Raw genomic sequence first — 41,664 nt, 5'->3', positions numbered from 1 at the left:
TGTCCTGATTTAAATTTAATCCACTATAAAAACCAACCGACACACCAAATAAAATGAAACCGTCCCTTCCCATCCGCTCACTTCTTTTAAGCTGTATACTCACCGCAGCAAGCGCAAACAGTCTTGCCGCTGAAACTGTCATTACTTCTCCGGATAAGCAGTTCAGCGTCAGAAAAATCTGCAACCACAAAACCCAAGAATGCTCTTTCTTTGCAGGCAAAAAAGCCATCGAAAAAAATCTCCCTGAAGACAGGATAAGCCATGAATGGCTTGGCAATACTTTCGCATTAAGAATCAGCTTCGGGTCGTATGATTCCTACACCACCTTCGCCGACCGCACCCATAAGCCCCATACGCTTTCCTCAGTTATCGCCACCGACAGCAAAACTCAATGCGCAGTGACCTCAGATAATAAAGGCGTTTCTTTCTATTCGTTGTTCCGCGACAAACCCGTCAAATTTATTGCCGCAAACGACAAAAAATTCGGCTTCACCCGAGATGTTGCCACGCTGGAATCTGTCGTTGAAGCAGAATTCAAAGGCAAGAAAGTCCACATGACGTATATGAACAAAGCCGAACGCAATGTCTCGGTTGTTTTGGACAATCCGTGTGTGAAATGATGTGTCAAGTTTAAGGCCGTCTGAAAAGACGCTGTCCATTTCAAAACGAAACAGCCCGAAACCTGACTGAAAAAGGTTTCGGGCTGTTTGCACTTGTTTGCCAAACTAAGTGGGGTAGGTGCAAGGCGTGCCAGTTTGGCAGATAGAGACCTTTGCAAAGGTTTCATGAGGATTCAGGGCTTTATTTTGGGAAGAACAATCGTTCTTTATTGATGTAAAAAAGCCTGAACAGAAGTTCAGGCTTTTAAAATTTGGCTCCCCGACCTGGGCTCGAACCAGGGACCTGCGGATTAACAGTCCGTCGCTCTACCGACTGAGCTATCGGGGAATGGGGCGTATTATAATGGCTGGAAAAAATGTGTCAATCCATATTTTCAAGAAAATGGTGCAAAATATTTCAAATGTTTGAATGTTAAAAATATTTTGTAATCAAGTTTCACAGGCTTCCAGCCGTTTCAGACGGCCTTTAGTATTTGGCGTTAACCAATTTGCCGTTTTGGAATACTTGTTGCTGCATCACGGTGCCGTTGTAGGCGTAAGTGGTCAGCGAGCCGTTGCTTGGTGTGGCGCGGAACTGCATCAGCTGGTTGCGGCTGAGGACATAGGGGTCCGTGCGTTTTTGGCTGTTATCGCTGTAAAAGTCTTGGACGACATATTCGTTGTTGCGTTTGCTGATCAGTTGGCGATGGAAGCCGCCTTTGACTGCGCTGTTGCTGGGTGTGCCGTGTGCATCAAAATAGGTCACAATTTGTTCTTCTAAGATACGGATGCCGTCTGAATCCGTGCCTTTGGTGGTTTTGGTTTTATCCAAGCCGACAGGGATGTCGATGGATGTACCCAGGCCGACGTGGCGGCCGATGCCGGTGCCGACGCCTAAGCCGACGGAAACGCCGGGCGTGCCGACTGTACATGCGCTGAGTGAAGCGGCCAAAAGGGCAGGTAAGAGAACTTTTTTCATAATGTGTATCCTTGTAATAAGAAATGTTTGTAATGTTGGAAGTATAGTATTTTTGCGGGGTGGCTGGTGTTAGTATTGGTAAAAGGGCGCAAGGCCGTCTGAAAAACAAGATAGAAACGGATATATCATTCTGGTGTAGAATGTGCCGGAATAATGATTTAATAAGAATGTGAATGAATCATGAAAACTTTAAAATTTACGAAGATGCACGGCTTGGGCAATGATTTTATGGTGGTCAATGCCATCGAGCAGGACTTTGATCCGTTGGTAGCGCCGTTGGCCCAATGGGCAGACCGCTATCGCGGCGTGGGATTTGATCAGTTTTTGGTGGTGGAGAAGCCTTCTTCTGATGCGGTCGATTTTCGGTATCGTATTTTCAATGCGGATGGTCGGGAAGTAGAGCAGTGCGGCAATGGTGCGCGTTGTTTTGCGCGTTTTGTCACGGATAAGGGTTTGACGGATAAAACGGAAATTTTGGTCGAAACGGCCAAAGGGATTATTGTGCCGAAGCTGTTGGATAACGGTTTGGTTACCGTCAATATGGGTAAACCGCGTTTCATGCCGTCTGAAATTCCGTTTGTGCCTGCGCATGGTGAAAATGAAGATGCGCTGACACATATTGTCTTGGTCGGTTTGGAATCTGTACCGGTAAGCTGCGTGAATATGGGTAATCCGCATGCGGTGATTTTGGTTGATGATGTTGAAACCGCACCGGTGGAGCATTGGGGCGGCGTTATTGAATCTCACGAGCAGTTTCCTGAACGGGTCAATGTCGGCTTTTTGCAAGTTGAAGATGAATTGTCAGTCCGCCTGCGCGTGTTTGAACGCGGAGTGGGGGAAACTCAGGCTTGCGGCACCGGAGCGTGTGCGGCCGTGGTGGCAGGCGTGCGCAATGGCTTGCTGAAAGCGGGTGTGCCTGTGCGTGTTACTCTGCCTGGCGGCGAATTGTTTATCAGTTGGGAAGAAGGCGGCGATGTGCAAATGACCGGCCCTGCTGAGACCGTTTTTGAAGGCGAGTTGCAGTATTCATGATGGTTTCTTTGGATTTTTGGTTTGCCGTCGCGTATGCTGCGGTATCGTTGGTGTTTATTTTTCGCGCGCAGCGGTTTCAATGGCTTTGGGCTGCGGTGTTGTTGTGGCTGGGAATTTCGGCACTGGGCGCGCGCTTGTTGCCCGGAATGTGGGGCTTTACGCATACAGGCCCTTTGTTCATCCCTCATTTTTATCTGACAATCGCCAGTATTTTCTTCTTTATTGATGACTGCAGTAAAACGGAAGACAAAAAGTTTTGGTCGGCAGGCGAATATGCCGGTTTGACCTTATTTGCGGTTTCCAATGTTGTCATGACTTTGGCTTTTGTTTTCTTGGTGGGCGTGGTTTATTTCATCTTGCCATTGGCAGGCGCGGTTTTTGCATGGGCGGCTTTGCTGAAAATTTATGCCTTGAAACCGATTTATTGGTTTGTTTTGCAGGGCGTGTTGATGCTGGTGTTTTATCTGCACCGTGTGGTCGTGTGTAAGCAGTCGGCGGCTTTGTTTAGTGCCACTCAGCTGCAAATGGGTTGGCTGGTTGCGGTTGTCATGCAGGCTGTGGTTGCCATGGCTTTGATTTTTGAACGGGGCGGATATTAATTTATCCAAACTAAAAGTTATCAAACTAAAAGTTATAATGAAAGAAATTTTCGATATTGGTTTTTCAGACGGCCTGAGTTTAATATGCAGGCTATATCACATCTAAATCTGGAGCAGGAAATGAAAATTGCAAATAATATTACCGAGCTGATCGGCAATACACCTTTGGTGAAATTGAACCGTCTGACTGAAGGTTTGAAAGCGCAAATCGCCGTTAAACTTGAATTTTTCAATCCGGGCAGCAGCGTGAAAGACCGTATTGCCGAAGCCATGATTGAAGCGGCGGAGCAGGCCGGTAAAATCAATAAAGATACCGTTATCGTTGAGGCGACCAGCGGCAATACCGGTATCGGTTTGGCAATGGTGTGTGCGGCCCGCGGTTATAAATTGGCGATTACTATGCCTGAAAGCATGAGTAAAGAACGCAAAATGCTGCTGCGTGCATTCGGTGCAGAGCTGATTTTGACACCGGCTGCCGAAGGAATGGCAGGTGCTATCGCTAAAGCCCAATCTTTGGTGGACGAACATCCGAGCACTTATTTCATGCCGCGCCAATTTGATAACGAGGCCAATCCTGAAGTTCACCGTAAAACCACTGCCGAAGAAATTTGGCGCGATACAGACGGTAAAGTGGATATTTTCGTGGCCGGTGTGGGTACAGGCGGTACGATTACCGGCGTGGGCGAAGTATTGAAAAAATACAAACCCGAAGTTCAAATCGTGGCTGTCGAGCCTGAAGCTTCCCCAGTATTGAGTGGCGGCGAAAAAGGCCCGCATCCGATTCAAGGTTTGGGTGCAGGCTTTATCCCCAGTGTTTTGAATACGACTGTTTACGACAGCATTTCCAAAGTACCTAACGAGGCAGCGTTTGAAACTGCGCGCGCTATGGCCGAAAAAGAAGGCATTTTGGTGGGTATTTCTTCAGGTGCGGCAGTATGGAGCGCATTGCAACTGGCCAAAAAACCTGAAAACGAAGGCAAGCTGATCGTTGTCTTGTTGCCATCATATGGCGAGCGCTATCTTTCTACACCTCTGTTTGCCGATTTGGCATAATATAGGATTGTTGTTAAAAGGCCGTTTTCAGACGGCCTTTTTTGCGTATGGGCTTGAGATATCGTATGAAATCTGTTGTAATTCAGTTAATCTGTTTTGAATACCGTTATTCAAAAGTTGGTTTCTTCAACGAATCATGCTTATAATGCGCATTATGAAAAAATACATTCTTCCTATCCTTGCCGTAGCGGCACTTGCCGGTTGTGAATCGATTTATGTTCCAACTTTGAAAGAAGTGCCAGTTCGACCAACCAACGTCAAAAAACCTAAGGCTGATTCACAAGTTTCAGCTACCGGTTATCATTTGGCTCCTTCGCATTGGGCAGATGTTTCCAAGATTCATGATGAAGCACGCCGCTTGAGTACCCAAGTGAGCCAAGGCAACCTGACCAAAGTTCAGGCCGCCCAATATTTGAACCGCTTCCGTATCCAACAAGTGGGACGCAACTCTGTCGATGACAGTATGTATGAAGTCTATCTGCGTTCCGCCGTTGACAGCCAACGTGGTGAGATTACTACCGAGCAATCCAAACAGTACATCCAAGGTGCTTTGCGCGGTTGGCAACAACGCTGGAAAAACATGGATACCAAGCCAAGCAATCCTGCATTTACCAACTTCCTAATGGAAGTTATGGGCATGCAACCTTTGAAATAAAAAAAGTCATAAATCGAGAAGGCCGTCTGAATATTCAGACGGCCTTCTTTTTTGCATTTTATATCGGTATTGTTGAACTCTATCTAATCAAGAGCCAAACAGCTTGTCTGCCGCTTGACGGGCTTTTTCTTTGATGTCTTCGGTCAGGTAGTTTTTCATTTGGGAATAAACCAACGCAATGACGGCAATGTCATCACTGAAACCAAAAGGAATCAGAAGGTCGGGAATGCTGTCGATAGGGCTGAGGAAGTAAACCAGTGCGCCGACAATAATCATTTTGGCGCGTTTGGGTGTATGTTCGGATTCCCAGAGATAATAAAGCGCATAAAGCTGGCGGACGACAGGTTTGCCCAAGCGTCCGGCAAAGCGTCCGAGTTTTTTCATGAAGCCGGATGTGTCTAAGTTTCGACGGCGGAAGGAGGGGATGTAGTCTTCCGGATCGGGTGTGTTTTGATGAGGGGAGTGTGTCATGATGCAGCTTCCTTATAAGGTATGGAAACATTGTTGGTGTTGTGCTGTATTTTAGTCCATCTAGAGATGGATGAAATGTCTTTGAATGTATAACTATGTAAGAGTAGTGATGATAATGCAATGGTAATAAGTTAAGAATGGCTTATGCCTTTGTAAAGATTAGGTATCAAGAGTGAGAATTTATCTCACAATAGATACAATTCTCAAACAATAATGATGTTATCGTAAGTGATTTGATGGGGAGATGGCTTAATTGCAGGAAAGTAACAAAAAAGGCTAGCCACGCAAAAAAAAATCTAAGAATGATTGTTTGATTTTATTAGTCTTTTGGTAAAAATCATTAGAGCATTTATAAATTGCACTGTTCAAAATGAGATAAAACAGGTAAATTATGGTTTATGTAGCTTATTGTAGTGCTGAGCTATAGGTTTTGAGCTGATAATAAATCTAGAGGAACTGACCATGTCCGCCAAATCACGCCCGGTATTTTTGGAAATTCCGAATATCCGATTGCCCATACCGGGGATTGTATCTATTCTTCACCGTATCAGCGGCGTCGGCTTGTTTGTGATGCTGCCTGTTCTCTTGTATTTCTTCTCTGGAACGCTGGATCGCGAAGCGTCGTTTGAAGCATATCGTTCTGCTATCTCCAATCCGTTTGTGAAGCTGATCCTTATCGGTCTGTTGTGGGCATATCTGCACCACTTTTTCGCCGGTATCCGCTTTCTGTTTTTGGATGTACACAAAGGCTTGGAATTAAATACTGCCCGTGCTACTGCTAAAGTTGTATTTGCTTCTGCTTTGATTCTGACCGTCGTTTTGGGAGCTTTGTTATGGTAGAACGTAAATTGACAGGTGCGCATTACGGTTTGCGCGATTGGGCAATGCAACGTGCAACTGCGGTCATCATGTTGGTGTACACCGTAGTTCTTTTGGTTGTTTTGTTCACATTGCCTAAAGAATATTCGGCATGGCAGGCATTTTTTGATCAAACTTGGGTGAAAGTATTTACCCAAGTGAGCTTCTTGGCCGTATTTTTGCATGCGTGGGTAGGTATCCGCGATTTGTGGATGGACTACATTAAGCCTTTTGGCGTGCGTTTGTTTTTACAAGTTGCCACCATCGTTTGGTTGGTAGGCTGCTTGGTGTATTCAGTTAAAGTAATTTGGGGGTAAATATGAGTTTTCCTGTTCGTAAGTTTGATGCCGTGATTGTTGGCGGTGGTGGTGCAGGTTTACGCGCAGCCCTCCAATTGTCTAAATCCGGCCTGAATTGTGCTGTTTTGTCTAAAGTGTTCCCGACCCGTTCTCATACTGTAGCGGCTCAAGGTGGTATTTCTGCTTCATTGGGTAATGTGCAGGAAGACCGTTGGGATTGGCATATGTACGATACCGTGAAAGGTTCCGACTGGTTGGGCGACCAAGATGCGATTGAGTTTATGTGTCGTGCTGCGCCTGAAGCCGTAATTGAGTTGGAACACATGGGTATGCCTTTTGACCGTGTGGAAAGTGGCAAAATCTACCAACGTCCTTTCGGTGGCCATACTGCCGAACATGGTAAACGTGCGGTAGAACGTGCATGTGCGGTTGCCGACCGTACCGGTCATGCGATGTTGCATACTTTGTACCAACAAAACGTCCGTGCCAATACACAATTCTTTGTGGAATGGACAGCGCAAGATTTGATTCGTGATGAAAATGGCGACGTAGTCGGTGTAACTGCCATGGAAATGGAAACCGGCGAAGTTTATATTTTCCATGCTAAGGCTGTGATGTTTGCTACCGGTGGTGGTGGCCGTATTTATGCTTCTTCTACCAATGCCTATATGAATACCGGTGATGGTTTGGGTATTTGTGCTCGTGCAGGTATTCCGTTGGAAGACATGGAATTCTGGCAATTCCACCCGACTGGTGTGGCCGGTGCAGGCGTGTTGATTACCGAGGGTGTGCGCGGTGAAGGCGGTATTTTGTTGAACGCCAACGGCGAACGCTTTATGGAACGTTATGCCCCAACCGTAAAAGACTTGGCTTCCCGTGACGTGGTTTCCCGTGCAATGGCAATGGAAATCTACGAAGGTCGCGGCTGTGGTAAAAACAAAGACCACGTATTGCTGAAAATCGACCATATCGGTGCAGAAAAAATTATGGAAAAACTGCCGGGCATCCGCGAGATTTCCATTCAGTTTGCCGGTATCGACCCGATTAAAGACCCGATTCCTGTCGTACCGACTACCCACTACATGATGGGTGGTATTCCGACTAACTACCATGGCGAAGTTGTTGTTCCTCAAGGCGACGAATACGAAGTGCCTGTAAAAGGCCTGTATGCCGCAGGTGAGTGCGCCTGTGCTTCCGTACACGGTGCGAACCGCTTGGGTACCAACTCCTTGTTGGACTTGGTGGTATTCGGTAAAGCTGCCGGCGACAGCATGATTAAATTCATCAAAGAGCAAAGCGGTTGGAAACCTCTGCCTGCTAATGCCGGCGAGTTGACCCGTCAACGTATCGAGCGTTTGGACAACCAAACCGGCGGTGAAAACGTTGATGCCTTGCGTCGCGAACTGCAACGCTCCGTACAACTGCATGCCGGCGTGTTCCGTACCGATGAGATTCTGAGCAAAGGCGTTCGAGAAATCATGGCGATTGCCGAGCGTGTGAAACGTACTGAAATCAAAGATAAGAGCAAAGTGTGGAATACCGCGCGTATCGAAGCTTTGGAATTGGATAATCTGATTGAAGTAGCGAAAGCGACTTTGGTGTCTGCCGAAGCACGTAAAGAATCGCGCGGCGCGCACGCTTCAGACGACCATCCTGAGCGTGATGACGAAAACTGGATGAAACATACCCTGTATCATTCAGATACCAATACTTTGTCTTACAAACCGGTACATACCAAGCCTTTGAGCGTGGAATACATCAAACCGGCCAAACGCGTTTATTGATGAGTTTTCAGACGGCCTTTATCTTGGAGGCCGTCTGAAACCTAACCATACCCACATTGAACTGCCTGAATCCATAATACAAAATCATTGGGCAGTTTATGAGAAAAGGAACACTTCTCATGGAAAAAATGAGTTTTGAAATTTACCGTTACAACCCGGACGTTGATGCCAAGCCTTATATGCAACGTTACGAGTTGGAATTGGAACCAACCGACGTTAAACTTTTGGACGCTTTGGTGCGCCTGAAAGCACAAGACGATACATTGTCTTTCCGCCGTTCTTGCCGCGAAGGTATTTGCGGTTCTGACGGTATGAACATCAACGGCAAAAACGGCTTGGCATGTCTGACTGATTTGCGCAGCCTGAAACAGCCGGTCAAAATCCGTCCTCTGCCGGGTCTGCCTGTTATCCGCGACCTAATTGTGGACATGACCCAATTCTTCAAACAATATCATTCCATCAAACCTTATGTTGTCAACGACAATCCGATTGATGCGGACAAAGAGCGTTTGCAAACTCAGGAAGAGCGTAAAGAGTTGGACGGTTTGTACGAATGTATTTTGTGTGCCTGCTGCTCGACTGCCTGCCCGTCATTCTGGTGGAATCCTGATAAATTCGTTGGTCCGTCCGGTTTGCTGAATGCTTACCGCTTCATTGCGGACAGCCGCGATACCATTACTAATGAGCGTTTGGATAATTTGAACGACCCATACCGTTTGTTCCGCTGCCACACCATTATGAACTGCGTAGACGTATGTCCTAAACACTTGAATCCGACCCGAGCCATCGGTAAGATTAAAGAGATTATGTTGAAACGAGCCGTTTAAGAAATGATGGTTTTTGACGATATTGCCAAACGGAAAATCCGTTTTCAAACCCGCCGGGGATTATTGGAATTAGATTTAATCTTCGGCAGGTTCATGGAAAAAGAATTCGAGCACCTGAGTGATCAGGAATTGTCCGAATTTTCCGAAATCCTCGAATTTCAAGACCAAGAATTGCTTGCCTTGATTAACGGACATTCGGCGACGGACAAGAAGCACCTGATTCCCATGCTTGAAAAAATCAGACAGGCATGATGTGTTATAGAGCTTGTTTGCGATACCGATCCGAACAAGCTCTTTCCATACGGAGGCCGTCTGAAAAAAAGACCGTGCCGCTTAGACGGCAACGAAAGCCCCAACCTACAAAGGAGTTTAAGAATGTCTAAATCAGTCAAGCTCACCACCCCAAATCAAGAGACCTTGGAACTGCCAGTATTGGAAGCAAGTATCGGCCATGATGTGGTTGATATCCGTACTTTGACTAAAAATACAGGTCTGTTTTCCTTCGACCCCGGATTCGTTTCAACTGCAAGTTGCGAATCTAAAATCACTTATATTGATGGCGATGAAGGTCTGTTGTATTACCGTGGTTATCCTATCGAGCAGCTGGCCGAAAAATCTGATTACTTGGAAGTTTGCTACCTGTTGATCTACGGCGAGCTGCCTACGCCCGAACAGAAAAAAGAATTTGATGCTACAGTCAGCCACCATACTATGGTGCATGAACAGTTGACTTGGTTCTTCCGTGGTTTCCGCCGTGATGCGCACCCGATGGCGATGATGGTGGGTGTGGTTGGCGCGCTGTCTGCGTTCTATCAAGATAGCTTGGATATTACCAATCCTGAACACCGCAAAATCGCGATTTACCGCTTAATCTCCAAAATTCCGACCATTGCGGCAATGTGTTACCGTTATTCCAACGGTTTGCCGTTCAATTATCCAAAAAATAACCTTTCCTATGCTGAAAACTTCTTGCACATGATGTTTGCCACACCATGTGAAGAATACAAACCTAATCCAGTATTGGCCCGCGCACTCGACCGCATCTTTATTTTGCATGCCGATCATGAGCAAAATGCGTCAACTTCAACCGTACGTTTGGCCGGTTCTTCCGGCGCGAACCCGTTTGCCTGTATCGCAGCCGGTATCGCTTGCCTGTGGGGTGCTTCACACGGCGGTGCAAACGAAGCCGTGTTGAAAATGCTGGATGAAATCGGCGATGTTTCGAATGTTGCCGAATACATGGAAGGTGTGAAACAACGCAAATACCGCCTGATGGGCTTCGGTCATCGCGTATACCGCAATATGGACCCGCGCGCCAGCATCATGCGCGAAACCTGCTATGAAGTCTTGAAAGAGTTGGGTTTGGAAGACAGTCCGAAATTCAAACTGGCAATGGAATTGGAACAAATTGCACTGAAAGACCCATTCTTTGTCGAACGCAAACTGTATCCAAACGTCGATTTCTACTCCGGCATCGTTTTGTCCGCATTAGGTATTCCGACCGAAATGTTTACCGTTATCTTTGCGTTGTCCCGCAGTGTAGGCTGGATTTCACATTGGCATGAAATGATTAGCGATCCGACACTGAAAATCGGCCGCCCACGTCAACTGTATACCGGTGCGGAACGTCGTGATTATGTTCCGGTGGATAAGCGCTAACAGACAATATATTAATATATTGTTGAAAAGTCGTTTGAAAAAATCGAATTGTTGTTTTCAATGAGGTTGACCCGTAATTAATTAAGTTGATAACAGGTAATTTGATTTAAAATAGGGTAGAATAAAGTGTCATTTCAGACGGCCTGAATTCCGTTCGGAGAACACGGGATTCTACCCTTTGTTTATATTTTAAAGAAAAGAGCTCACGCCATGATGGACGAAAAACTCAATTTCTCTTATCTGTTTGGTTCTAATGCGCCATACATCGAGGAGTTGTATGAAAAGTTTCTGGAAAACCCGGAATCTGTCGATGAAAAATGGAAACAGTATTTTACAGATTTGAGTAAACAGCCGGGCGCAGTCGCTGTCGATGTTGCCCACACACCGATTCGTGAATCATTTGCCACTTTGGCTAAAAAGAAAATTGCATCTGCTGTTGCAGGCGGTGTGGATGAGGCAATGATGAAAAAGCAAGTCAGCGTTTTGCGACTGATTTCTGCCTATCGTATTCAAGGCGTGGGTGCGGCCCAACTTGATCCGCTCAAACGTATCCCCCCTCAAAACATCGAAGCACTCGACCCTAAATTCCACGGTCTGTCTGATGCCGACATGGCGCTTCAATTCAATATGGGCGAGGGTGACTTTTCCGGTCAAGGCAAATTGCCTCTTTCCCAAATCATCAGCAATCTGAAACAAACCTACTGCGGCCACATTGCATTGGAATATATCTATATTCCCAATACTGAAGAGCGTCGTTGGGTGCGCAATTATTTTGAAAGCGTATTGTCCACACCGCATTACAATGCCGATCAAAAACGCCGTATCTTGAAAGAAATGACCGCTGCTGAGACTTTGGAACGTTATCTGCATACCAAATATGTCGGTCAAAAACGTTTCAGTGTCGAAGGTGGTGAAAGCGCGATTGCCGGTTTGAACTACCTGATTCAAAACGCCGGTAAAGACGGCGTGGAAGAAGTCATCATCGGTATGGCACACCGTGGCCGTCTGAATGTTTTGGTTAACATTTTGGGCAAAAAACCGGCCGATCTGTTTGCTGAGTTTGAAGGCCGTGCCGAAATCAAATTGCCTAGCGGCGACGTGAAATACCACATGGGCTTTAGCTCCGACATCGCTACGCCACACGGTCCAATGCATGTTTCTTTGGCATTTAACCCGTCACACTTGGAAATTGTTAACCCGGTAGTGGAAGGTTCTGCGCGCGCCAAACAAAAACGTTTGGGCGAAAACGGCCGCGATAAAGTTTTGCCGGTATTGATTCACGGTGACTCTGCATTTATCGGTTTGGGTGTTAACCAAGCAACATTCAACCTGTCTAAAACACGCGGTTATACCACCGGCGGTACCGTTCACATCGTGATCAACAACCAAATCGGCTTTACCACTTCCGATACCCGCGATACCCGTTCTACCGTACACTGTACCGATATCGCGAAAATGGTTTCCGCTCCGGTTATCCACGTGAACGGCGATGACCCTGAACGCGTTTGCTTTGCCATCCAAGCCGCTTTGGATTACCGCAAAAAATTCCATAAAGACATCGTAATCGACGTTGTCTGCTACCGTAAATGGGGCCACAACGAGGGTGATGATCCGACCTTGACACAACCGATGATGTACAAAAAAGTATCGCAACACCCGGGTGCGCGTGCTTTGTACACCGAGCAACTGATTGCCGAAGGCGTGGTCACCCAAGCTGAGGCTGACGGTTACATCCAAGCCTACCGTGATGCTTTGGACAAAGGCGAACATGTTGAACAAACAACTTTGAGCAACTTCCAACGCACACAAATCGACTGGAGCAAATACCAAGGCAAAGATTGGCGCGAAAAAATCGAAACCGGTTTGCCTGCCGCTGACATCGAGCGTCTTACCGAGAAATTCACCGCTGTACCGGAAGGCTTTGCCCTGCATCCGACTGCAAAACGTGTGATCGAAGCGCGTAAAGCCATGGCATCCGGCAAACAGCCTATCGACTGGGGTATGGCCGAAACCCTCGCATACGCAAGCCTGCTGACTAAAGGTCATGGCGTGCGTATCTCCGGTGAGGACTCCGGCCGCGGTACATTCTCACACCGTCATGCAGTATTGCACGACCAAAACCGTGAAAAATGGGACGACGGTACTTATGTTCCTCTGCGCCATATGGGCGAAGGCATGGGCGAGTTCCTGGTTATCGACTCCATTTTGAACGAAGAAGCCGTGATGGCGTTCGAGTACGGCTTTGCCTGCTCCGCACCTGACAAGCTGACCATTTGGGAAGCTCAATTCGGTGACTTCGCCAACGGTGCGCAAGTGACTATTGACCAATTCCTGTCCTCAGGCGAAACCAAGTGGGGTCGCTTGTGCGGTCTGACCACCATCCTGCCGCACGGCTACGACGGTCAAGGCCCTGAGCACTCTTCTGCACGCGTAGAACGTTGGTTGCAACTGTGTTCTGAAAACAATATGCAAGTCATCATGCCGTCTGAAGCGTCGCAAATGTTCCACCTCTTGCAACGCCAAGTCTTGGGTTCATACCGCAAACCGCTGGTGATTTTCATGTCCAAACGCCTGTTGCGCTTCAAAGGTGCAATGAGCCCGCTGGAAAACTTCACCGAAGGTTCGACTTTCCGTCCGGTTATCGGTGATACTGCCGAACGCGCAAGCAACGACAGCGTGAAACGCGTAGTCTTGTGTGCCGGTCAGGTTTACTATGACTTGGAAGCTGGCCGTGCCGAGCGTAAACTGGAAGATGATGTTGCGATTGTCCGCGTTGAGCAGCTGTATCCGTTCCCATACGAAGAGGTTAAAGCTGAACTGGCGAAATATCCGAACGCAAAATCTGTGGTTTGGGCGCAAGAAGAGCCGAAAAACCAAGGCGCGTTCTACCAAATCCGCCACCGCATCGAAGGCGTTATCAGCGAAGAGCAAAAACTGTCTTATGCCGGTCGTCCAAGCAGCGCATCGCCTGCAGTGGGCTACTCAAGCAAACACATTGCTCAATTGAAACAATTGGTTGAAGACGCTTTGACGTTGTAAGCCTAGTGGCATTCCGTTTGAAATTGTTCAGGCGGAATGCCTATATGCAGAATTAAAAACACACAACAGGCCGTCTGAAAGGGCCATTGGAGACACAAAATGATTATTGATGTAAAAGTACCTATGCTGTCTGAAAGCGTATCTGAAGGCACGCTCTTGGAATGGAAGAAAAAAGTTGGCGAAGCAGTTGCCCGTGACGAAATCCTGATCGATATCGAAACTGACAAAGTGGTTTTGGAAGTACCTTCTCCACAAGCCGGCGTATTGGTTGAAATCGTAGCGCAAGACGGTGAAACCGTTGTTGCCGACCAAGTTTTGGCTCGTATCGATACAGCCGCTACCGCCGCTGCTGAAGCACCTGCCGCCGCGCCTGCCGAAGCAGCCCCAGCTGCTGCACAAAATAACGCCGCTATGCCTGCCGCTGCCAAACTGGCTGCCGAGACCGGTGTTGACGTGAACGCATTGCAAGGTTCCGGCCGTGACGGTCGCGTATTGAAAGAAGACGTACAAAATGCCGCTGCCAAACCTGCCGCAGCCGCTGCTCCTGCCGTTGCACTTCCTGCCGGCGCACGTCCTGAAGAACGCGTACCAATGAGCCGCCTGCGTGCCCGCGTTGCAGAACGCCTCTTGGCTTCTCAACAAGAAAACGCCATTCTGACCACATTCAACGAAGTCAACATGAAACCAATCATGGACTTGCGTGCGAAGTACAAAGAAAAATTTGAGAAAGAACACGGCGTGAAACTGGGCTTTATGTCCTTCTTCGTTAAAGCTGCTGTTGCCGCCCTGAAAAAATACCCGGTTGTGAATGCTTCTGTTGACGGCAAAGACATCGTGTACCACGGCTACTTCGACATCGGTATTGCAATTGGCAGCCCACGCGGTTTGGTTGTACCGATCCTGCGTGATGCCGACCAAATGAGCATTGCCGACATCGAACAAGCAATTGTTGATTACGCGAAAAAAGCCAAAGACGGCAAAATTGCTATTGAAGACCTGACCGGTGGTACATTCAGTATTACCAACGGCGGTACTTTCGGTTCTATGATGTCTACCCCAATCATCAACCCGCCTCAATCTGCGATTTTGGGTATGCACGCTACTAAAGAGCGCGCTGTGGTTGAAAACGGCCAAGTTGTTGTCCGTCCAATGATGTATCTGGCTCTGTCTTACGACCACCGTATCATCGATGGTCGCGAAGCTGTATTGACCTTGGTAGCCATTAAAGACGCGTTGGAAGACCCAGCCCGCCTGTTGTTGGATCTGTAATCGTTTCAGACGGCCTTTTATTTATTAATGAAAAGGCCGTCTGAAATTTTATTTAGATGTAGCGTAATGTAGTATCGTGCTACAATAGTCTCAACGAACGATTGAGGCCGTCTGAAACATTTGATTCGAATGAATCGACAGATATGGACTTTCAGACGGCCTTTTCTTAAAACCATCAAAACGCAGTCATTCAAAATAAAAAAGAAACAAAAAGTATCGTTTTTATTTTGAGATACTGCAAAAAGCAAAGGATGACACGATGTCTCAATATGATGTAGTAGTGATTGGTGCAGGCCCGGGCGGATACGTTGCCGCCATCCGTGCCGCGCAACTGGGTTTTAAAACCGCTTGCGTCGATGCAGGCGTCAACAAAGCTGGCGATGCCCCTGCCTTGGGCGGTACTTGCTTGAACGTAGGCTGTATCCCTTCTAAAGCCCTGTTGCAATCCAGCGAACATTTCCACGCAGCGCAACACGAGTTTGCCGAACACGGTATCACTGTCGGCGACGTAAAATTCGACGCGGCCAAAATGATTGAGCGCAAAGATGCCATCGTGACCAAACTGACCGGCGGCGTGAAATTCCTGTTCCAAAAAAACAAAGTAACCAGCCTGTTCGGTACTGCTTCCTTTGCCGGTAAAAACGGCGATGCTTACCAAATCGAAGTCGATAACAAAGGCGAGAAAACCGTTATCGAAGCCAAACACGTCATCGTAGCGACCGGTTCCGTACCGCGTCCGCTGCCACAAGTCGCCATCGACAACGTGAACGTATTGGACAACGAAGGTGCATTGAACCTGACCGAAGTGCCTGCCAAACTCGGCGTGATCGGTTCCGGCGTGATTGGTTTGGAAATGGGTTCCGTATGGAACCGCGTGGGTGCGGAAGTTACCATTCTTGAAGCCGCGCCGACCTTCCTGGCTGCCGCCGACCAACAAATCGCCAAAGAAGCCTTCAAATACTTTACCAAAGAGCAAGGTTTGAACATCGAATTGGGCGTGAAAATCGGCGACATCAAATCTGAAGGCAAGGGCGTTTCCGTTGCTTACGAAACTGCTGCCGGCGAAGCCAAAACCGAAGTATTCGACAAACTGATCGTTGCCATCGGCCGTATTCCAAACACCAAAGGCCTGAACGCCGAAGCCGTCGGTTTGGAAAAAGACGAACGCGGCTTTATCAAAGTGGACGGCGAATGCCGTACCAACCTGCCTAATGTATGGGCAATCGGTGACGTGGTTCGCGGCCCGATGTTGGCACACAAAGCCAGCGACGAAGGCGTTGCCGTTGCCGAGCGCATTGCCGGTCAAAAACCGCATATCGACTTCAACAACGTACCATTCGTGATTTACACCGACCCTGAAATCGCTTGGGTGGGTAAAACCGAAGAGCAGCTCAAAGCCGAAGGCGTGGAGTACAAAAAAGGTACTTCAGGTTTCGGTGCAAACGGTCGCGCATTGGCAATGGGCAAAGCCAAAGGTACGGTTAAAGTATTGGCAGATGCCAAAACCGACCGTATCTTGGGCGTACACATGATTGGCCCGGTTGTCAGCGAATTGGTTACCGAAGGCGTGACTGCGCTCGAATTCTTCGCCAGCAGCGAAGACATCGCCCGCATTATCCATGCCCACCCAACCTTGTCCGAAGTGGTTCACGAAGCTGCATTGGCGGCCGACAAACGCGCTTTGCACGGTTGATAGACATTAAGGCCGTCTGAAACTTTTCAGACGGCCTTAAGGCCTCCGACAAATTGAATGTTTCGAGAGCTTCGTTTTCTGATTTATAATTCCGTCAGACAAACAAACAGCATTTACATTCATTATGAACAAAGAAATAGTCGGTATTTTCTTTATACCGATGGGCATCATCAGCATGTGTATGGCCGCATTGTGGCAAATGTATGTGATGATGACCGAAACTTATACGCTCAACCGTTTCAAAGATAAAGAATTGGTTTGGCGCGTGGCATTGTTGTTTATCAGTTTCAGCCTTGCCGTTTATCTGCTCTGCCCGAATTCGCGTAAAAAAGGCATTGTCTTTTTTATTCTCGGAGGAGGCGGCGCAACCATGTATCTGCTGGCGCGGATGTGGTTGCCCTTCAGTAAATAGTAGGGCCGTCTGAAAATATGGGATTGGCCGCAGGGCGATTCCTAAAACCCACTCACCTTAAGGAGAAATCCATGAATTTACACGAGTATCAGGCTAAAGAACTGCTGGCTAGCTACGGTTTGCCCGTACAAGGCGGTATTTTGGCACACAACGGCGAAGAAGCCGCTGCAGCTTACGACAAATTGGGCGGCAAATTCGCTGTTGTCAAAGCACAAGTACACGCCGGCGGCCGCGGTAAAGCGGGCGGCGTAAAAGTCGTTAAAAGCCGCGAAGAAGCTAAAGAAGTGGCTGAAAGCCTGATTGGCACCAACTTGGTAACTTACCAAACCGATGCCAACGGCCAACCTGTCAACAGCGTTTTGGTTTGCGAAGACATGTATCCGGTTCAAACCGAGCTGTACTTGGGCGCAGTGGTTGACCGTTCTACCCGCCGCGTTACATTCATGGCTTCTACCGAAGGCGGCGTGGAAATTGAAAAAGTTGCTGCCGAAACTCCAGAAAAAATCTTCAAAGTAACCGTTGATCCGCTGGTCGGCCTGCAACCTTGCCAAGCTCGCGAAGTTGCCTTCCAACTGGGCTTGAAAGACAAACAAATCAACGAGTTCGTCAAACTGATGACCGGCGCGTACAAAGCGTTTGTCGAAAACGACTTCGCCCTGTTTGAAGTAAACCCATTGGCAGTTCGCGAAAACGGCGACTTGGCCTGTGTGGACGGCAAAATCGGCATCGACAGCAACGCGCTCTACCGCCTGCCGAAAATTGCCGCTTTGCGCGACAAATCTCAAGAAAACGAACGTGAGCTGAAAGCTTCCGAATTCGACCTGAACTATGTTGCCCTGGAAGGCAACATCGGCTGTATGGTGAACGGCGCAGGTTTGGCGATGGCTACTATGGACATCATCAAACTCAAAGGCGGCCAACCTGCCAACTTCTTGGACGTCGGCGGAGGCGCAACCAAAGACCGCGTGGTTGAAGCGTTCAAACTGATTCTGGAAGACAAATCCGTTCAAGGCGTATTGATCAACATCTTCGGCGGTATCGTACGTTGCGACATGATTGCGGAAGCCATCGTGGCAGCCGTTAAAGAAATCAACGTCAACGTTCCTGTCGTTGTTCGTTTGGAAGGTAACAACGCCGAACTCGGCGCGAAAATCCTGAACGAATCAGGTCTGAAACTGACTTCTGCAGACGGCCTGAATGACGCAGCCGAAAAAATTGTTGCAGCCGTAAACGCCTAAGGAGAAAAGAATGAGCGTATTGATTAATAAAGACACCAAAGTATTGGTTCAAGGTTTCACCGGTAAAAACGGTACTTTCCACTCCGAACAAGCTCTGGCTTACGGCACTAAAGTTGTCGGCGGCGTTACCCCGGGTAAAGGCGGTCAAACCCACCTGAACCTGCCCGTGTTCAACACCATGAAAGAAGCCGTTAAAGAAACCGGCGCGGACGCATCTGTAATTTACGTTCCCGCTCCGTTTGTGTTGGATTCTATCGTTGAAGCCGTTGACTCCGGCGTAGGCTTGGTCGTTGTGATTACCGAAGGTGTTCCAACTCTGGACATGCTCAAAGCCAAACGCTACTTGGAAACCAACGGCAACGGTACCCGCTTGGTCGGCCCTAACTGCCCGGGCGTAATTACTCCGGGTGAGTGCAAAATCGGCATTATGCCGGGCCACATCCACCAACCTGGCCGCATCGGTATTATTTCCCGTTCCGGTACATTGACTTACGAAGCTGTGGCGCAAACCACCAAACTGGGCTTGGGTCAATCAACCTGTATCGGTATCGGCGGCGACCCGATTCCTGGTATGAACCAAATCGACGCACTGAAACTCTTCCAAGAAGACCCGGATACTGACGCCATCATCATGATCGGTGAAATCGGCGGTACTGCGGAAGAAGAAGCAGCCGAATACATCCAATCCAACGTAACCAAACCTGTTGTCGGTTACATTGCTGGTGTTACTGCTCCTAAAGGCAAACGTATGGGCCACGCCGGTGCGATTATCTCCGGTGGTAAAGGTACTGCCGAAGAAAAATTCGCCGCTTTCGAAAAAGCCGGTATTGCTTACACCCGCAGCCCTGCCGAGTTGGGCACTACCATGCTGGAAGTGTTGAAAGCAAAAGGTTTGGCATAAGACTCAAGTCTTTAAGCTGAATGGAAAAGGCCGTCTGAAGTTTTCAGACGGCCTTTTTTAAATTTCATTTGCTTGTTTTCATAATAAGCACTTAATTTTATTTAAATTAACGTTTATTTTAGAATAAACGGTTATAATTTATTAACAGATAAATATTCTGTAACCATATCAACCTATATCAAGGAGAAAAGCATGAAAAAACACGATTTTGAAGCACGTCGCGAGGCTTTGCTGAAAGACATCCGAGAAGTGATGGATGATGTGGAAGAGTTGTACCGCAATGGTGTTGAAGCCAGTTCGGAAGAGGGCAGCAAAGCCCGAGCCAAATTGGAAGAGAAATTGGCTGTGGCCAAAGAGCGTTTGAGCCGTTTTGAAGAAGAGGCCGGCGAACGTTTACGCCATCATGCCGAGCGTGCGCGTGAAAAATACGAGCAGTTTGAAGAAGCGGCTCAGGAGCGTTTGAAAGAAGGCAAAGAGCGTTTTACCGAATTTGAAGCCGATGCAGGTGCGCGTTTGAAACGCGGTGCCAAACACGCTGATGAAGTGGTGCATGAAAAACCATACTATGCGATGGGTTTTGCCGCATTGGCCGGTTTGGTTGTCGGTGTGTTGTTGAACCGCCGTTAATGTGAATATGTTAAGGCCGTCTGAACAGGCGTACACATGAAATCATGGATTTCATTGCGCCTTGCAGACGGCCTTAGCCTTATGTTTCCTGAGACAAAGGATAATCGAGATGGGAATTCGCCAGCGTTTTGAACATGGCAAAGCTTTGTTGAATCAGGGCACGGATTTGCTGTTGCTGCGTTTGCAGGTATTGAGCTTGGATTTGACGCGTCAGGCGGAGAATGTGTTCCGGTTGGCTATTTGGCTGGTATTGTCCGGCGCACTGTTGATGGTGGGCTTGGTCGGTTTGCTGTTCGGATTGAACCGCGTGCTGTCGGATGTGGCCGCTTTGTGGGTGTTTTTCGGCATTTTCTTTGTGAGCCTGCTGATTATTGCTGTATTGTTCCGTAAAGTATCGGCGGACTATCGGGAGCAGGGCAGTCGTGTGGCTGAAACCTTGCAGGATATTCGATCGGATATTGCGTATTTGCGCGGTGAGATAGACAAGGATGCGGACGATGAAGCAACAGGTGCATAGAGTTTTTTAAGAATATTAGAGCATGTTAATTTTATTGCAAATGCCGTCATAGATAGACATAAAAATATTCTCGTAGCTTTTAAGATACTCTTGAAACCTTGGTTAGGCACTTGCTATCTAATGATAAGGGATTGTCCTCGAATAATCAGTAAAGAAAGATTTGTTCTGGTTATCTATAGCAGGGTAGTTCCAGTAATATTAATTTGGGGATAGAGTTTTATCAGTATATGAAGGCTGTTGGAAAATTTAAATGATAGGTAATTACCATTTTCATCCAAATATAGCTCCGACAGATCTTCTAGATAAAGATCAATGACAATATAATCTTTTCTGTAAAACAAGAGTCTGACAGAATTTACTGTCAGATCAAAGCTTAAAGTAACTCGTTCATCACCGTTAACAAACTTAACGGTCTGAATAATATCGTCTATTTCGCAATCAAACCCATAAATAGACATAAACTCATTACAATTTGGAATCACTAATTTAGCATTATTCATTTTGGTTCCCTTCTTTGAGTATTATGGTAGCAGAAGATTTCGAGTTGTTATTTATTATTGGAAAAAGGCTCTCAAATTTTTAACTTTTAAGGGCAGTTACATCTTCTTTTGTTTAATCATTTTGTTTTCCTGAAAAGAGATAATTGAGATAACGTTGTCAAATCTGGTGGCTTTGAGGATATTTTTAGGTATTTTTTATGAAGCTGTTGATTATACTGTATCATTTTAAACAGTATCGGCAGATTATCGGGAGTAGGGCAGCCGTGTGGCTGAGACCTTGCAGGATATTCGATCGGATATTGCGTATTTGCGCGGTGAGATAGACAAGGATACGGACGATGAAGCAACAGGAGTATGAAGAAGCGCGCGAGCTGCTGCTTTTGGAAGCCAAGCTGGTGCGGTTGCGGATTGAAGCGGAAAATTTGAAACTGCGTAAAGTGGAAGAACGGGAGGCGCGGCAGTCCGATCGTTTGATGATGTTGGCCGATGTGGCGTTTCAGTTGAGCCAAACACGTTTGCTGTCTCAACGCGCTTTGTTTTCTACATCGCGCCGGCGGCATTGGATTTGGCTGGTATTGGCGGTCATGTTGGGCTTGTCGAGATAATCGGGAGCGGAGGGGTAGTCTAAACATTGTCTGCGGCGCTGTGTTGGATTGTGTGAGCCGCTTGTTGAAGACGCTGTGTTGTTGTGCTGCCGAGATTTAAACTTTATCTATGTTGAGTATTTTTTACAAAAGACACCGGCCGTCTGAACATTTCAGACGGCCTCAATGTTTGGAGTTTCAGATATAATGGCGGCAATTTTGAAATTGTTAAATGAAGGATAAGTGATGAACCGTTTGTATCCCCACCCGATTATCGCCCGTGAGGGCTGGCCGATTATCGGCGGCGGTTTGGCTTTGAGCCTGCTGGTGTCGATGTGCTGCGGCTGGTGGTCTTTGCCGTTTTGGGTGTTTACCGTATTTGCCCTGCAGTTTTTCCGCGACCCTGCGCGTGAGATTCCGCAAAATCCTGAAGCGGTGTTGAGCCCGGTTGACGGCCGTATCGTGGTGGTCGAGCGCGCACGCGATCCGTATCGTGATGTCGATGCTTTGAAAATCAGTATTTTTATGAACGTGTTCAACGTGCATTCGCAAAAATCGCCTGCCGATTGTACGGTAACGAAAGTGATCTATAACAAAGGCAAATTCGTGAATGCGGATTTGGACAAAGCCAGCACGGAAAATGAACGTAACGCGGTTTTGGCGACTACGGCTTCTGGTCGTGAAATTACTTTTGTTCAAGTGGCCGGTTTGGTGGCGCGCCGTATTTTGTGCTACACCCAAGCCGGTGCGAAACTGTCCCGTGGTGAACGCTATGGCTTTATCCGCTTTGGTTCGCGCGTGGATATGTATCTGCCTGTCGATGCGCAGGCACAAGTGGCGATTGGCGATAAAGTAACCGGCGTCAGCACTGTATTGGCGCGTTTGCCGCTGACTGCGCCGCAAACTGAATCTGAGCCTAAAGCCGCAGCTCCAGCCGCGCCTGCTTCTCAAGCTGCCCCGGCTGAAACAGTAGCAGGTCAATCTACCGAACAGCAGCAAATCGAAGCGGCGGCTGCTAAAATTCAAGCGGCTGCGCAAGATGTGTTGAAAGATTAATGACCAATTTTAAAATTGGTTTAAAGTAAGAAAAAGGTTTTCAGACGGCCGTCTGAAAACCTTTTTTGTTTGCCTGTCCGATTTTAAAACTTCACGTTCACACCGCCGGTAAAGCTGCGGCCCATTTGCGGCGTATCAGAGAGGAAGCTGCTGTGGGCGTAAACGGATTGGTTGAGCAGGTTGTCGGCTTTGACGTACCAATTCCACTCGCCATAGTGCGTATTGCGGCGGTAGTTTGCGCCGAGGTTGAGCATATGGTGTCCGGGCGTGCGCGTTTCGTAGCGGGCGAGTTTGTTTTGGGCGAACACGCGGTAGTAGTCCAAATTGGCATCGATGCGGTCGGTCAGCGAGGCTTTCAGGTGGACGCCGAGGCGCGCAGCCGGAACACGGGGGGCGTTTTGGTCGTCCTGTGCGATGAAAGGACGGTTGCCGTAGGCATCTTCCCTGCCAGGCAGGGAAGGTAGATTTTTCAGACGGCCTCGTACATAGTCGCCAGAAACGCCGATGCGGTAGCGCGGTGTCGGTTTGAAGTAGATTTCGCCTTCCGCTCCGTAGAAGTCCGCGCCGGATTGGTTGTAGCGCACGAGCTTCATTTCGCTGTCGTCTTCGATAGATTTAGGGCCGCGTCCGTCGTTTAAGGTTTGGGCGTAAATGTAGTTGCCGAAACGGTTGCGGTAGAGTGCCAGATTGTATTGCCAGCGGTCGCCTTCGTAGCCCAGCGCGAGTTCGATATTGTTGGAACGCTCTTTGTTGAGGTGTTTGTTGCCGACTTCAAAAGTGTTGGTGGCGACGTGTTTGCCGTGTGCGTACAGTTCTTGCGTTGACGGCAGGCGCTCCTGATGGGAGGCGGTCAGGCTGAGTTTGTGGTGTGGCGTGAAATACCAGTTGCCCGAAAGTGCGAACGAGCGGGCGGTTTGGCGGTGTGCGCCGAGGTCGGGCAGGGGTTGGTTGTAGTAGTTTTCCCGATCAATCAATACTTTGTCGTATTGGATGGAGGCTTTTTGTTTTTCCACGCGTACGCCGCCTTCAAGCGAGAAGTTGTCCCAGTTCGCCTGTTCTACGCCGAAAAAGCTGTAATGGCGGACATTGTTGTCAATCAGCATCGGTTGTTGGACGGTTTCGGGAATGGCGGAGAGCGCGCTGGATTTTTGTCCCAAATATTGCACACCCCAGCTGCCTTTCAGACGGCCTATGGGTTGGTGGCGCAACTCGATACGGGCGTTGTGTGTTTTGTTGTTGAAGAAGTTTTCTACTGCATCGCCTGCTTTTTCGTCGTGGTGGTAGTCGTTGCGGTTCATGTGTACGCGCAGGGCTTCAAAACCGGGGAATGGCTGCTTCCATTCGGCGCGGAGTTCGTAGCGTTTGTTGCGCAGGTCTATCCACGGTTTGCCGTTGTGGGCATGGGCGTGTGCATTATCGTCGTCGTGGAAGCCGCAGCTTAAGCCCGGGTTGTCGTAATCGATGTCTTCTTCGGTCAGCAGGTGCGGATAAAGCTGCAAATAGCGTTTGTTAATCAAACTCTTCTGCCAGATGATGTCGGCGTGGCAATCATCGTATTCGTGGCTGTGGGCAGGCAGGCCGTAGCGGTCGCGACGGTCGCTGTACGCCACGCCGAGAAAACCTTTCTCGCCCACCCAAGACAGCCCGATGCTGCCTGTTTTTGAATCGGCATGACTGTCGGGCAGGCGTTTCAGACGGCCTTCTTCTTTGTGATAGCGCGGTACGGCGTAATCGCCCGATTTGCGGTACAAGCCTTCGGTATGCAGCACGAAGTTTTTGCCCAAGCCGATATTGATGCCTGCGGATGTCAGTTTTTCCAAATTGCCGCTGCTCAAACGCAATCCGGCTTCGCCCGATACGCCGTTTTCAGGCATTTTTTCGGGAATTTTGCCATCGGCAACATCGACCAAACCGGCTACATTGCCCGAGCTGTACAAGAGCGTTACCGGTCCGCGCAGGATTTCGACCTGTTGCGACAAGGCGCTGTCCACCATTAAGGCATGGTCTGGCGAGAAGTCCGCCATGTCGCCCGTTTCGCCGTGATGGTTCAACACTTTAATCCGTCTGCCTGTTTGACCGCGAATGACGGGAGCGGACGCGCCGCCGCCGTATTGCGAGGCATGAATGCCCGGTACGCCGTCTAAAGCATCGCCCAAGTTGACGGCTTTTTGGCGCAAGGTATCGCCAGAGATGATTTTGTCGGAGGCGGTCGAAGTGTGCAACAGCCCCGAAGTCGCGCGCGGACGGCTTTTACCGACGACGGTAACCTCGTCCAAGTCAACCGACTGATCGGTTTCATGCGCTTGGGAGAGGATAGGGGTGCTGATTAAAAGAATAGATAAAACAATGGGTTTGAGTGTGGTTTGTGTCATTTTAGTTTCTCATCATATTTTGAAAGGCTGTTAGTATATAACATTTCATTGTTTATATGATAAGATTTTTAAGAAAAAAAGCCGTCTGAAAACGAAGCGTGGTTTTCAGACGGCCTTTAGCTTGTATCTAGGTTTAAATGAAAACGGAACAATCTCTCTGCTGCCTGGTTTGGGTAATGCAGAAAGTCATGGTAGATGGTTTGCTTTCATTGAAAGTATTACTTGGTTTCGGCGGCTTTAGCGCCAGCAGTCTCTGCAATTAAATCTAAGAATACCAACGGCTTTTTGCCGATATTTTTGAGTGCGTGGGACTGGCCGGGGCGGGCGATGGTAATGTCGCCGGCGCCGACTTCGGTTTGTTTGCCTTCGCTGTCGGTAAACAGGCCTTTGCCGGATACGATGATGTAAACGTCTTCATTGTCGGTATGTTTGTGCTGACCGATGGAAGCGCCCGGCGGCAATGTGAGCCAGCCGATTTCTTTGAATGCGTCTTGGTCGGCGGTTTGATGGCGCGTGAAGGCAAAGCTGCCGAGCAAGGGGCCTTGGCCTCCGGCTGCGTTTTCGCGGTTCCATTCGGCTAAGTCGGCTTTTTTGTACACTTGGATGCTGCGGTCGGTGGGGGTGGTTTGTTCGGCAGCTTGAGCGTTTAGAGATGTGCCGAGCAGAAGGGCGACAGATAATGCGGCAAATAGTGGTTTCATGGCGGTTCTCCGTTTGTCAGGTCGAGTCAGATAATGCGGATTCCGTTTTCAGACGGCCTGCGGGGTTGAAACGATTAACCCCGCAGGCTTCCCTCAAGATTTATTTCACGTTGCGCAGATAGTTCAACAATAATGGAACAGGGCGGCCGGTCGCGCCTTTTTCACCGCCGGATTTCCATGCGGTACCTGCGATGTCGAGGTGCGCCCACGGGTAATCTTCGGTGAAGTAAGACAGGAAGGTGGCGGCGGTAATCGTGCCTGCACCGGGCGTGCCGATGTTGGGAATGTCGGCAAAGTTGGATTTGAGTTGGTCTTTGTAGGTCTCAAAGAGCGGCAGTTGCCATGCTTTGTCGTCCACGTTGCGGGAAGCGGCCAGCAGGCTATCGACCAAATCCTGATTGTTGCCCATCACGCCGCTGACGTCATGACCCAAGGCGATGATGCACGCGCCGGTCAGGGTAGCGACGTCGATGACGGCTTTAGGTTTGAATTGCTCGGCGTAAGTGAGCGCGTCGCACAAAATCAGACGGCCTTCGGCATCGGTGTTCAACACTTCAATCGTCAAGCCTTTCATGCTTTTCACGACGTCGCCCGGTTTGTTGGCCGCGCCGGAAGGCATGTTTTCACAAGTGGCGACGATGGCAATCAGGTTGATTGGCAGTTGCAGTTTGACGGCGGCGCAGAAGGTACTGATGACGGTTGCCGCGCCACACATGTCGAACTTCATTTCGTCCATGTTCAGGCCGGGTTTGAGGGAAATGCCGCCGGTGTCGAAGGTAATGCCTTTGCCGACCAATACCACAGGTGCGGCTTCTTTGTCGGCCGCGCCGAAATAGCTCAGTTCGACCAAATATGGATCCTCAACGCTGCCTTTGGCGACAGACCAGAACGAACCCATGTTTTCTTTGATGTAGTCTTTTTCAATGATTTTGGCGTGTGCGCCCAATTTTTCGGCTTCGGCTTTGGCGGTACGCGCTAAAAATTCGGGCGTGCATTCGTTCGGCGCGGCATTGCCCAAGTCGCGGCAGAGGCTTTGTCCGTAAACTTGCGCTTCGGCGACGCGCAGGGCTTCTTTGACGGCGGCTTCGTGTGCGGTGTGGAACACGGCTTCTTCAAATTTGGCCGGCTTGGCTTCTTTTTTGTAGCGGTCGAAACGGTAGGCGGCGTTGCCGAACGCAATCGCAAACGCCTCGGCAACGGCTGCTGCTTGCGCTTCTTCAAAGGCATGAACGTCCACATTGACCGTTTCTTGGTTTTGCGCCCATTTGGCGGCTTCGGCGGCGGCTTTGTTCAATGCGGCGCGGTCGGTTTTTTCGAGGCGGGCGACAGCAATGGCTTGCAAACCGTTGTCCGTCGGGATTTTGGTGTCGGCGAAATTTTGACCTTCTTCAAGGGAAGCGAAGAGGGCGAGGGCAGTCGGGTTGCTCAGTTGCGATGCTTCGGCGCAGACAAATAATTGCGCACCTGCCTGTTGAGCCTGCAAAGTTTCGGCTTTTGTGCTAAATTTCACGTTTATTCTCCTGATTGGAACGGTTGTCGGTTATTCAGACGGCCTGTTGACCAACCGTCCGAACAGATGAAAATCATTGTACTCCATTTGTGTCATGCCGTCTGAAGCCTTATGAATAAATATAGGTTTCCCATAAACCGTATACCACGCTCAATCTTATGATTTACCAAAGAAACTTTATTAAAGAACTTTCCTTTACCGCCGTCGGCATCTTTGTCGTCCTCTTGGCGGTATTGGTGTCCACGCAGGCCATCAATCTGCTTGGCCGTGCAGCCGACGGGCGTGTCGCCATCGATGCCGTGCTGGCCTTGGTAGGCTTCTGGGTCATCGGCATGACGCCGCTTTTGCTGGTGTTGACCGCATTTATCAGTACGTTGACCGTATTGACCCGCTACTGGCGCGACAGCGAAATGTCGGTTTGGCTCTCCTGCGGATTGGCGTTGAAACAATGGATACGCCCGGTCATGCAGTTTGCCGTGCCGTTTGCTATTTTGATTGCCGTCATGCAGCTTTGGGTGATGCCGTGGGCAGAGTTGCGCAGCCGCGAATATGCCGAAATTTTGAAGCAGAAGCAGGAATTGTCTTTGGTGGAAGCCGGCGAGTTCAATAACTTGGGCAAGCGCAACGGCAGGGTTTATTTTGTCGAAACCTTCGATACCGAATCCGGCATCATGAAAAATCTGTTCCTGCGCGAACAGGATAAAAACGGCAACGACAACATCGTTTTTGCCAAAGAGGGCAATTTTTCGCTGACCGACAACAAACGCACGCTTGAATTGCGCGACGGCTACCGTTACAGCGGTACGCCCGGCAAAGCCGATTACAACCGCGTTTCTTTCCAACACCTCAGCCTGATTATCAGCACTACGCCCAAACTCATAGACCCTGTTTCACACCGCCGTACCATTCCGACCGCCCAACTGATTGGCAGCAGCAATCCCCAACACCAAGCGGAATTGATGTGGCGTATTTCCTTGACCGTCAGCGTTTTGTTGCTGTGCCTGCTTGCCGTGCCGCTTTCCTATTTCAATCCGCGCAGCGGCCACACCTACAATATTTTGATTGCCATCGGTTTGTTTTTGGTTTACCAAAACGGGCTGACCTTTCTGCGCAATGCCGTGGAAGACGGCAAAATCCATTTCTGGCTCGGACTGCTGCCTATGCACATCATCATGTTTGTGATTGCCGTCGTCCTGCTGCGCGTGCGCAGTATGCCCAGCCAACCCTTCTGGCAGGCGGTTGCCAAAAGTCTGACATTGAAAGGCGGAAAATGAACCTGATTTCACGTTACATCATCCGCCAAATGGCGGTTATGGCGGTTTACGCACTTCTTGCCTTCCTCGCTTTGTACAGCTTTTTTGAAATCATCAACGAAGTCGGCGATCTTGGAAAAGGCAGCTATAACGGCGCAAAATTGGGGCAGTATGTTTTAATGCAGATGCCTGCGCGCGCCTATGAACTGATGCCGCTTGCCGTTTTGATCGGCGGCCTGATTTCCCTCAGTCAACTGGCTTCCGGCAGCGAGCTGACCGTTATCAAAGCCAGCGGCATGAGCACCAAAAAGCTGCTGTTGATTCTGTCGCAGTTCGGACTGATTTTCGCCATTGCCACCGTTGCGCTTGGCGAATGGGTTGCCCCCACACTGAGCCAAAAAGCCGAAAACATCAAAGCCGCCGCCATCAACGGCAAAATCAGTACTGGCAATACCGGCCTTTGGCTAAAAGAAAAAAACAGCATCATCAACGTGCGCGAAATGCTGCCCGACCATACGCTTTTGGGCATCAAAATTTGGCAGCGCAACGATAAAAACGAACTGACCCAAGCGGCAGAAGCAGAATCAGCCGTTTTGAATCCCGATGGCAGCTGGCAGCTGAAAAATATCCGCCGCAGCATATTGGGCGAAGATAAAGTCGAGGTTTCTACCGCCGCCGAAGAAAACTGGCCGATTTCCGTTAAACGCAACCTGATGGACGTATTACTCGTCAAGCCCGACCAAATGTCTGTCGGCGAATTGACCACCTACATCGACCATCTGGAAAAAAACAACCAAAATACCCAAGTCTATGCCATCGCATGGTGGCGCAAGCTGGTGTATCCCGTTGCCGCATGGGTGATGGCGCTTGTTGCCTTCGCCTTTACCCCGCAAACCACGCGCCACGGCAATATGGGCTTGAAACTTTTCGGCGGTATCTGTCTCGGTTTGCTGTTTCACTTTGCCGGACGGCTTTTCGGCTTTACCAGCCAGTTGTACGGCGTGCCGCCGTTTTTGGCAGGTGCATTTCCGACGGTTTTGTTTGCACTGTTGGCGGTGTATCTGATACGCCGTCAGGAAAAAAGATAAGGCAAAATCAACTTCAGGCCGTCTGAAAGGCAATCTTCAGACGGCCTGAGTATTTTGTGTGCAAAAAACAAAATGCTAAAGTAAAATAATACCTTTCCAAACCAATGCGGCTATTGAAAATGTCCCAAACCATCTGCTTGAATATGATTGTCAAAAACGAAGCGGCAATCATCGAAGAAACACTGGCCAACATCACAGACCACATCAAACTTGACTACTACGTCATCAGCGACACCGGCTCGACCGATGATACCGTCGGCGTGATCCGCCGCTTTTTCGATGCAAAGGGCATCGCGGGCGAGATTCATCATGATGGTTGGCAAAATTTTGCATACAACCGCAATCAGGCTTTGAAACACGCAAAAGACAAAACCGATTACGTGTTGATTTTTGATGCGGACGACCGCTTTGAAGGCAAATTGGAATTGCCCGAGCTGACAGCCGACCGCTACCGCCTCCGCATGAGAAATGCCATGGGCAGCGTGGTTTATTACCGTCCGCTGTTGTTGCGTAATGACGGAACATTCTACTGGCGCGGCGTGTTGCACGAGTTTATCGAAACCGACAAACAAGATACCAGCGAAGCCACGCTTCATGGCGACTATACGGTTCTTAGCGGCCGTTTCGGCGCACGCAGCAATATGGCGAACAAATACCTGCTTGACGCGGTTTCTTTGGAAAAAGCGTTTTACAGCCCTGAAGATGAAGACCTGAAACCGCGTTACGCCTTTTATGCGGCACGTTCTTATTGGGATTCCGATATGCCCGAGCGCGCGAGCGAATGGTTTAAAAAACGCATCGAGTTGGGCGGTTGGGTCGAAGAAGTAACGGTTTCTTACCAACAGCTGGGCGAGTGCTACAAATTAATGGGCAAACGCGATGAAGCTTTGGCGACTTGGCTGGCAGGCTACGATTACAACCCGCGCCGTGCAGAGTGTCTCTATCTTGCGCAAACCATGCTGCGTCAGGAAGGGAAATACCGTATTTCCCATGCAATCGGCCTGATGGCGAAACGCATTCCGTTCCCGAAAGACGATATTCTTTTTGTCCAAAACAATGTTTATCAGTTGGACATCGACTATGAATTGTCGGTTACCGCTTATGCGGCCGGCGATTTGCGCCAAGGTTATGAGTCTTGCCGACACTTGCTCTTGCTGAATGTACGCGAGGCATTGACCACGGTGACTATGCAAAATATGTGGCTCTACCGCGAACACGCGCAAACCGAAACGCGCGAAGTGTTGGAGCAGCTGGTGGCCGTCATGCAGCCTTATGCCGCGCAGGGCGGACGTTTGGCGGAAGTAACCGAATATTTTGCCGATATTTTGAAAAACCGTTAATCAGGACTTTGCCCCGGCTATAAGGCCGTCTGAAAGGAAATTTTTTGAGCAAGCGCAACCTGTTTTCCGTCGATAAATCTTTGGAAAAGCCCGAACGCGTCCTCTTGGTCGGCGTGATGCTGACGGCGGACTATTCCGGTGCGAACGAAACGCGCGAGCGCGGCTTCCAGACGGCCTTGACTGAAGCGGCAGAATTGGTGGGCGCGGCCGGCGGCGATTTGGTTTCTATCGAAACTTCACGCCGCGACAAACCGCATCCGGCTTTGTTTGTCGGTACGGGCAAGGCAGAAGAGTTGGCGGCAGTGGTCAAGCAGCATGATGTCGGGCTGGTCGTGTTCAACCACGAACTCACGCCGACACAAGAGCGTAATCTGGAAAAAGAGCTTCAATGCCGCGTCCTCGACAGAGTGGGTTTGATTTTGGCGATTTTTGCCAAACGCGCCCAATCGCAGGAAGGTAAGTTGCAGGTGGAATTGGCCCAGTTGAACCATTTGAGCGGACGGCTGGTGCGCGGTTATGGACATTTACAAAGTCAGAAGGGCGGCATCGGCTTGAAAGGGCCGGGCGAAACCCAGTTGGAAACCGACCGCCGTTTAATCGGGCAAAAAATCACGGCATTGAAAAAACAGCTTGCCGATGTCCGCAAACAACGTGCCACGCGCCGCAAATCGCGCATGAGCGGCCGTCTGAAAACCTTTGCCATCGTCGGCTATACCAATGCCGGAAAATCCAGCCTGTTCAACCGTTTGACTAAAGCGGACGTATTGGCGAAAGACCAATTGTTCGCCACTTTGGATACCACTGCGCGCCGGCTGTTCCTGTCGCACGAGGCGAGCGTGATTTTGACCGATACCGTTGGCTTCGTCCGCGATTTGCCGCACAAGCTGGTGTCGGCGTTTTCCGCCACTTTGGAAGAGACGGCGATGGCGGATGTGCTACTGCACGTCGTTGATGCGTCCAATCCCGATTTTGAACGGCAAATGGACGATGTCAACGAAGTCTTGGAAGAAATCGGCGCGCATGAAATTCCGCAATTGGTGGTGTACAACAAAATCGATTTGCTGTCGTCGGGCATGCGTGAAGCAGGCATTTTGCGCGACAATTCCGGGCAGGCAGTCGGCGTGAATGTTTCCGTTGCCGAAAGTTTGGGCTTGGACGGTTTGCGCGAATCGATGATTGAATTGGCCGTACAGCCAAGTGCTTGATAGTATGGAATGAAACAAGGCCGTCTGAATATTCAGACGGCCTTACCGTAAAATTCTAAATCTGAGGATTATGCCGACAGAGGGCTTTTCTTTTTGAACACGCTTTCGTAAAGCATCCAAGCGGCGAGGCTCAGGTATACGGTGCTGGACAAAATGCCGATGACGGCAAAAATAGGCATAAGGCGATCAATCATGGTGAGGTTTCCCAATAAGTTAGTTTTATAAGTAAATGTGTGTTTTTTTGATTTCCGTCTTCGCGGAATGCCTAAAGTATGCTGCTTAAATGGATTGAGGTCAATAAAGAATGTATCGGGATTTTTAAAAAAGTTCCATTTTTACATTAAAATAATCGGAAGTTTTTAAAGATAAACGGTATTTATATATTACCGTTCATCGTTTGATAAACGGTCAATACTTTGTTTTCCATATTTTTTATAAAATCCGACAGCCTGTTAATTCAAAATTGAATGAAAAGAGGCGGAAAAACGCTTTTTGCTAAAATGTAACACCCTGGGACGGTTATTTCAGACCGTCTGAAAAATAAATCGAACACATAATGACATCTCCCACACATCCCCAAAAAAACTGTTTCCATTGCGGACTGGAAGTCCCCGAGCATCTGCATCTGACGGTTCGTTTTGAAGACGAAGAACACGAAACCTGCTGCGCCGGCTGCCAAGCGGTAGCGCAGAGCATTATTGATGCCGGTTTGGGCAATTATTACAAACAGCGTACCGCCGACGCGGAAAAATCCGAATTGCCGCCGCCGGAAGTGTTGTCGCAATTAAAGCTGTACGATTTGCCCGAAGTGCAGGCGGACTTTGTCGAGGTCGGCGCAGGGGATGAGCGCGAGGCGGTATTGATGCTGGGCGGCATTACCTGCGCCGCGTGTGTGTGGCTGATTGAGCAGCAGTTGTTGCGCATGAAGGGCGTGGTGCGTGTGGATTTGAATTACAGCACACACCGCTGCCGCGTGGTGTGGGACAGCGCCCACATCGAATTGTCGGATATTTTGCTGAAAATCCGCCAAACCGGTTATACCGCTGCGCCTTATGATGCGCAAAAAATCGAAGCGCAGGCGCAGAAAGAGCGCAAGCAGTTTATCGTCAGATTGGCCGTGGCCGGTCTGGGCATGATGCAGACGATGATGTTTGCCCTGCCGACTTATTTTTACGGCGGTGACATCGAGCCTCTTTATTTGGAAATCCTGCATTGGGGCGGCTTTTTGATGGTGTTACCCGTTGTGTTTTACAGCGCGTTGCCGTTTTACCGCGGCGCATGGCGCGACTGGAAAAACCGCCGTGTCGGCATGGATACGCCGATTGCCATTGCTATTGTGATGACCTTTATCGCGGGTATTTACAGCCTGGCTACCAACGCAGGGCAGGGTATGTATTTCGAATCCATCGCCATGCTGCTGTTTTTCCTGTTGGGCGGGCGTTTTATGGAACAGATTGCCCGACGCAAAGCAGGCGATGCGGCGGAGCGGTTGGTCAAGCTGGTTCCAGCATTTTGCCACCGTTTGCCGTCTTATCCGGAAAGCGAAGCCATTGAGGAAGCCGCAGTCGTCCGCCTCAATATCGGCGATACGATTGTTGTGAAGCCCGGCGAAGTCATTCCGGTGGACGGTACGGTTTTGTCCGGAGAGAGCGAAGTCAACGAAGCCATGTTGACCGGCGAAAGCCTACCCATCGTGAAAAGGCCGTCTGAAAAAGTAACCGCCGGTACGCTCAATACCAGCAGCCCTTTAATCATCCGCACCGACCATACCGGTGGCAACACGCGCCTGTCCCATATCGTCAAACTGCTCGACCGTGCGCTGGCGCAAAAACCGCGTGCCGCCGAGTTGGCTGAAAAATACGCGTCCAGTTTTGTGTTTGGCGAACTCTTGCTTGCCATTCCTGTTTTTATCGGCTGGGCTTGGTATGCCGACGCGCACACTGCCTTGTGGATTACCGTCGCCCTATTGGTCATTACCTGCCCGTGCGCCTTGTCGCTCGCGACTCCGACCGCGCTGGCCGCTTCGACCGGTGCGCTGGCCAAAGACGGCATTCTCATCAGCGGCAAACAAAGCCTGGAAACCCTCGCCCAAATTGACGACGTCGTGTTCGATAAAACCGGTACGCTGACCAAAGGGCAGCTTTCCGTCAGCCGGATGTTGTCCGCAGGCCGTCTGAACGTAGCCCAAGCCCTTGCTATTGCCCAAGCATTGGAGCAGCAATCCGAACACCCTATCGCCCGTGCCATTTTAAACCATACGCTTTCAGACGGCCCTGTATCCGCGTTTGATGTGAAAGTGCAGCAACGGGTCAACCGTATCGGACACGGTGTCAGCGCACAAATCGAATTGGATGGCGAAACCCAAGTGTGGGCTTTGGGCAAAGCGGCGTTTGTTGCGGAAATTGCCGGTAATCTGCCTGAAACATTTGCCCATATCGACCACACAGGCGGCATTATTTTCTTGGGCAATCAAAGCGGTTTTCAGACGGCCTTTTTGCTGGAAGACCAAATCAAAGACAGCGCTGCTGAGATGTTGCAAAACCTGAAGCAACACGGCATCCGTCTGCACCTTTTAAGCGGCGACCGACAGGCTGCCGTCGCCCAAGTCGCGCAAGAGCTGGGTTTGGATGCCTATCGTGCCGAAGCCACGCCGGAAGACAAGCTGGCTTATGTAGAAAATCTGCAAAAACAAGGGCGTAAAGTCATGATGATCGGCGACGGTATCAACGATGCCCCCGTCCTTGCCCAAGCTGACGTGTCGGCAGCCGTGGCCACGAGTGCCGATGTGGCGCGCGATGGTGCCGATGTGGTTTTGCTCAATGATGATTTGAACGTTTTGCCCGTGATGATGGAACAGGCACGCCGCACCCATCAAATCATCCGCCAAAACCTGACTTGGGCGAGCGCATACAATCTGGTTGCCGTTCCGCTGGCCGTGTTTGGTTACGTGACCCCGTGGATCGCCGCGCTCGGCATGAGTTTCAGCTCGCTGCTGGTGTTGGGCAATGCCTTGAGATTGTTGAAAACCAAAAGGGTCGTCTGAAAACGGCCAATCCATTGCTCAAACGAAAGAATACGCCATGCCTAAAGCCACTTTTTATACACACGTCGCCCGACCGGCCGCCTTTGCCTGCCGCCTGATTGCGCGCGCCATACGCGATGGCGGGCAGATTTTGGTATGGTCGGATTCCGCTGAGGCAGTGCAGCAACTAGATGTTGATTTGTGGCAGCAGATTCCCGAAAGCTTTATTCCGCATGAAGTCTGGCTGCCTACCGACCCCCTGCCGTCTGAAACGCCTGTATTGCTTGCGTTTGGAAACGTATTGCCGAATATTCCGCAAGATTGTACGGTTTTAAACCTGTCTGCCGATTTTTGGAGCCAAGCCCCGGCCATTCCAAACCGTATCCTTGAAATTGTGGGCAACAGCTTAGAAGATTTGGCCGAAGCCCGAGACCGTTTCCGAGCTTATCGTCAGAGCGGATTTGAGATTGAGCATTTTTCGAGAGAAGGGAAGGATTGAGTGTTGAAACAGCAAAGTTTTAATATAAAAGGCCGTCTGAAACTTTATCGTTTCAGACGGCCTTTTGATTGGCTGGAATTAGTTGCCCAAGTCGAATGCTTTGTGTAGAACGCGGGTAGCCAGTTCCATGTATTTTTCATCAATCAGGACGGATACTTTGATTTCGGAAGTTGAAATCATTTGGATGTTGATGCCTTCTTCTGCGAGGGTGCGGAAGATTTTGGCTGCTACGCCGACGTGTGAACGCATACCCAAGCCGACTGCGGAGACTTTGCATACGGTGTCGTCGCCGTCGATGCAGGCGGCACCGATGCTGTCTTGGCGTTGTTGCAGTAGTTCGATGGTTTGTTTGTAGTCACCGCGTGGAACGGTGAAGGAGAAGTCGGTTGTGCCTTCGCTGCCGACATTTTGGATGATCATATCAACTTCGATGTTGGCATCGGCCACTGCGCCGAGGATTTGGTAGGCAACGCCGGGTTTGTCAGGTACGCCGCGCACGTTGATGCGGGCTTGGTTTTTATCGAATGCGATACCGGTTACGGCAGCTCTTTCCATGTTTTCGTCCTCTTCAAAGGTAATTAAGGTGCCGTTGCCGCCGTCTTGCAGGCTGCTCAGTACGCGCAGGCGCACTTTGTATTTTCCGGCGAATTCTACTGAACGGATTTGCAAGACTTTCGAGCCGAGGCTTGCCAATTCGATCATTTCTTCAAATGTAACCGTATCCATGCGGCGCGCTTCGGGTACGACGCGCGGATCGGTGGTGTAAACGCCGTCCACGTCGGTGTAAATTTGGCATTCGTCGGCTTTGAGGGCTGCGGCGATGGCAACGGCGGAAGTGTCCGAACCGCCGCGGCCGAGGGTTGAGATATTGCCTTCGCTGCTGATGCCTTGGAAACCGGCTACGATAACGACTTTACCGGCGGCTAAATCGGCACGCATTTTTTTGTCGTCGATGTTTTCAATGCGGGCTTTGGTGTGGGAAGTGTCGGTTTGGAGGGCGACCTGCCAGCCGGTGTAGCTCTTGGCGTCAACGCCGATGTCTTTCAGGGCCATGGCCAGGAGGCCGATGGTTACTTGTTCGCCGGTAGCGAGAACGACGTCGAGTTCGCGCGGATCGGGATGCTCTTGCATTTCGTGCGCCAGTGCGACCAGTCGGTTGGTTTCGCCGCTCATGGCGGATACGACGACTACGATGTCGTGTCCTTCGGCGCGGGCTTTGGCGACACGTTTGGCTACGTTTTTGATGCGTTCGGGCGAGCCTACTGATGTGCCGCCGTATTTATGTACGATTAACGCCATGTTTCGTGCTTTCTTGTGGGGGTTATCGGGCAGCTTGGTTTGCTGGAAAAAGGGTTATTATTACTATTTTTTACATGGAATTCAAGGATAGAACGCGCTTTTTTGAGTAAATGCGCATAAAAGGATTTTGTTGAAAAAGGCCGTCTGAAAGTTTTCAGACGGCCTTGCTGATTATCGGGCAAAAAGGGCTGCCTGCTGGTGTTGAACCAATTCGGCAATGCCTTTATGCGCGAGGGCAATGAGTTTGCCCAATTCTTCGATGCTGAACGGTGCGCTTTCGGCCGTACCTTGGATTTCGATGATTTTGCCGGATGCGGTCATGATGATGTTAACGTCGCTGTCGCAGCCTGAATCTTCGGGATAGTCCAAGTCCAAAAGCGGTACACCGCCCACCACGCCGGCGGAAACGGCGGCAACGGCTTCTCGGATGGGGTTTTTGCTGATAAGGCCGTCTGAAAGGAGTTTGTCTACAGCGATTTGCAGGGCAACGTAGGCGCCGGTAATGGAGGCGGTACGCGTGCCGCCGTCGGCTTGGATGACGTCGCAGTCAATCAGGATTTGGCGTTCGCCGAGTTTTTCCATATCGACGACGGCGCGCAGCGAGCGGCCGATCAGGCGTTGGATTTCTTGTGTGCGGCCGGACTGTTTGCCCGCGGCGGCTTCACGGCGCATACGGGAGGCGGTGGAAGCCGGCAACATGCCGTATTCGGCCGTTACCCAGCCTTGTTCTTTACCGCGCAGGAACGGGGGAACATTTTCGTCGATGGAGGCAGTGCAAATCACTTTGGTGTTGCCGCACTCGATAAGGCAGGAGCCATCGGCGTGGGGAAGAAAGTTTGGGGTGATTTTGATGTTGCGCAGGCTGTCGGCGGCGCGGCCGGTGCGTGTGTAGTCGCTCATGATGGTCCTTTGGGGAAATAAAAAACAGGTTGCCTTGAATTATAGAGGAATTTGGCGGCAAAGGCCGTCTGAAAATCGGCGGTCGGGTGTGTTATAGTATCCGTACTTTCACTCGTATTTGGAAACGGAGTAAAACCATGGCTACAAGACGAAATATTCAAATCCACAGCATGACCGGCTTTGCCAATGCCGCAGGCGAATGCGGCGGCAAGCGGATTAATTTGGAAATCCGCGCGGTCAACCATCGTTATTTGGATGTCCAATTCCGTATGCCGGAAGAGTTGCGCTATTTGGAAGGCGCGTTGCGCGAGCAGATTGCCGCAGCCGTGGCGCGCGGTAAATTGGAATGCCGCATCCAGCTTCAGGATGCCTCCTCGGGCGGACAGACTTTGGAGGTCAATCAGGATTTGGTTGCCCAACTGGCGCATTTGAACAAAACTTGGCGTAAGGAGCATGATTTTGCCAAATTGAGCGTGGCCGATGTTTTGCGTTTTCCCGGCGTTTTGGCGGGTCAGGGCGAAGATGCCGAAGCTTTGGCCAAAGGCGTTAAAGATTTATTGACCAGCGCGTTGAAAGAGTTTGCAGCAGCTCGCAAACGTGAAGGCAAAAAACTGGGCGAGCACCTGCTGCAACGTCTGGACGGCATGGAAGAGATTGTGGACGCTTTGAACGAATTGTTCCCCAGCCTTCTGCAGGCGCATATGGACAAAGTCAAAGCCCGTTTGGCAGAAGCCGTCGGCAATATTGACAACGACCGCTTGCAACAGGAATTTGCTTTATTCATCCAAAAATCCGATGTAGATGAGGAATTCAGCCGTTTGCGCACCCATATCGCCGAAGTGCGCCGCATCGTTACCGAAGGCAAGGGCAGCGTAGGCAAACGTTTGGATTTCCTGATGCAGGAGCTCAACCGCGAAGCCAACACTTTGGGCAGCAAGGCCATCGCCGCCGAATGCACGCAAGCTTCGGTTGAACTGAAAGTCTTAATCGAACAAATGCGCGAACAGGTTCAAAATATCGAATAAATCGATAACGAACAGATAAAACAAGGCCGTCTGAAAAGTTTCAGACGGCCTTTGTGTCGATATGGGGCGGAACCGGTTGAGTTTATTTTTAAACATTATTGGAGGCGGGCATTTCCTGTTTCGTGACCGTCATTGCGCACAAGAGTTAACATATGTTAAATTATGGCAATTATTGTCATGATAAGAACATACAAAGGAGTAAAAACATGAACTTTCTGACCGCTATCAGTCGGCAAATGACCCGCTTCACCGCCCTGATCATCATTCTTGCCTCCATCATCGCCTTTATCGAACCTGCTACGTTTTCGTGGGTAAAAGGCGATACGCAAGTCGTTGTACTCGGCATCATCATGCTCGGCATGGGCATGACTTTGGGTAAGGAAGATTATCAAATTCTGGCGCAGCGTCCGCTCGATATTTTTATCGGCGCAATCGCCCAATACACGATTATGCCCCTGCTCGCCATCGGTATTGCCAAAGCCTTCAATCTTTCGCCCGGATTGACGCTGGGTTTGGTTTTAGTCGGTACTTGTCCGGGCGGTGTTTCGTCCAATATTATGAGTTTTTTGGCTAAAGGCGATGTTGCCTTTTCGGTCGGCATGACTACTGTTTCCACCGTCCTCGCTCCTGTGATGACGCCACTGTGGATGACTTACCTGGTCGGACAAACCGTTGAAATGGACGGCTGGGGTATGTTCAAATTTATGCTGCTCGTTACCCTGTTGCCTGTTGTGATCGGTTCTGCCGCCAATATCTTGCTGCATAAAAAACATTGGTTTGAAGACGTGCGCGCGATTATGCCTGCCGTTGCCGTTATCGCATTTGCCTGTATTGTTGGCGGCGTTGCTGCCGTTCATGGCCATCGTTTCGCCGAATCTGCTTTCGTGATGGTACTCGCCATAGCTGCACACAACATCGGCGGCTACATCCTCGGCTATTACAGCGGCGCGCTGACCGGTATGAACACTGCCAAAAAACGTACTCTTGCCATTGAAGTCGGTGTGCAAAACGCCGGACTCGCCACCGGTTTGAGTGCTAAATTCTTCCCCGGTAATGCTGAATCCGCCGTTGCCGCCGCCGTTGCCTGCGTTTGGCACTCTGTATCGGGAACGGTTTTGGGCAACTTGTTTGCCTGGTGGGACAAGCGTAAGCAATAAGTTGAAAGTGTCGGTTTCAAACATTGCCCAATAATCAAAAGGCCGTCTGAACGTATAGTTTTCAGACGGCCTTTTGATTGCCTTTTATTATCAATGTGCTTTATGTACCGTGCTGTACACGATTTTATCTGTTAAAGCCATGGCGAGGGCGGAAATCAGGAAGCAGATGTGGGTAATACATTGCCACATGATTTGTTTTTCCGACAGATTAGCGGCGTTGAGGAAGGTTTGCAGCAGATGGATGGAGGAAATACTGATGATGGACATCGACAGTTTGACCTTCAAAACCGAAGCATTGACGTGGCTGAGCCATTCGGGTTGGTCGGGATGTTCGTTAATATGGAGTCGGGAAACAAAGGTCTCGTAGCCGCCAACAATGACCATGGTCAGCAGGTTGGCAATCATCACGACATCAATCAGGTTCAATACGGCGATCATGATGGTGTTTTCATCCATGATGCTGAAATTGGATACCAAGTGCCACAAGGATTTGAGGAACTTACAGGCATAAATGACTTGGGCGATAATCAAGCCTATATAAATCGGCAGTTGCAGCCAGCGGCTGGCGAAAATGAAATGCGCGAAGATGCCCATTCGTTCGTGGGCTGTGCGTTTGGTCGGGGTGGAATGTTCCATAAAAGTGTTGTGTGTAGGAAAGATAAGGGGCGGTATTTTAATGGAAAAATTTTTAAGCCGCAATTTGAGCGGCTGAATTGAAAAAGAAAGGCCGTCTGAAAACAGAATATGGTTTCTTGTTTTCAGACGGCCTTTTAGGTTGTCAGGACAGGCAAACACGCGCAAAATCGCTTTGCTTTTTAGAGATAGATATTATGCTTGCAGATTCGTTTTTTTATTATCTGGTATTGGTCGGCTTTGCCGCCGGGCTGATGGATGCGGCGGTTGGCGGCGGAGGGCTGTTGCAGATTCCCGGATTGTTCAACCTATTGCCAAACGCTACGCCTGTGGCTTCGGTGATGGGTGTCAATAAATTTGCTTCCTGCTGCGGCACGTTGACCGCGACGGGGCAATATCTGCGCCGAATCCCCGTACCGTGGAAAATGTTGCTGCCTGCCGCGGCTTTGGCATTTGCCGCTTCCTATTTGGGCGCGAAAACGGTGGTGTATTTCCCCGTGCAATACATGAAACCGGCAATATTGGTCATCATGATTGCCATGTGTCTGTACACTTTTTTGAAAAAAGACTTGGGGCAGACGGTGCGCACTGAAAAGCTGACGCGCCGCGAAACCTTATGGGGCTTGTTTTTCGGTGCGTTAATCGGGTTTTACGACGGCGTGTTCGGGCCGGGAACGGGCAGCCTGCTGGCTTTCGTGTTCGTCCGCTTTTACGGCTATGATTTTTTAGCGGCCAACGCTTCGGCAAAAGTCATCAATTCGACCACTAATCTTGCCGCGCTGACATTTTTTATCCCGCAAGGCCATGTTGTGTGGGCATGGGCGATACCGTTGGCGGTGGCGAATTTGTGCGGTGGCGTGGTCGGCGCGCGCTTGGCAATACGCGGCGGAACTAAATTACTGCGTTACGGGTTTATGTTGCTGCTGTGCCTGACCATTGGGAAGTTTGCTTGGGATTTATTGGGTTGATATCGAATGAAAAAAAGGCCGTCTGAAAGTTTCAGACGGCC

39 protein-coding genes and 1 tRNA gene are annotated in these 41,664 nt (G+C 49.7%); 30 read left to right on the top strand and 10 right to left on the bottom strand.

Annotation, left to right across the window (positions count from 1 at the left end; genetic code table 11):
- The first annotated feature begins 53 nt into the window (after positions 1-53).
- On the top strand, positions 54-620 hold the full coding sequence (locus HMPREF2551_RS09305; RefSeq protein ID WP_070838626.1) for a hypothetical protein: 567 nt from the start codon (positions 54-56) through the stop codon (positions 618-620).
- Between the two features lie 252 nt (positions 621-872).
- On the opposite strand, the gene HMPREF2551_RS09300 is transcribed toward HMPREF2551_RS09305, so the two are convergent.
- Positions 873-948, bottom strand: a tRNA-Asn gene (locus HMPREF2551_RS09300).
- A 138-nt stretch (positions 949-1,086) separates the two neighbouring features.
- Entirely contained in the window at positions 1,087-1,578 is a 492-nt protein-coding gene (locus HMPREF2551_RS09295) for a NemA protein (protein ID WP_070838624.1), read from the bottom strand.
- Positions 1,579-1,758: 180 nt separating this feature from the next.
- On the opposite strand from HMPREF2551_RS09295, the gene dapF reads away from it, so the two are divergent.
- The 4 genes from dapF (at position 1,759) to HMPREF2551_RS09275 (ending at position 4,917) form a co-directional block, all read left to right on the top strand.
- Positions 1,759-2,610, top strand: a complete 852-nt coding sequence (gene dapF / locus HMPREF2551_RS09290) for a diaminopimelate epimerase (protein WP_070838623.1) — start codon at positions 1,759-1,761, stop codon at positions 2,608-2,610.
- Complete coding sequence (locus tag HMPREF2551_RS09285; protein ID WP_070838622.1) at positions 2,607-3,209, top strand: hypothetical protein; 603 nt, start codon at positions 2,607-2,609, stop codon at positions 3,207-3,209. The genes dapF and HMPREF2551_RS09285 overlap by 4 nt, the downstream gene beginning before the upstream one ends.
- A 120-nt stretch (positions 3,210-3,329) precedes the next feature.
- The gene (gene cysK / locus HMPREF2551_RS09280) at positions 3,330-4,262 is read left to right on the top strand and encodes a cysteine synthase A (protein ID WP_143128528.1); all 933 of its coding nucleotides are present in this window, start codon (positions 3,330-3,332) and stop codon (positions 4,260-4,262) included.
- A gap of 145 nt (positions 4,263-4,407) precedes the next feature.
- Positions 4,408-4,917 (top strand): membrane lipoprotein lipid attachment site-containing protein, encoded by a 510-nt coding sequence (locus HMPREF2551_RS09275; protein ID WP_070838620.1) that lies wholly within the window; start codon positions 4,408-4,410, stop codon positions 4,915-4,917.
- Positions 4,918-5,004: 87 nt separating this feature from the next.
- On the opposite strand, the gene HMPREF2551_RS09270 is transcribed toward HMPREF2551_RS09275, so the two are convergent.
- The gene (locus HMPREF2551_RS09270; protein WP_070838618.1) at positions 5,005-5,388 is read right to left on the bottom strand and encodes a YkvA family protein; all 384 of its coding nucleotides are present in this window, start codon (positions 5,386-5,388) and stop codon (positions 5,005-5,007) included.
- Between the two features lie 462 nt (positions 5,389-5,850).
- Between HMPREF2551_RS09270 and sdhC the strand changes: the two genes are divergently transcribed.
- The 16 genes from sdhC to HMPREF2551_RS09185 all read left to right on the top strand — a co-directional run bounded on the left by sdhC (position 5,851) and on the right by HMPREF2551_RS09185 (position 22,651).
- Positions 5,851-6,228 (top strand): succinate dehydrogenase, cytochrome b556 subunit, encoded by a 378-nt coding sequence (gene sdhC, locus HMPREF2551_RS09265; RefSeq protein ID WP_003686156.1) that lies wholly within the window; start codon positions 5,851-5,853, stop codon positions 6,226-6,228.
- Positions 6,222-6,563 (top strand): succinate dehydrogenase, hydrophobic membrane anchor protein, encoded by a 342-nt coding sequence (gene sdhD / locus HMPREF2551_RS09260; RefSeq protein ID WP_004519264.1) that lies wholly within the window; start codon positions 6,222-6,224, stop codon positions 6,561-6,563. The genes sdhC and sdhD overlap by 7 nt, the downstream gene beginning before the upstream one ends.
- 2 nt (positions 6,564-6,565) lie before the next feature.
- The gene (sdhA, locus tag HMPREF2551_RS09255) at positions 6,566-8,329 is read left to right on the top strand and encodes a succinate dehydrogenase flavoprotein subunit (protein WP_003745594.1); all 1,764 of its coding nucleotides are present in this window, start codon (positions 6,566-6,568) and stop codon (positions 8,327-8,329) included.
- Between the two features lie 119 nt (positions 8,330-8,448).
- Positions 8,449-9,156, top strand: coding sequence for a succinate dehydrogenase iron-sulfur subunit (locus tag HMPREF2551_RS09250; protein WP_003678833.1), 708 nt, complete (start codon positions 8,449-8,451; stop codon positions 9,154-9,156).
- Between the two features lie 3 nt (positions 9,157-9,159).
- The gene (locus HMPREF2551_RS09245) at positions 9,160-9,408 is read left to right on the top strand and encodes an FAD assembly factor SdhE (RefSeq protein ID WP_003678830.1); all 249 of its coding nucleotides are present in this window, start codon (positions 9,160-9,162) and stop codon (positions 9,406-9,408) included.
- A 123-nt stretch (positions 9,409-9,531) separates the two neighbouring features.
- Positions 9,532-10,815, top strand: a complete 1,284-nt coding sequence (gltA, locus tag HMPREF2551_RS09240) for a citrate synthase (RefSeq protein WP_070838616.1) — start codon at positions 9,532-9,534, stop codon at positions 10,813-10,815.
- 210 nt (positions 10,816-11,025) lie between these two features.
- Positions 11,026-13,854, top strand: a complete 2,829-nt coding sequence (locus tag HMPREF2551_RS09235) for a 2-oxoglutarate dehydrogenase E1 component (RefSeq protein WP_070838614.1) — start codon at positions 11,026-11,028, stop codon at positions 13,852-13,854.
- A 99-nt stretch (positions 13,855-13,953) separates the two neighbouring features.
- The gene (gene odhB / locus HMPREF2551_RS09230) at positions 13,954-15,123 is read left to right on the top strand and encodes a 2-oxoglutarate dehydrogenase complex dihydrolipoyllysine-residue succinyltransferase (RefSeq protein WP_070838612.1); all 1,170 of its coding nucleotides are present in this window, start codon (positions 13,954-13,956) and stop codon (positions 15,121-15,123) included.
- Positions 15,124-15,382: 259 nt separating this feature from the next.
- The gene (gene lpdA, locus HMPREF2551_RS09225) at positions 15,383-16,816 is read left to right on the top strand and encodes a dihydrolipoyl dehydrogenase (protein WP_003745605.1); all 1,434 of its coding nucleotides are present in this window, start codon (positions 15,383-15,385) and stop codon (positions 16,814-16,816) included.
- Between the two features lie 124 nt (positions 16,817-16,940).
- Positions 16,941-17,228 (top strand): hypothetical protein, encoded by a 288-nt coding sequence (locus HMPREF2551_RS09220; protein WP_004519272.1) that lies wholly within the window; start codon positions 16,941-16,943, stop codon positions 17,226-17,228.
- A 17-nt stretch (positions 17,229-17,245) separates the two neighbouring features.
- Positions 17,246-18,466, top strand: coding sequence for an ADP-forming succinate--CoA ligase subunit beta (gene sucC, locus HMPREF2551_RS09215; protein ID WP_314060953.1), 1,221 nt, complete (start codon positions 17,246-17,248; stop codon positions 18,464-18,466).
- 10 nt (positions 18,467-18,476) lie between these two features.
- Positions 18,477-19,367 carry a succinate--CoA ligase subunit alpha gene (gene sucD / locus HMPREF2551_RS09210; protein ID WP_003678822.1) on the top strand — a complete coding sequence of 297 codons (891 nt, stop codon included), beginning with the start codon at positions 18,477-18,479 and terminating at the stop codon, positions 19,365-19,367.
- A gap of 192 nt (positions 19,368-19,559) precedes the next feature.
- Positions 19,560-19,994 (top strand): ElaB/YgaM/YqjD family protein, encoded by a 435-nt coding sequence (locus tag HMPREF2551_RS09205; protein WP_070838608.1) that lies wholly within the window; start codon positions 19,560-19,562, stop codon positions 19,992-19,994.
- Between the two features lie 109 nt (positions 19,995-20,103).
- Positions 20,104-20,511, top strand: a complete 408-nt coding sequence (locus tag HMPREF2551_RS09200) for a phage holin family protein (RefSeq protein ID WP_070838605.1) — start codon at positions 20,104-20,106, stop codon at positions 20,509-20,511.
- Between the two features lie 838 nt (positions 20,512-21,349).
- The gene (locus HMPREF2551_RS09190; RefSeq protein ID WP_003745621.1) at positions 21,350-21,616 is read left to right on the top strand and encodes a hypothetical protein; all 267 of its coding nucleotides are present in this window, start codon (positions 21,350-21,352) and stop codon (positions 21,614-21,616) included.
- Between the two features lie 225 nt (positions 21,617-21,841).
- Entirely contained in the window at positions 21,842-22,651 is an 810-nt protein-coding gene (locus HMPREF2551_RS09185) for a phosphatidylserine decarboxylase (RefSeq protein WP_070838603.1), read from the top strand.
- Between the two features lie 83 nt (positions 22,652-22,734).
- On the opposite strand, the gene znuD is transcribed toward HMPREF2551_RS09185, so the two are convergent.
- The 3 genes from znuD to HMPREF2551_RS09170 form a co-directional block, all read right to left on the bottom strand.
- Entirely contained in the window at positions 22,735-25,023 is a 2,289-nt protein-coding gene (gene znuD / locus HMPREF2551_RS09180; protein ID WP_070838601.1) for a TonB-dependent zinc receptor ZnuD, read from the bottom strand.
- 218 nt (positions 25,024-25,241) lie between these two features.
- A complete protein-coding gene (locus tag HMPREF2551_RS09175) occupies positions 25,242-25,724 on the bottom strand; it encodes a cupin domain-containing protein (protein WP_070588299.1) in 483 nt (160 codons plus the stop codon).
- Between the two features lie 100 nt (positions 25,725-25,824).
- A complete protein-coding gene (locus HMPREF2551_RS09170) occupies positions 25,825-27,234 on the bottom strand; it encodes a leucyl aminopeptidase (RefSeq protein ID WP_070838599.1) in 1,410 nt (469 codons plus the stop codon).
- Between the two features lie 158 nt (positions 27,235-27,392).
- On the opposite strand from HMPREF2551_RS09170, the gene lptF reads away from it, so the two are divergent.
- From lptF to hflX, 4 genes are all read left to right on the top strand, one after another.
- Entirely contained in the window at positions 27,393-28,508 is a 1,116-nt protein-coding gene (gene lptF, locus HMPREF2551_RS09165) for an LPS export ABC transporter permease LptF (RefSeq protein ID WP_003686055.1), read from the top strand.
- Entirely contained in the window at positions 28,505-29,575 is a 1,071-nt protein-coding gene (lptG, locus tag HMPREF2551_RS09160) for an LPS export ABC transporter permease LptG (protein ID WP_070838597.1), read from the top strand. Before lptF ends, lptG begins: the two co-directional genes overlap by 4 nt.
- A gap of 119 nt (positions 29,576-29,694) precedes the next feature.
- A complete protein-coding gene (locus HMPREF2551_RS09155; protein ID WP_283122423.1) occupies positions 29,695-30,915 on the top strand; it encodes a glycosyltransferase in 1,221 nt (406 codons plus the stop codon).
- Positions 30,916-30,959: 44 nt separating this feature from the next.
- Entirely contained in the window at positions 30,960-32,120 is a 1,161-nt protein-coding gene (gene hflX / locus HMPREF2551_RS09150; protein WP_070838595.1) for a GTPase HflX, read from the top strand.
- 68 nt (positions 32,121-32,188) lie between these two features.
- Here hflX and HMPREF2551_RS10765 read toward each other — a convergent pair whose 3' ends face one another.
- Positions 32,189-32,314: a hypothetical protein gene (locus HMPREF2551_RS10765; protein ID WP_003678791.1), complete on the bottom strand. Its 126-nt coding sequence runs from the start codon at positions 32,312-32,314 to the stop codon at positions 32,189-32,191.
- A 362-nt stretch (positions 32,315-32,676) separates the two neighbouring features.
- On the opposite strand from HMPREF2551_RS10765, the gene HMPREF2551_RS09145 reads away from it, so the two are divergent.
- Entirely contained in the window at positions 32,677-35,163 is a 2,487-nt protein-coding gene (locus HMPREF2551_RS09145; protein WP_070838593.1) for a heavy metal translocating P-type ATPase, read from the top strand.
- Positions 35,164-35,200: 37 nt separating this feature from the next.
- Positions 35,201-35,641, top strand: a complete 441-nt coding sequence (locus tag HMPREF2551_RS09140; protein WP_070838591.1) for a DNA polymerase III subunit chi — start codon at positions 35,201-35,203, stop codon at positions 35,639-35,641.
- Positions 35,642-35,719: 78 nt separating this feature from the next.
- Here the strand turns inward: HMPREF2551_RS09140 and HMPREF2551_RS09135 are convergent, their stop codons facing one another.
- A complete protein-coding gene (locus HMPREF2551_RS09135; RefSeq protein WP_070838589.1) occupies positions 35,720-36,940 on the bottom strand; it encodes an aspartate kinase in 1,221 nt (406 codons plus the stop codon).
- 171 nt (positions 36,941-37,111) lie between these two features.
- On the bottom strand, positions 37,112-37,840 hold the full coding sequence (gene rph, locus HMPREF2551_RS09130; protein ID WP_070838587.1) for a ribonuclease PH: 729 nt from the start codon (positions 37,838-37,840) through the stop codon (positions 37,112-37,114).
- Between the two features lie 137 nt (positions 37,841-37,977).
- Here rph and HMPREF2551_RS09125 point away from each other — a divergent pair, with 137 nt between their 5' ends.
- A complete protein-coding gene (locus tag HMPREF2551_RS09125; protein ID WP_223169056.1) occupies positions 37,978-38,865 on the top strand; it encodes a YicC/YloC family endoribonuclease in 888 nt (295 codons plus the stop codon).
- Between the two features lie 206 nt (positions 38,866-39,071).
- Complete coding sequence (locus HMPREF2551_RS09120) at positions 39,072-40,022, top strand: bile acid:sodium symporter family protein (protein ID WP_070838585.1); 951 nt, start codon at positions 39,072-39,074, stop codon at positions 40,020-40,022.
- Between the two features lie 90 nt (positions 40,023-40,112).
- Here HMPREF2551_RS09120 and HMPREF2551_RS09115 read toward each other — a convergent pair whose 3' ends face one another.
- Entirely contained in the window at positions 40,113-40,658 is a 546-nt protein-coding gene (locus HMPREF2551_RS09115) for a TIGR00645 family protein (RefSeq protein WP_070838694.1), read from the bottom strand.
- A 194-nt stretch (positions 40,659-40,852) separates the two neighbouring features.
- On the opposite strand from HMPREF2551_RS09115, the gene HMPREF2551_RS09110 reads away from it, so the two are divergent.
- On the top strand, positions 40,853-41,623 hold the full coding sequence (locus HMPREF2551_RS09110) for a sulfite exporter TauE/SafE family protein (protein WP_070838583.1): 771 nt from the start codon (positions 40,853-40,855) through the stop codon (positions 41,621-41,623).
- The last annotated feature ends 41 nt before the right edge of the window (positions 41,624-41,664 follow it).

Source organism: Neisseria sp. HMSC066H01 (genome assembly GCF_001837375.1).
Taxonomy (GTDB): domain Bacteria; phylum Pseudomonadota; class Gammaproteobacteria; order Burkholderiales; family Neisseriaceae; genus Neisseria.
This window is presented reverse-complemented; position numbering and strand designations above follow the sequence as displayed.

Coding starts and splice junctions, on each gene's coding strand:
- HMPREF2551_RS09190 (WP_003745621.1), top strand. CDS start 21,350: ATGAAGCAACAGGAGTATGAAGAAGCGCGCGAGCTGCTGCTTTTGGAA.
- HMPREF2551_RS09220 (WP_004519272.1), top strand. CDS start 16,941: ATGAACAAAGAAATAGTCGGTATTTTCTTTATACCGATGGGCATCATC.
- HMPREF2551_RS09250 (WP_003678833.1), top strand. CDS start 8,449: ATGGAAAAAATGAGTTTTGAAATTTACCGTTACAACCCGGACGTTGAT.
- HMPREF2551_RS09140 (WP_070838591.1), top strand. CDS start 35,201: ATGCCTAAAGCCACTTTTTATACACACGTCGCCCGACCGGCCGCCTTT.
- HMPREF2551_RS09235 (WP_070838614.1), top strand. CDS start 11,026: ATGATGGACGAAAAACTCAATTTCTCTTATCTGTTTGGTTCTAATGCG.
- sucD (WP_003678822.1), top strand. CDS start 18,477: ATGAGCGTATTGATTAATAAAGACACCAAAGTATTGGTTCAAGGTTTC.
- lptF (WP_003686055.1), top strand. CDS start 27,393: ATGATTTACCAAAGAAACTTTATTAAAGAACTTTCCTTTACCGCCGTC.
- lpdA (WP_003745605.1), top strand. CDS start 15,383: ATGTCTCAATATGATGTAGTAGTGATTGGTGCAGGCCCGGGCGGATAC.
- lptG (WP_070838597.1), top strand. CDS start 28,505: ATGAACCTGATTTCACGTTACATCATCCGCCAAATGGCGGTTATGGCG.
- HMPREF2551_RS09155 (WP_283122423.1), top strand. CDS start 29,695: ATGTCCCAAACCATCTGCTTGAATATGATTGTCAAAAACGAAGCGGCA.
- sdhD (WP_004519264.1), top strand. CDS start 6,222: ATGGTAGAACGTAAATTGACAGGTGCGCATTACGGTTTGCGCGATTGG.
- odhB (WP_070838612.1), top strand. CDS start 13,954: ATGATTATTGATGTAAAAGTACCTATGCTGTCTGAAAGCGTATCTGAA.
- HMPREF2551_RS09205 (WP_070838608.1), top strand. CDS start 19,560: ATGAAAAAACACGATTTTGAAGCACGTCGCGAGGCTTTGCTGAAAGAC.
- HMPREF2551_RS09245 (WP_003678830.1), top strand. CDS start 9,160: ATGATGGTTTTTGACGATATTGCCAAACGGAAAATCCGTTTTCAAACC.
- HMPREF2551_RS09295 (WP_070838624.1), bottom strand. CDS start 1,578: ATGAAAAAAGTTCTCTTACCTGCCCTTTTGGCCGCTTCACTCAGCGCA.
- sdhA (WP_003745594.1), top strand. CDS start 6,566: ATGAGTTTTCCTGTTCGTAAGTTTGATGCCGTGATTGTTGGCGGTGGT.
- HMPREF2551_RS09275 (WP_070838620.1), top strand. CDS start 4,408: ATGCGCATTATGAAAAAATACATTCTTCCTATCCTTGCCGTAGCGGCA.
- HMPREF2551_RS09175 (WP_070588299.1), bottom strand. CDS start 25,724: ATGAAACCACTATTTGCCGCATTATCTGTCGCCCTTCTGCTCGGCACA.
- HMPREF2551_RS09285 (WP_070838622.1), top strand. CDS start 2,607: ATGATGGTTTCTTTGGATTTTTGGTTTGCCGTCGCGTATGCTGCGGTA.
- znuD (WP_070838601.1), bottom strand. CDS start 25,023: ATGACACAAACCACACTCAAACCCATTGTTTTATCTATTCTTTTAATC.
- HMPREF2551_RS09120 (WP_070838585.1), top strand. CDS start 39,072: ATGAACTTTCTGACCGCTATCAGTCGGCAAATGACCCGCTTCACCGCC.
- dapF (WP_070838623.1), top strand. CDS start 1,759: ATGAAAACTTTAAAATTTACGAAGATGCACGGCTTGGGCAATGATTTT.
- HMPREF2551_RS09185 (WP_070838603.1), top strand. CDS start 21,842: ATGAACCGTTTGTATCCCCACCCGATTATCGCCCGTGAGGGCTGGCCG.
- cysK (WP_143128528.1), top strand. CDS start 3,330: ATGAAAATTGCAAATAATATTACCGAGCTGATCGGCAATACACCTTTG.
- HMPREF2551_RS09135 (WP_070838589.1), bottom strand. CDS start 36,940: ATGGCGTTAATCGTACATAAATACGGCGGCACATCAGTAGGCTCGCCC.
- HMPREF2551_RS09115 (WP_070838694.1), bottom strand. CDS start 40,658: ATGGAACATTCCACCCCGACCAAACGCACAGCCCACGAACGAATGGGC.
- HMPREF2551_RS09110 (WP_070838583.1), top strand. CDS start 40,853: ATGCTTGCAGATTCGTTTTTTTATTATCTGGTATTGGTCGGCTTTGCC.
- rph (WP_070838587.1), bottom strand. CDS start 37,840: ATGAGCGACTACACACGCACCGGCCGCGCCGCCGACAGCCTGCGCAAC.
- sucC (WP_314060953.1), top strand. CDS start 17,246: ATGGGATTGGCCGCAGGGCGATTCCTAAAACCCACTCACCTTAAGGAG.
- HMPREF2551_RS09305 (WP_070838626.1), top strand. CDS start 54: ATGAAACCGTCCCTTCCCATCCGCTCACTTCTTTTAAGCTGTATACTC.
- HMPREF2551_RS09125 (WP_223169056.1), top strand. CDS start 37,978: ATGGCTACAAGACGAAATATTCAAATCCACAGCATGACCGGCTTTGCC.
- HMPREF2551_RS09145 (WP_070838593.1), top strand. CDS start 32,677: ATGACATCTCCCACACATCCCCAAAAAAACTGTTTCCATTGCGGACTG.
- HMPREF2551_RS09200 (WP_070838605.1), top strand. CDS start 20,104: ATGGGAATTCGCCAGCGTTTTGAACATGGCAAAGCTTTGTTGAATCAG.
- gltA (WP_070838616.1), top strand. CDS start 9,532: ATGTCTAAATCAGTCAAGCTCACCACCCCAAATCAAGAGACCTTGGAA.
- HMPREF2551_RS09270 (WP_070838618.1), bottom strand. CDS start 5,388: ATGACACACTCCCCTCATCAAAACACACCCGATCCGGAAGACTACATC.
- sdhC (WP_003686156.1), top strand. CDS start 5,851: ATGTCCGCCAAATCACGCCCGGTATTTTTGGAAATTCCGAATATCCGA.
- HMPREF2551_RS10765 (WP_003678791.1), bottom strand. CDS start 32,314: ATGATTGATCGCCTTATGCCTATTTTTGCCGTCATCGGCATTTTGTCC.